This window comes from Streptomyces sp. S186 (assembly GCF_051603415.1).
Classification (GTDB): Bacteria; Actinomycetota; Actinomycetes; order Streptomycetales; family Streptomycetaceae; genus Streptomyces.
The window spans coordinates 680,751-737,128 of sequence record NZ_CP193932.1 but is presented as its reverse complement, the minus strand read 5'-3'; the positions used below and the strand labels follow the sequence as shown (position 1 = coordinate 737,128).

Annotated in this window: 50 protein-coding genes and 4 pseudogenes (2 of these 54 cut by a window edge); 26 read left to right on the top strand and 28 right to left on the bottom strand. The window is 70.1% G+C overall.

What is annotated here, in order from left to right; translation table 11 throughout:
• The 6 genes from ACRAS8_RS03240 to ACRAS8_RS03215 form a co-directional block, all read right to left on the bottom strand.
• Window positions 1–1,925, bottom strand: partial view of a hypothetical protein gene (locus ACRAS8_RS03240; RefSeq protein ID WP_438484225.1) — the 5' portion only. Its footprint begins 448 nt before the window's first position; the window shows 1,925 of its 2,373 coding nt (coding positions 1–1,925); it begins with the start codon at window positions 1,923–1,925; its stop codon lies beyond the left edge, outside the window.
• A 20-nt stretch (window positions 1,926–1,945) separates the two neighbouring features.
• Window positions 1,946–4,357, bottom strand: a complete 2,412-nt coding sequence (locus ACRAS8_RS03235; RefSeq protein WP_438484224.1) for a DUF6603 domain-containing protein — start codon at window positions 4,355–4,357, stop codon at window positions 1,946–1,948.
• Window positions 4,358–4,651: 294 nt separating this feature from the next.
• Window positions 4,652–4,963, bottom strand: a complete 312-nt coding sequence (locus ACRAS8_RS03230; protein WP_438484223.1) for a hypothetical protein — start codon at window positions 4,961–4,963, stop codon at window positions 4,652–4,654.
• 109 nt (window positions 4,964–5,072) lie between these two features.
• Window positions 5,073–6,743 carry a hypothetical protein gene (locus ACRAS8_RS03225; protein ID WP_438484222.1) on the bottom strand — a complete coding sequence of 557 codons (1,671 nt, stop codon included), beginning with the start codon at window positions 6,741–6,743 and terminating at the stop codon, window positions 5,073–5,075.
• Between the two features lie 12 nt (window positions 6,744–6,755).
• Window positions 6,756–7,115: a hypothetical protein gene (locus ACRAS8_RS03220; RefSeq protein WP_438484221.1), complete on the bottom strand. Its 360-nt coding sequence runs from the start codon at window positions 7,113–7,115 to the stop codon at window positions 6,756–6,758.
• 259 nt (window positions 7,116–7,374) lie between these two features.
• Window positions 7,375–9,087, bottom strand: coding sequence for a hypothetical protein (locus ACRAS8_RS03215; RefSeq protein ID WP_438484220.1), 1,713 nt, complete (start codon window positions 9,085–9,087; stop codon window positions 7,375–7,377).
• A gap of 1,329 nt (window positions 9,088–10,416) precedes the next feature.
• On the opposite strand from ACRAS8_RS03215, the gene ACRAS8_RS03210 reads away from it, so the two are divergent.
• From ACRAS8_RS03210 to ACRAS8_RS03195, 4 genes and pseudogenes are all read left to right on the top strand, one after another.
• The gene (locus tag ACRAS8_RS03210) at window positions 10,417–10,602 is read left to right on the top strand and encodes a hypothetical protein (RefSeq protein ID WP_438484219.1); all 186 of its coding nucleotides are present in this window, start codon (window positions 10,417–10,419) and stop codon (window positions 10,600–10,602) included.
• Between the two features lie 7 nt (window positions 10,603–10,609).
• A complete protein-coding gene (locus ACRAS8_RS03205; protein WP_438484218.1) occupies window positions 10,610–11,773 on the top strand; it encodes a glycosyltransferase in 1,164 nt (387 codons plus the stop codon).
• 164 nt (window positions 11,774–11,937) lie between these two features.
• Window positions 11,938–12,036, top strand: a pseudogene (locus tag ACRAS8_RS03200) (IS5-like element IS4811 family transposase); the annotation flags it as partial.
• A 320-nt stretch (window positions 12,037–12,356) separates the two neighbouring features.
• A pseudogene (locus tag ACRAS8_RS03195) lies at window positions 12,357–12,473 on the top strand (MerR family transcriptional regulator); the annotation flags it as partial.
• A gap of 210 nt (window positions 12,474–12,683) precedes the next feature.
• Here the strand turns inward: ACRAS8_RS03195 and ACRAS8_RS03190 are convergent.
• The 5 genes and pseudogenes from ACRAS8_RS03190 to ACRAS8_RS03170 all read right to left on the bottom strand — a co-directional run.
• A pseudogene (locus tag ACRAS8_RS03190) lies at window positions 12,684–13,286 on the bottom strand (transposase); the annotation flags it as partial.
• A 104-nt stretch (window positions 13,287–13,390) separates the two neighbouring features.
• Window positions 13,391–13,990, bottom strand: coding sequence for a hypothetical protein (locus ACRAS8_RS03185; protein WP_438484217.1), 600 nt, complete (start codon window positions 13,988–13,990; stop codon window positions 13,391–13,393).
• Window positions 13,987–15,864 carry an alpha/beta fold hydrolase gene (locus ACRAS8_RS03180; protein ID WP_438484216.1) on the bottom strand — a complete coding sequence of 626 codons (1,878 nt, stop codon included), beginning with the start codon at window positions 15,862–15,864 and terminating at the stop codon, window positions 13,987–13,989. Before ACRAS8_RS03180 ends, ACRAS8_RS03185 begins: the two co-directional genes overlap by 4 nt.
• A 240-nt stretch (window positions 15,865–16,104) precedes the next feature.
• The gene (locus ACRAS8_RS03175) at window positions 16,105–16,272 is read right to left on the bottom strand and encodes a hypothetical protein (protein ID WP_438484215.1); all 168 of its coding nucleotides are present in this window, start codon (window positions 16,270–16,272) and stop codon (window positions 16,105–16,107) included.
• A gap of 176 nt (window positions 16,273–16,448) precedes the next feature.
• Window positions 16,449–16,874, bottom strand: a complete 426-nt coding sequence (locus ACRAS8_RS03170; RefSeq protein ID WP_438490335.1) for a thiol-disulfide oxidoreductase DCC family protein — start codon at window positions 16,872–16,874, stop codon at window positions 16,449–16,451.
• A gap of 974 nt (window positions 16,875–17,848) precedes the next feature.
• Between ACRAS8_RS03170 and ACRAS8_RS03165 the strand changes: the two genes are divergently transcribed.
• From ACRAS8_RS03165 to ACRAS8_RS03155, 3 genes are all read left to right on the top strand, one after another.
• Window positions 17,849–19,843, top strand: coding sequence for an FUSC family protein (locus ACRAS8_RS03165; RefSeq protein WP_438484214.1), 1,995 nt, complete (start codon window positions 17,849–17,851; stop codon window positions 19,841–19,843).
• 362 nt (window positions 19,844–20,205) lie between these two features.
• A complete protein-coding gene (locus tag ACRAS8_RS03160; protein WP_438484213.1) occupies window positions 20,206–20,427 on the top strand; it encodes a hypothetical protein in 222 nt (73 codons plus the stop codon).
• Between the two features lie 629 nt (window positions 20,428–21,056).
• Complete coding sequence (locus ACRAS8_RS03155) at window positions 21,057–21,371, top strand: type II toxin-antitoxin system Phd/YefM family antitoxin (RefSeq protein ID WP_438484212.1); 315 nt, start codon at window positions 21,057–21,059, stop codon at window positions 21,369–21,371.
• Window positions 21,372–21,425: 54 nt separating this feature from the next.
• On the opposite strand, the gene ACRAS8_RS03150 is transcribed toward ACRAS8_RS03155, so the two are convergent.
• A complete protein-coding gene (locus ACRAS8_RS03150) occupies window positions 21,426–22,373 on the bottom strand; it encodes a M28 family metallopeptidase (protein ID WP_438484211.1) in 948 nt (315 codons plus the stop codon).
• A 535-nt stretch (window positions 22,374–22,908) separates the two neighbouring features.
• Between ACRAS8_RS03150 and ACRAS8_RS03145 the strand changes: the two genes are divergently transcribed.
• From ACRAS8_RS03145 to ACRAS8_RS03120, 6 genes are all read left to right on the top strand, one after another.
• Complete coding sequence (locus ACRAS8_RS03145; protein ID WP_026248132.1) at window positions 22,909–23,211, top strand: urease subunit gamma; 303 nt, start codon at window positions 22,909–22,911, stop codon at window positions 23,209–23,211.
• A 17-nt stretch (window positions 23,212–23,228) separates the two neighbouring features.
• On the top strand, window positions 23,229–23,630 hold the full coding sequence (locus tag ACRAS8_RS03140) for an urease subunit beta (protein ID WP_438484210.1): 402 nt from the start codon (window positions 23,229–23,231) through the stop codon (window positions 23,628–23,630).
• Window positions 23,623–25,344: an urease subunit alpha gene (locus ACRAS8_RS03135; protein WP_438484209.1), complete on the top strand. Its 1,722-nt coding sequence runs from the start codon at window positions 23,623–23,625 to the stop codon at window positions 25,342–25,344. Before ACRAS8_RS03140 ends, ACRAS8_RS03135 begins: the two co-directional genes overlap by 8 nt.
• Before the next feature lie 42 nt (window positions 25,345–25,386).
• Entirely contained in the window at window positions 25,387–26,061 is a 675-nt protein-coding gene (locus tag ACRAS8_RS03130) for an urease accessory protein UreF (RefSeq protein ID WP_438484208.1), read from the top strand.
• Window positions 26,062–26,123: 62 nt separating this feature from the next.
• Window positions 26,124–26,834 carry an urease accessory protein UreG gene (ureG, locus tag ACRAS8_RS03125; RefSeq protein ID WP_438490334.1) on the top strand — a complete coding sequence of 237 codons (711 nt, stop codon included), beginning with the start codon at window positions 26,124–26,126 and terminating at the stop codon, window positions 26,832–26,834.
• Window positions 26,831–27,652, top strand: a complete 822-nt coding sequence (locus tag ACRAS8_RS03120) for an urease accessory protein UreD (protein WP_438484207.1) — start codon at window positions 26,831–26,833, stop codon at window positions 27,650–27,652. The genes ureG and ACRAS8_RS03120 overlap by 4 nt, the downstream gene beginning before the upstream one ends.
• 30 nt (window positions 27,653–27,682) lie before the next feature.
• Here ACRAS8_RS03120 and ACRAS8_RS03115 read toward each other — a convergent pair whose 3' ends face one another.
• The 4 genes from ACRAS8_RS03115 to ACRAS8_RS03100 form a co-directional block, all read right to left on the bottom strand.
• Window positions 27,683–28,057 (bottom strand): hypothetical protein, encoded by a 375-nt coding sequence (locus ACRAS8_RS03115; protein WP_438484206.1) that lies wholly within the window; start codon window positions 28,055–28,057, stop codon window positions 27,683–27,685.
• Between the two features lie 75 nt (window positions 28,058–28,132).
• Complete coding sequence (locus ACRAS8_RS03110; protein ID WP_438484205.1) at window positions 28,133–28,558, bottom strand: roadblock/LC7 domain-containing protein; 426 nt, start codon at window positions 28,556–28,558, stop codon at window positions 28,133–28,135.
• A 70-nt stretch (window positions 28,559–28,628) separates the two neighbouring features.
• A complete protein-coding gene (locus ACRAS8_RS03105) occupies window positions 28,629–29,498 on the bottom strand; it encodes a hypothetical protein (RefSeq protein ID WP_438484204.1) in 870 nt (289 codons plus the stop codon).
• A gap of 9 nt (window positions 29,499–29,507) precedes the next feature.
• Entirely contained in the window at window positions 29,508–29,891 is a 384-nt protein-coding gene (locus tag ACRAS8_RS03100) for a hypothetical protein (RefSeq protein WP_438484203.1), read from the bottom strand.
• A gap of 351 nt (window positions 29,892–30,242) precedes the next feature.
• On the opposite strand from ACRAS8_RS03100, the gene ACRAS8_RS03095 reads away from it, so the two are divergent.
• On the top strand, window positions 30,243–31,850 hold the full coding sequence (locus ACRAS8_RS03095) for an alpha/beta hydrolase (protein WP_438484202.1): 1,608 nt from the start codon (window positions 30,243–30,245) through the stop codon (window positions 31,848–31,850).
• A 75-nt stretch (window positions 31,851–31,925) separates the two neighbouring features.
• Here ACRAS8_RS03095 and ACRAS8_RS03090 read toward each other — a convergent pair.
• A pseudogene (locus ACRAS8_RS03090) lies at window positions 31,926–32,490 on the bottom strand (YbaK/EbsC family protein).
• Between the two features lie 41 nt (window positions 32,491–32,531).
• Window positions 32,532–33,278 carry a lysophospholipid acyltransferase family protein gene (locus ACRAS8_RS03085; RefSeq protein WP_438484201.1) on the bottom strand — a complete coding sequence of 249 codons (747 nt, stop codon included), beginning with the start codon at window positions 33,276–33,278 and terminating at the stop codon, window positions 32,532–32,534.
• 282 nt (window positions 33,279–33,560) lie between these two features.
• On the opposite strand from ACRAS8_RS03085, the gene ACRAS8_RS03080 reads away from it, so the two are divergent.
• Window positions 33,561–33,974 carry an SSI family serine proteinase inhibitor gene (locus tag ACRAS8_RS03080; RefSeq protein WP_438484200.1) on the top strand — a complete coding sequence of 138 codons (414 nt, stop codon included), beginning with the start codon at window positions 33,561–33,563 and terminating at the stop codon, window positions 33,972–33,974.
• A gap of 45 nt (window positions 33,975–34,019) precedes the next feature.
• Here ACRAS8_RS03080 and ACRAS8_RS03075 read toward each other — a convergent pair whose 3' ends face one another.
• The 5 genes from ACRAS8_RS03075 to ACRAS8_RS03055 form a co-directional block, all read right to left on the bottom strand.
• Window positions 34,020–34,175 (bottom strand): hypothetical protein, encoded by a 156-nt coding sequence (locus ACRAS8_RS03075; RefSeq protein WP_438484199.1) that lies wholly within the window; start codon window positions 34,173–34,175, stop codon window positions 34,020–34,022.
• Window positions 34,176–34,277: 102 nt separating this feature from the next.
• Window positions 34,278–35,237: a cytochrome c oxidase assembly protein gene (locus ACRAS8_RS03070; protein ID WP_438484198.1), complete on the bottom strand. Its 960-nt coding sequence runs from the start codon at window positions 35,235–35,237 to the stop codon at window positions 34,278–34,280.
• 118 nt (window positions 35,238–35,355) lie between these two features.
• Window positions 35,356–36,381: a 6-phosphofructokinase gene (locus ACRAS8_RS03065; RefSeq protein WP_438484197.1), complete on the bottom strand. Its 1,026-nt coding sequence runs from the start codon at window positions 36,379–36,381 to the stop codon at window positions 35,356–35,358.
• Between the two features lie 182 nt (window positions 36,382–36,563).
• On the bottom strand, window positions 36,564–37,292 hold the full coding sequence (locus tag ACRAS8_RS03060) for a type 1 glutamine amidotransferase (protein WP_438484196.1): 729 nt from the start codon (window positions 37,290–37,292) through the stop codon (window positions 36,564–36,566).
• A 38-nt stretch (window positions 37,293–37,330) separates the two neighbouring features.
• A complete protein-coding gene (locus ACRAS8_RS03055; RefSeq protein WP_438484195.1) occupies window positions 37,331–38,569 on the bottom strand; it encodes a MurT ligase domain-containing protein in 1,239 nt (412 codons plus the stop codon).
• A gap of 185 nt (window positions 38,570–38,754) precedes the next feature.
• Here ACRAS8_RS03055 and def point away from each other — a divergent pair, with 185 nt between their 5' ends.
• A complete protein-coding gene (gene def, locus ACRAS8_RS03050) occupies window positions 38,755–39,324 on the top strand; it encodes a peptide deformylase (protein ID WP_438484194.1) in 570 nt (189 codons plus the stop codon).
• Between the two features lie 38 nt (window positions 39,325–39,362).
• Here def and ACRAS8_RS03045 read toward each other — a convergent pair whose 3' ends face one another.
• On the bottom strand, window positions 39,363–40,049 hold the full coding sequence (locus tag ACRAS8_RS03045; RefSeq protein WP_438484193.1) for a TetR family transcriptional regulator: 687 nt from the start codon (window positions 40,047–40,049) through the stop codon (window positions 39,363–39,365).
• 190 nt (window positions 40,050–40,239) lie between these two features.
• Here ACRAS8_RS03045 and ACRAS8_RS03040 point away from each other — a divergent pair, with 190 nt between their 5' ends.
• Window positions 40,240–41,490: an acyl-CoA dehydrogenase family protein gene (locus ACRAS8_RS03040; protein ID WP_438484192.1), complete on the top strand. Its 1,251-nt coding sequence runs from the start codon at window positions 40,240–40,242 to the stop codon at window positions 41,488–41,490.
• 300 nt (window positions 41,491–41,790) lie between these two features.
• On the top strand, window positions 41,791–42,114 hold the full coding sequence (locus ACRAS8_RS03035; protein ID WP_438484191.1) for a hypothetical protein: 324 nt from the start codon (window positions 41,791–41,793) through the stop codon (window positions 42,112–42,114).
• A 252-nt stretch (window positions 42,115–42,366) separates the two neighbouring features.
• Here ACRAS8_RS03035 and ACRAS8_RS03030 read toward each other — a convergent pair whose 3' ends face one another.
• Window positions 42,367–42,540, bottom strand: coding sequence for a hypothetical protein (locus ACRAS8_RS03030; protein WP_221910376.1), 174 nt, complete (start codon window positions 42,538–42,540; stop codon window positions 42,367–42,369).
• 551 nt (window positions 42,541–43,091) lie between these two features.
• Here ACRAS8_RS03030 and gcl point away from each other — a divergent pair.
• From gcl to ACRAS8_RS03005, 5 genes are all read left to right on the top strand, one after another.
• Window positions 43,092–44,873, top strand: a complete 1,782-nt coding sequence (gene gcl, locus ACRAS8_RS03025) for a glyoxylate carboligase (RefSeq protein WP_438484190.1) — start codon at window positions 43,092–43,094, stop codon at window positions 44,871–44,873.
• A gap of 100 nt (window positions 44,874–44,973) precedes the next feature.
• Window positions 44,974–45,870: a 2-hydroxy-3-oxopropionate reductase gene (locus ACRAS8_RS03020; RefSeq protein ID WP_438484188.1), complete on the top strand. Its 897-nt coding sequence runs from the start codon at window positions 44,974–44,976 to the stop codon at window positions 45,868–45,870.
• A gap of 235 nt (window positions 45,871–46,105) precedes the next feature.
• Window positions 46,106–46,333 (top strand): hypothetical protein, encoded by a 228-nt coding sequence (locus ACRAS8_RS03015; RefSeq protein ID WP_438484186.1) that lies wholly within the window; start codon window positions 46,106–46,108, stop codon window positions 46,331–46,333.
• 224 nt (window positions 46,334–46,557) lie between these two features.
• Entirely contained in the window at window positions 46,558–48,069 is a 1,512-nt protein-coding gene (locus ACRAS8_RS03010; RefSeq protein WP_438484184.1) for an AlkA N-terminal domain-containing protein, read from the top strand.
• Window positions 48,066–48,617 carry a methylated-DNA--[protein]-cysteine S-methyltransferase gene (locus ACRAS8_RS03005; protein ID WP_438484183.1) on the top strand — a complete coding sequence of 184 codons (552 nt, stop codon included), beginning with the start codon at window positions 48,066–48,068 and terminating at the stop codon, window positions 48,615–48,617. The genes ACRAS8_RS03010 and ACRAS8_RS03005 overlap by 4 nt, the downstream gene beginning before the upstream one ends.
• Here the strand turns inward: ACRAS8_RS03005 and ACRAS8_RS03000 are convergent.
• Entirely contained in the window at window positions 48,595–49,359 is a 765-nt protein-coding gene (locus tag ACRAS8_RS03000; protein ID WP_438484181.1) for an SDR family NAD(P)-dependent oxidoreductase, read from the bottom strand. The two genes, ACRAS8_RS03005 and ACRAS8_RS03000, sit on opposite strands and share 23 nt — an antisense overlap.
• A 210-nt stretch (window positions 49,360–49,569) precedes the next feature.
• Entirely contained in the window at window positions 49,570–50,559 is a 990-nt protein-coding gene (locus ACRAS8_RS02995; RefSeq protein ID WP_438484180.1) for a ScbA/BarX family gamma-butyrolactone biosynthesis protein, read from the bottom strand.
• A 173-nt stretch (window positions 50,560–50,732) separates the two neighbouring features.
• On the opposite strand from ACRAS8_RS02995, the gene ACRAS8_RS02990 reads away from it, so the two are divergent.
• Window positions 50,733–51,434, top strand: coding sequence for a ScbR family autoregulator-binding transcription factor (locus tag ACRAS8_RS02990; protein ID WP_438484179.1), 702 nt, complete (start codon window positions 50,733–50,735; stop codon window positions 51,432–51,434).
• Between the two features lie 518 nt (window positions 51,435–51,952).
• Window positions 51,953–54,331: an MFS transporter gene (locus tag ACRAS8_RS02985; RefSeq protein WP_438484178.1), complete on the top strand. Its 2,379-nt coding sequence runs from the start codon at window positions 51,953–51,955 to the stop codon at window positions 54,329–54,331.
• A gap of 81 nt (window positions 54,332–54,412) precedes the next feature.
• Here ACRAS8_RS02985 and ACRAS8_RS02980 read toward each other — a convergent pair whose 3' ends face one another.
• Window positions 54,413–55,105, bottom strand: coding sequence for a FadR/GntR family transcriptional regulator (locus ACRAS8_RS02980; protein WP_438484177.1), 693 nt, complete (start codon window positions 55,103–55,105; stop codon window positions 54,413–54,415).
• A gap of 205 nt (window positions 55,106–55,310) precedes the next feature.
• On the opposite strand from ACRAS8_RS02980, the gene leuA reads away from it, so the two are divergent.
• Window positions 55,311–56,378 carry the 5' portion of a 2-isopropylmalate synthase gene (gene leuA / locus ACRAS8_RS02975; protein ID WP_438484175.1) on the top strand. Its footprint extends 711 nt past the window's final position, so only the first 1,068 of its 1,779 coding nucleotides appear in the window; the start codon lies at window positions 55,311–55,313; the stop codon falls past the right edge of the window.

Sequence of the window (56,378 nt, the reverse complement as noted above, 5' to 3'; positions counted from 1 at the left end):
GGCCAGTGGCGCAGCACGGGAGAACGCATCAGCATGCCACAGGCAGGGTTGTAGGCCCCTTTTTGCAGTTTGAAGACGACCTTCTTCAGCTCAGGGGTGAGCAGGGCGTCCAGCCCGGTGTGGGAGCCCACGGTGAGCATGCCGTCGGCGAAGGCGCTGAGCCACTGGTCGTCGAGGTGGAACACCCGCACACTGTCGGGCGGCAGGACCGCATCGGCCAGCGGAAGCAAGTACCAGGTCGGCACCAGGGCCAGCATGGCCACCGGATCCCACAGGTACGTGTCGGCGTCGCCGGTGTCGTCGAACGACGGGATGGGCAGGTGCATGTGCCGGGCGCAGCGGGCCGCCACGGCGTACCGCAGGGCCTGGGCGGTCGCCGGATCGGCCAGGACGCGCTCGGTGTTCGCTTTGACATCCACCCCCTTGTCCCCCTCGTCGTCCCTTGCCGTGCCGCCCGTCGCCGTGCCGGACTTAACCGTCCTGTCCGTGTCCTTCACCACGGGGCGGCCGCCGGCCCCGGGAGCGGTGGCGCGGGCCAGAGCGGTCAGCAGCCGGTCACCGAAGCCGTCGTCGAGGCCCCTCACGAAGGCGCGGCGCAACCATCCCGGATCAGCCAGCTCCGTCAGCCCCTCGGCCAGTGCGGCCAAGTGCTGGGCTCCCGTCAGCAGGTTGAGGGGACGCCCCGCAGCAACAGGGTGCGAGGCCAACGCGAAGGCCGTTGCGCATTCCTGCGCCTGTGCCGTGAACCTCAGCATCTGGTCGCACAGATCCCGGCGGCTGTAGACGAGCTGGCAGCCCAGGGTCCACGCCACCGCCAGCGAGATGTCAAACATTCCCTCCTCGGGCAGGTACACCAGTGCCTCGTCCGCACACCGCAGCACGTCGTGGGACGGAGGCTCCTTGGGACGGTGGTCGGCCGTCATCAACGGCCCCCGATACCAGGCGGTGGTCCGTTCACCAGTGACCACCTGGTAAGCGGTGGGCACGTAGCCGGCCTTCAGCCGTTTCGCGGCCGTTCCCGTCCCGCCGGGATCGGGATACCGAAGCCGTCCCCCGCTGCCGCCGTGCTCCAGCTCCTTCTGCATCCTGCTGAACGCCTCCGTGGCGCTCTCTCCCGGGTCGGGAGTGGAGCTGAACGACCAGGAGTACAAGGACACCAGCCGTACCTTTTTCCCTGTGGGAGGCGTGGTCAGGTTCTGCTCCTGTCCGACCAGGGAGACCAGATGGGCGGTGTAGTGGCGGGCCTGCTTGGCCAAGGCGGGAGTGGGCAGCCGGATGGCGATGATCTCGCTGCAGGCGGGCTGCTTCGTCACGGTGTCGTCCTGGCCCTTGGCTGGGGTCAGCGGTTCGCGCACATGGGCCATCAGCACCAGCTCCGCGGGCTTGGGTAGCAGGTCGAAGCGCTCTGCGGGCAGATCAACGGTGGTGCACGCCGCCTCTGCGGGTGGTTTCATGTGTGTGAGGTCGGGCAGCACCACGTCGGCCGGTACTTGGGTCTTGTCCATCAGGTCGTGGGCCTGGCCCGTTCGTACGTCGGTTGCAGGCACCTCACCGTCGGCCAGGATCAGCAGTGTCATCGATGGCCAGGGTCCTTTCCCCCACACCTGTGCCGCGGCGGGCGGTAGGTTCAGGCCTGTCTCCCAGGGCAGGTAGGGGTCGCGCAGCGACACGTAAGGCAGCAGGTGCCCACAGGCCAGCTGGGCGCCCGGCGCCGGGAAGCATCCCGCCACCTCGCTCTGAGCGATGCTGTAGCGCGGGACGCCGACAGTGAACGCCTGCGGGGGCGTCTTGAACGTCCACCCGGTATGGGACACCGTCTGGGTGACGTCGATGTGGTACTCACCTGGCTCCAGCGTGGGCTGCCAGCGGTCGTAGAGGTTCAGACCGGGCTTCGTGTCCGGGGCCGGTGTGGGTGTCGTGGTCACGGGCGGCTCCTTTCTCGCCGTCACGGAGCCCACACACAGGGGCTCGCGTCCAGGTAGTCCGACACGTGCGCGGCGAAGGTCGACAGATCGTCCTGGGGCGTGGCGGGGAAACCGGGAATGGCCAGCCCTTTGATCTCTGCCAGCAGTGCGTCGCGACTCCGGACGACGGAAGGGGACGTGATCTGCTGCTTGATTCGGTCCAGGACGCCGTCGGCTTTGGCCGGCGAGAATTCCACGGGCGGCGGCTGCTCGGGCGGGATGGCCAGCTTGAATGCCAGTCGGTTCCAGGCATCGTCCGACAGGTGGGCCCGGGCGACGAATGCGGGGGCCGGGGGTCGCACCGACACGCCGGTCGCATAGCCCTTCAGGAGGCCGTCCTCAGGCGAGTCGGCTCGGGTGCCCCACAACGCGGCGGGCACATCAGGACACAGAGCCTGCGTACGCCAGGCGACCGGGGTGTTGTCGGGGCCGGTGATGGTGACGTGCAGCGGCGAGTCGTACGCCTGAGGGGTCTTCGAATCCTGCATCGGCCGGATGTGAAGATCGCGGCTCTTCCTTTGGACCTGGGTGCCGTTGAGGTGGATCTCAGTGGCAGGAACTGCCGAGTTGACCTTGAACTCGAATGCCTTCACTCCCACCGTCCACTTCTGTGGCTCCTTCTGCGCGGCCCCCTGGGGCGGCGGCTCGCTGCCGGCGCCCGCGACCAGACCTTCGGTGACGGCCACATGCACGACTTCCCTGCCGTCTTTCCCGCCCGGCAGCAGACGTTCCCGGAACTGCGCGCCGGTGAGGGCCTGGTCCGTGTCGCGGTGACTGTGCCCGAAGTCCACGTCGACATGGAACCCGCAGACGTTGACCCGGGCGTGACCGCCCACCGGGGGCCCCCACACCCGGCCGTCCGCGGAGAGTTCGATCGCGGGGAACGGCTTTACACGGGCCCGGAGCGATCCGCCCCAGTCCACGTCGAAATACAACGGATCCCACTCGATGAGCGCGTCTGCGTACACTTCCGCGTCCACCACCGCCGGACCGAACTCCCCGTGCAGGCTCGCTTTCACCCCCGCCATGAACGCACGCGGGGTCAGCGCCGCATAGCAGCCGCCCTCGATGTAGATGCCACCCCCCAGATGCCACTGCAGACCCAGCCGAGCCGGCCGCGGATAGTGGGGCGGTGCATGGAACCGCGGATGGTAGCCGCCCACCGTCACCACGAAATCGCCCGGATGCGCACTGGATCCGAACCACAGTCGCACGGCCGCCCCACCCGTGAGGCGGCACGCGTGGTCCACCACGAACGACCCGTCCGCCAGCGCCGCGTCGATCTCCAGCGCATCCGTGCTCGACCGGTACTCCGCCCGCACGTCCAGCGCCACCCACGCCCACGCCGGGGTCTCCACGTGTTGCATCGCCTTCGGGAACTGCGCTTGCGCCCGCCCGTAAAGCCCGGCCACGAACTCCCCGCCGAACTGCACGATCGCCACGGCGGAGACGTCCACCAGCTCGTACACGAGCGCGGTCAGCCCTGCGGCCAGCCACACCTCGTCCGACGCCGGCGCCACCCACTTCTTGTTCAGCAGGTCCTCCAGGACCGTCAGCGGAGTGTCGTGCTTCGGAGGCTTGTCCAGCCTTTCCCGGAGCGGGAAATCTCCCACCTCCTGGATCGACGGCGTCCGCACCTTCGTGTGATACCCGAACCCCGCCGCCAGCTTCTGCACCCGGAACATCGGCGGCCCCAGCGCCTTCTCCCCCAGATCCAGCACCCCGAACAAGAACAACGAGGGATCCCCTCCCTGCGTGGGCTGTCCGTAAAACCCCGCCGCCGTCACACTCACCGCTGGCGTCCCCACCACCGCCATTCCCCCTACCGCCAGCGAGTAGTGGTCCACCTTCTGCCGCAGCAGCTCTCCCGCGATCGTCACAGGCGGCCGGTCATAGCCCAGACTCACCCCATCCAGGTGGAACACCGGCACGTGCGGAGCCGCGATCGGGACCCCCACGCCCAGTCCCTTGGCACCCAGCCGAAGCCCACCCGCCTCCACCGCCACATCCGCCAGCAGCAGGACGCTCTTGCTCTCCGGGTCATATCCCAGTCCCAGACGCTCCACGTGCACCGGCCCCAGCACGCGCCGCACGTCCCACCACACCGCCGGTGGACTCGCAGCCGCCGCGAGTGCCTTCTTCCCTCCCAGCGAAACGGCCAGTTCCTGCATACCACCCGCGCCCGCCAGTAATTGCGCCGACACGAACCCGCCCTCCTGAAGCCCCGGAGGGAGTTGCTGTTTCCCAGGCAGCAGGCCCTCGATTTTCTTGAGCTGATCGAGATTCAGGGCTTGTGACACATATCCCGCCGCCACCTTCTGCAGACCGATCCCTACATCCCCTGACGGCACTAGAGAATCAATCAACGGAAGGGAGAAATTCAGGTCCCCCATGCCCAACTCCCCGAGCACTAGCCACACCCTCTTATCCCCGGCATGCACCACACTCATCACAACCTCCAGAGAGAAAAGCGAGCCTGCCAATTTCACGGCTGTTCTTGGTTGTTGAGGGTATTTGGCCGGGTTCCGCCGGGCTCGACGTCGGGGACCCACAGAGGTGTGCCGTCGGGTGCGGCGAGGAACTGCACGTGCCGGAGAAGCGGTTGATCCGGATTGCGTACCAGAGGTCGGTGCCGCGTTCGGTTTCCCCGGCTACGCGGTCACACCGGATGAGGGCGCCGTTCAGGATCACGAACGGCAAGCCCTTGTGCCGGCACTGTTCCAGGATTCCGGCGAGGCCGGTACTTGGGCCGCGAGGGCATCGATGCCTTGGTGGAGGTGCCGGTAGCCGGTGGCCTGGGAGATGCCCGCGTCCCAGGTCAGGCGGTGGACACATGCGTGGTCACGGAACCCGCGCAGCACGAGCACCGCTTGCCGGGACAGGCCCAGCACCCGTGTCCCGCGACGGGCGCCGATCGCCCGCCGGTGTCCGACGAACAGACGGACGAGGTACTCGCCCATGGGATGCGGGACGTCGGGCATGGCACGATGAGAGACCACGTGAAGCCTCCTGGGACCGGCAGTAACTGTCGCAAGTACCGTCCTACCTGTCGGAAGATGAGGGGCAGGCAGCCTCACGGCTCCGGCTCGTCATTCCGTCCCTGGGAACTCAAGATGATGGAGCCTGTCCGTGGAGTCCGTCTTTGTCGATGGTCCATGAGTGGCCTTCGGCTTCGAGAACCGTGATGCTCTTTCCGGACGTCCAGTCCAATTTTCCCCAACTGTACGGACCGGAGTACCTTCCTGTGTCACCCGTGTCTTTATGTTCAAATTTTTGCAGAACTACCGCATTCTCGTCGTACGGCATTTTTGCCCTGTCGAATGCGTTCTCGTCGTAGCCGATACCGGTCATGTAGGTATCGGCGCCGCCGCGATCCGAGAAGCATTCGAATAATGGGCCCTGGTTCGTGGGTACCGGCTCTTCGAGGGAGTAAGTTCCGTCTGGGGCGATGTGGATACTGGGTTCATCCCGACCGAGGCGTACGACGAGTTTCTCTTCGTGGCGGGCGAACGTAACCCAGCGCTCCATGTGGCTCTCCTTGAGGTCGAAATCTCTGCTGACGGCGCTGACTTTGCCGTTTATTTTGAATACGGCCCTCACGGCCAGCTTATTGTCGGCCACCATGAATGCGGTGGCCCACCACGTGTAGCTTTCTGAGGTGTGGAGTGGCATGTGGTCGGAGAAGAACCTCCAGCCCACTTTCTCGTATTTGAATTGGTTGGTGTCGGTGAGTGGAGGGAGGGCTGTTTCAGGGGTTTTTCCGGTCCAGGTGACAGTGAATCCTGGTTTTACGGTGAACCATTCCTGTTTGCTGGGGGCGTCGAGGGGGGTGAGGGTGATTTTCGTGCGGGCCGGGGTGAACATTCTGAATGCTTTGAGGGTGTTGCGCTCGTAGGTGGCCGTGTGCCCGTTCGGGTGGGTGATCGTGAACTTGTGGTGCGGCGTCTTGGTGTCGTGGGTGATGGGGAATCTGCCGAGGAACCTTTTCAGGTATGCGGCTGTGATCTCGTAGTAACCGTCGGCCGGCGCGGTGAGGACGATTTCTCCGCAGTAGCGGTGAGTGACGGCCTTGGTGCCCTCGAGAAGGAATTTTCCGGTGACAGTGAGGTCGGTGTAGGTCTCACTCTGGGGGTCGACCGTGACGCGGGTGGGGAGGTCTTTGGACCCGTCCTTGGCGCCGGCGGTGAGGATGAAGGAGGTGTCCTTGGTGATGTTCTCGACACGGCAGGAGCGGACGTTGGAGCCGAGCGATAGCGGTTCGCCGCCGTCGGACCGCTTGAGGGTGAACCCCGCGTCGGTGACCTGGGTGGCGGTCCAGGTCAGGCGTGCGGCTTCTCCGTAGGGGATCTGCGAGGTGAGAGGGGCGAAGTTGTCGAAGGTGAACTTGTCGGGCCCTTTGACGAGGTTCAGTGCGGGCAGGGAGGTGCCGTCGACGACGACGGCGAGGGGAGCCGTGCCCTCGGTGCCGTTGGTGCTGACGTGGTAAAGGCTGAGGGTGGTGGCCCGGGGGGAGTTGTTGTCCTTGGGGGTGAGGGTGACGGTGTAGGTGTCGCTACCGACGGTCCCTGTGGCGGTCCAGCTGTCATCGGCTTCGGTGCGGATGGCCGCGGCGTCCTGGGAGGTGCTGACGTGTTGGGCGCCCGGGCCCACGGGGAGGGTGAGCGTGACCTTCTGGGGGAGGGGTTCGCGGGTGTTGAAGAGGAACAGGATGTGGAGGGCGACATCGTTTTCGTGGGCGGTGATCTGCGGAGGGGCGGTGGTAAGGGTGGCAGTGGTCATGGCGCGTCCCGATCAGTGAATGGCAGGAGGGAGGTGGAGGTGGTCTTTGACCGTGAGGTGATGGAAGGTCAGGTCGGCGTTGTTCACCCCAACGGTGGCGGTGAGGCGGGTGGGATCGCCGCCACCGGTGGGGGTCGCGGCCAGGATGAAGACCGTGGAGCGGGCCAGCGGTGGAGTCTCGTGGGACTCAGCGGTGAGGGGAAGGGCGCATTCTCCCCGGTGTTCCGGTCCCCAGGACAGCGACAGCGCGCTGATGGAGCCGGCCTTGGGAATCTTCCAGTTGAGGGTGGTCGATTCGTTCCGCTCGACCGAGTTGTCGTGGGGTACGAAATTGTCGATGAGCCGGTCCTGGCCGGCAGGGATGGGAGACACGATGCTGCTCCTGACACAAGAGAGGGTGAAAGGATGGTTGGGGTGTGGAAGGGGGCGGCCGCGGCTCCGTGCCCCGCTCAAGGAGAGGCAGGGGCAGGCGGGCCGCGGCTGTCCTGTGCCCGTGGGGGCTGACAGGCGGCCTGTCGGTACCTTGGGTGCCGGTGTCCGGGGGTCATGGTTCTGGCATGACGAAGTGGTCACGCCGGCTCCGGGTGCGGGTGGCCCCGTTGGGGGATTGCGGGGCGGTCAGGGGGGCGGGTCAGGCGTCCGTCCCCGCCGCGGCCTGCGACGGCCCGGCGGTGTCCGTGAGCGGGGGCGGGGGCGGGGGCAGGATGCGGGGGCTGGTGATGGCGAAGTCGAAGTTGATGCTGAGTCCCTCAGCCTCCTGTCCCGTGGACGCGGCAGAGTACTGGACGACGAGCTTGTGGCCGGCGGGGACGTGGACGCCGACGGGGCTGTCGGTCTTGTCCAGGCGTAGCGTGTCCAGAGGTGGCTGCGTGATGTGGCCGTCCTTGGCTGTGCAGACCTTCAACGCGCCCTCGTCAGTGTTGGCCTGATGCACGCCCAGGAGGACGAAACGGTCGCCGGTGTCGGTGTCGGCGACCTGCTTGGAGCCGTCCGGCCCGTCGGGCAAGTCCCCCCATTCCAGTTGCTTGAACGTGTAGGCGCAGTCTTCCAGGGTGAGTTCATCCAGGATGGTCACGTCGTGCAGAGTCATGGATTGGTTGTAGACCTCGACGACGGCTTGGCGCCTGAAGGTCTGGTGGCCGTCGGAGGCGTCCAGGACGTAGCCGCCGGTCATCTGGAGTTTTCCGGTCTGGGCGGTGGTGTCTTGGGGCGTGGGTTTGCTGACGTGGGGGTCGTCGCTGAGGATCTGGTAGGAGGTGGCGTTCTTGGCTGACCAGCGCAGGGTGGCTGTCTCGCCGTTGCGGATGGCGGGCAGGGTGGGGACGAAGTAGTCGAAGTAGAACGTTGCGGCGTACTTGGTCAGCGGAGCCTGGGCGCTGCGGGACAGCTTCTTTACCTTGGCGCTTTTGGCCATCTCGCTCACGTGGAGCTTCACTTCACCGGGAGTGTTGTCGATCTGGATGTCCTTGAACCTGAATTCCACCCCTTCGCCTGCCTTCACGGTCACTGTCTGGCCTACGACCGGGACGAAGACGTAGTTGCCGCTGTCGTCCAGGGGGGTCTTTACTTTCCAGTCTTGTGGGGCCTGGATGTTCTTGGCATCCTTGGGCAGGTTATCCTTGGTGCACAGGTATTTTTCCCCGCGTCCGGCCGGGAGGGTCACTGTCACCTTGCTGGCGGAGATGTTGTCCTTGCTGAGGTTCTGGCCCTGGATTTGCACCAGTCCCTTGCTCCCCGCGTTGAGGGGGTTTCCATCCCCTGCTGTCCACGACAGCAGGGGCGTCTCGTTGCCCCCTCCGGGTGGGTCCGAGGTAATCGACTCGGTCGACGTATCCCGCCGGAACTTCAGCCTGAAGGCGGGGCGAAGCGGCTTCATGTAGTGGGAAAAGAATCCCCCCATGACGGCGGAGGTGGGGCTCTTGGGGGTGCTGACCTTGAGGAGATCAGACGCCGGGATGACGAAGGAGAACGAATCCTGCGAATCGAAAAGCTTGCCCGGCGCGCTCTTGAAAACATATGCCAGGCTGCCCTTTTGCAGGTCATCCGACCACCCCTTCGTTGCCGTGGTCGGGTCGCCGGCGAAGGCGCTCTTGTCAATCCCCTGGAGCACGGCTTTCGAGAGCTTGGCGACATCCGAGTCAGTGATTTCGTCAAAGAGTGCGCCGTCCCAGCTGTCCCACGTCGGGTGGAAGGGCAGGTAGAGCGAAAACTCGAGGGGCTCCTTGGTGTCGGCGGTGTTCGTCAGTGTGACCGCGAAGCTTGCTTTTCCGCCTGATGCGAGGGTTTCAGGGGCGGAGGCGACCGATACGCTCCAGGCGTTCGGGTCAGGATCGTTGAGGGCCACGACAGGCTCCTTCCATTTAGGTGTTCCCGGAATCCCGGGAACATGCGACTGCTCTCTGAGCCGCTCCGCGTTTTTCGGACACCGGATACTGAGCGTTCGTCCTGCCCACCGCGATATGCACGTACTGACCTGCCATGCAGGCCCACCTCCCTTCTCCTAGTGGACCCCATGTGGGGCGAGGAGGGCCACACTTCCGCCGCCGGAGGGTCGGAACAAGGCCGCAAAGTCGCCAAGATCGCCTCAAGGGCACGGCTATGCTGACGCCGAGTCGAGCCAAGGCCGTATTTCCAACTATCGTTCGATTCCTTTTGTTGTTGAGCCCTGGCGTCGAACCTCCACGGGTAGCCGAGCCACTGACCTCGACCGAAGTCCTTAACGTTCAATCCTGGTGCAACACCGGTAAACCCCTGTGCCCCGCTCATCACCGCCGTCACGGGCGTATTCCGACAGCGGGAGGGAAATGCGGCCGCAGTCACCTCACCTGGCAGTTCAAAGACGGGTTCTGAGCCCATCGGATCCGCTGCGGCGAAGCCCGTTCCGGGCTGAAAATGGGTGTGGCTGCCACCTGTTGAAGTCATTTCGTCTGTGATCTTCGAGGCCGCGACTGAGCCGGGCGCAGGGAGCAAGCCAACGGGCGCCTTCAGTGTCGTTTCGAGCACGCGGATGAGATTCCTCTACACCCAGTTACGCCTCGCCCGCCCTCTCGCCGAGGACCACCGACGCCCCTGGGAACGGCCCAAGCCGCCAAGGCAGTTGTCCCCCGCGCGAGTCCGCCGGGGGTTTCGCCACATCCACCCCTACTCGCCCAGCCCGACCGGAGCGCGGAAACCCCGGCACAGCAGGCCCCGGACGACCGTCAGGCCGCCGAAACACCACCCGCGCCGCCCGCCCCACCGTGGGAGTAGGTCACCAGCACGGCGCGACACCGGAGAGACACCCCGACTCGAACACCGAGCGAGCGAGGTAAAAACACAAGTTAAGAAGCTGTGTAGCAACCTCGCAGGGAGTATCGGGGCCGCTGGGAGAAAAGGACGCCTGAGCGCAAGGTCCAGGTCAGCGGGTGCTGGTCCGGCAAGCTGGGAGGTGTGGGGCAGCTCCGAGGCCATCACGGTCGCGGGGCAAGGCGCTCCGGCCGCCCGTCGGCTCGGGGATGCAACTGTGTTCTCAGGGCGGTGTGCAGGTCGCGCGTGGCGGGACTCTTCGTCGGTTTTCCGGTACCGCTCAACGCGGTTGAGCTTCCGCTGACGCTTAAGTCGTCCTGAAGGAACCGTTGATTTCTCACAGGATCCGTGGAATCCATGGAAGGCGGGCGATCCGGAGGAGGAACCGATGAGTGGTCACCGCCCCGTGACGTACGAGCTGGACGAGAGTTATCCGCTGTTCCCCGTGGCCGACGGGAAGCATCCTTCCGCCATGGACACCGACGACTTGAAGATCGCTGACAGCGACGCCTTCGGCTTCATGAACCTGATGGGGTCGGCGGACCCCGTCCCGGACGACCTTCCCCGGACCTGACGCTGCCATGGCCATGGCGGCTGCGGCGGTGTGGCTGGTGCCGGCCGAACTGGCCCCGGCGATCGTGCTTGCCCTACTGGGCTGCCTCGAACGGGCCAGCCGTCTACGCGCCGCCAGGCGGTACCGGCCGGCCCTGCGCGGCCATCGCGAGCCGATGGCCGTGGTGTGCCCCGTCTACCGGGAGGACCCCGCCCTCTTCGGCCGGGCCCTGCGCTCATGGCTCCGCAATGATGTGGCGGAAATCGTCTGCGTGATCCACGAAAACGACACCGCGTGTGCCGAGGTGGCACGGGCACATGGCGTACGAGTGATCACCACGGCGGACCGGGACAAGCGCCGGGCGCTGCGAACCGGCTGGCGATCGGTCACGGCGGGCCTGGTCGCTCTCACGGACTCGGACACGGTCTGGGCCCGCGATCTCGTGCCCACGGTCAGCGCGCCGTTCGTGGATCCGACGGTCGGCGGGGTGGCGACCCAGTCGTTCGTCCTGGAACCGGCCACGTTCTGGGAGGAAATCCGCCGCGGCCGGGGACCGATCGTGGTGATGGCCGCCCAGACCGTCCGGGGACAGGCCCTGGGCTGCCTTCCCGGCCGCACCGCCGTCTACCGGCGCGCTCTGCTCGAACAGATCGGCCCCGACCTGGTCCAGCAGTCCTTCCTGGGCGTGCGCTGCGGTCCCGGTGACGACACGCGGCTGTCCGCACTGGCCCTCCGGGCGGGCTACCGGACGGTCCTGCAGGCCAACGCGCACGTATGGTCCCGCTTCCCGGACACCTTCACCGGCCTCGTCCGCCAGAGACTGCGCCACCAGCGCAACAGCTGGCGGGAACACCTGAGCGCACTGGCCAGCGGATGGATCTGGCAACACCCCTACCTCGCACGCTGCGTCACCGTCTCCGTGATCCTGCGCCTGGGATTCATCCTCGGCACGGCGTACTACCTCTGGCTGGCCGCCTCCGGCGACCTCCTCGCGCCGGCCATGGTGGTGACCTACTGGTGCGGCCGGCGTCTCCTCCGCACCAGCCGCTTGCTGCACCGCACCGGCCGACGTCGGGTCCTTGCCTTCAAGCTCCTTGCCACCGACGTCCTCTCCCATGCCCTCGACGTCTTCGGGCTCCTCACCATCCGCCGTCAGGGCTGGCTCACCCGCGGCAGCGACCGGGCAGCTTGAGAGGACGCTGGCGTGATGAGGTGCGATGGGAACCCGCCGCAGGTTGATCTGGGGGCGTTGAACGCCTCACGCCCCTCACCTGTTCGTGGCGATCTTCCGCAAGAACTTGATACCGGCTCACACCTGGGTCCTCACCCGCATGGAACGCTAGGAGGGCCGCTGAGGTGCGAGAACGCCGCTATCCCTCTGATATGAGCGACGCGGAGTGGTCTTGGATCGAGCCCTTGCTCCCGCCGCCGGCCAGCGGGTGCCACCAGGCTGGTGCCGAAGCTGCGGGGGCAGGAGTTCACCGAGCGGCAGCACGCCCAGGTCGAAGCCGTGAACGGCTCCCCGTCGTCGTCTTCGCCTTCCCTCTCATCGGCCAGGACGTCCCGGGCGTCGACCGCCCCACCTTCGGCGGCAACATCATCGAGACCGGCACCGACTCCTACCGTCTCGCCACCACCCGCCCGCGGTGTCGCCGGCCTCGCCGAGATTGGCGAGAGCGAACCCACCGAGGTTCCTGAAGGCGGGCAGGCCCGCTGTGGGCAGCCAGGGCCTCCCGATGATGATCGTGGTCACCCGAGGACATGAGCGACCGTGACGCGGCCCACAGGCCGGATACCGCGTCTACGACGAGGCGGACCTACGGGACGTCCGACTGGCCCGCCAGCTCGGGCGCGGCGTCTACTTGCTGGAGCAGATCGCCCCGCTGATCGCCTAGTAGTGCTTGGTCAGGTTGGTGCGGGGGTGGGTATGTCGCGGTGACAGGTGGGGCAGGCGCCGGTCCAGAGCGCGAGGAGTAACTGCAGCTCGGGGGCGACCCGGTAGAGGCCCCCGACGCCGTCTCTTTTGGGGACCGGGTGATGCGCTGGAGGGTGCAGAAGGCGTGGGCGGCGGAGACGGGGGTGACATGGTGGTGCCAGCCCTGCCAAGTCCGACCCTCGAAGTGGGCCAGTCCCAGGGCCTGTTTCATCTCGCGGTACTCGTGCTCGATCCGCCAGCGGAGCTTCGTGAGCCGCACAAGTGTGGTCAGCGGGGTGTCGGCGGGAGGTTGGAGAGCCAGAACTGAGCCGGCTCGGGTTCGCCGGCGGGCCATTCGGCCAGCAGCCAGCATGCAGGCAGTTCCGGACCGCGAAAGATTTTCCGGATCTGCCGTCCAGCGGGACGGATTCGTAAGGCGACGAATGGCCCGTACATGCGCTTGAGATCGTTGCGGCCGGTGCCCGGACGGGAACCCTCCCGCCACTGCACGGCTCTGGCCGCACTGCGTCCGGCGTCGATGATCAGCTGCTTTACGCTCTTGGCAGGGTTGGGGTATCTCGCCACCGGTGGGCGGCCTGTAGGGCGGGACAGACGGCACAGCGTCGCCCAGGTGGGCGGTCACCGTGCTGGAGATACCCACGGCGTAGTGCAGGCCGCGTTCCTCGAGGCCGAAGCGAAAGGCAGCGGTGTCCCCGTAGCTGCCGTCGGGGATGGTCAGCGGCACGTCGATGCCCCACGACTGCGTCTCGTCGACCATGTCCAAGGCCAGCTGCCACGCAGGCGATCTCTACGCCATCCTCGGTTGTGGATTTGCGCTGGGGTTTGCGCGTTACACGCTTCCGGAAGAACTGCACGAGGTGATTATCCGCTGCGCTATTTCCCGTTCCCGGCGTACTCCGGATGCCCTCCAGGAAGGGCTTGTTCTGTTCCTATCGGGATGTAGGGCGAGACGAACAAGGTTGACGGTTCTGCTGTCTCGTCGTACCCGGGGGAGCGGATGACGGCGAACTGGAAGCCCTGGGCGTCGCCGTTCTGCTCCAAAACGTATCGTTTCATGATGTACGCCGATAGCAACCGGTATCCGGTAAGTTGCGTGATAAACGAGAAGCTTTGATTCATGAAATGAAGTATCTCGTTGATCGCGTCGAACACAGACTTCTCTGTGCGCCGGTCGGCATACCACAATATGTGGACTGCTTTCCTCTCAGGTATGGTGCTTATGGATTTCCAGGGCGTTGTTTCACCGCCCCGCTCCAGTACGCGGTAGACGAGGCAGTGGTCGTGTGTCGCGGGGCGTGGCGCGAAGAACCGCCAGTTCGGCAGGAAGGACAGGATGTCCTTGTCCTGCAATCGCATGAAGGCCGGGCTGTAGTGCTGGTTGAGGATGGTAGTCACCACGAGCACCGCACCGGCGGTCCTGGTTGTGCTCCCGGGTCCTGTCACGAGTCCCCTGATGTACTGTCCCGCTTTCACGTTGTCTGCTCCTTCGCCGGCTCGTCTCGGGAAGCTGTGGCTGCCGCCTCAAGGAAGCCGGCAATACGGGAAGCCAGTGGAACCGCGTACTCGGCGTTGGTGAGCAGGGTCTCGTGGGCTGCGCGTTCGATGACCGTTGATTCGACCAGACGCTGCTCTCCGCGATGCGCCTGGGCGATCTCATGATGCATGACCAGCTGTTCCGGATCGCGGTCGACGGTCTGCTGCGCCGAAACGACCAGGGCGGGCGTTTCAATGGGGGGCAGATCCCCGCTGAACGTCCGGAACTCGGCAAGCACCGCGTTCCACTCACGCCGTGCCGCCGTCCACGCACGTGTGTCCGCGTACTGAGCGAAAGCCGGCGACCGGTACGCAGGGGGGAGCGAAGCCACACCCTTGGCGGGAATCATCACCAGCCCCGCGCCCGCGCGCAAAGACCAGATCATCACCGTCATGGACTCCCGTGCGTCCCGCGCTGTCTTGTCCTGCTGGGGGGAACGGCTCAGTTCTGCCGGGTGGGAGGAGTCTAGGTAGACCACGCTGTGTATCCGGTCCTGTAGCCGGTGCGCGGCGCGTCGCGCTATCTCCCCGCCCAAGGAGTGGCCCACCAGTACGATCCGGCGCCCGGTGGGAACTGCCTCGTCGACCAGATCGTGCAGGTCGTCAACCGCCTCATCCAACTTGAACGGCGCCTTGCTGTGCCGGTTACTTCCGCAGTATCCGGGCCGGTCGTAGGTGAGAACTCCGTATCCCGTCTCTTTGGTCATATACTCGGTGATCCACGCGAAGTACTCAGACGGAGTCCCCAAACCGTTGCAGAAGATGAGGATCGACTTGTCCTGGTCTCCTTCGGACAGCAACTCGTAGCGGAGAACGTTCCCATGCCGTGTGGTCACGGTGCGCGCCCCGGGCCGGGGTTGCCGAACGCGCATCCGGCGCTGTACGGCGACCACAGCGGAAGCCGCCGCGGTCACTAGAAGAGTCGTTCCCGCCAGTACGGCAGCACGGTCATCGCGTCCGGATATCTTCGGATGGCTCGTGGGTGCCGCGGTGTACAGGACCGCCGGATGCATGGCGGGAAACGAGGTGGCAAAGCGCCCCAGGCCCATCGCGAATCCGTTGGCGACGTGGAAGGCCACAGCACTGGATATTACGGGGCGCGCCAGCCTTCCTCCCGCGAGATACGCGACAGGGAACAGGCACTCAAATGCCAGTACGCCATGGGCCAGCGCACGGCTGGCACGAGGGTACTTGCGGGTGAGCCTGAACGCTGTCTGATTCCCGTACGTTTTCGTGCGCAGCACATCACCCAGAGCGGATCCATCCCGCCAGGGCTTCCCCACCAGCTTGAACCATCCTGCCACCACGTACGACAGGTTCGACTGCAAGGCCATGTACCACAGGGCCGCATCCTTGACCTGCGAGGTGTTGGAGAGTCTGGCGGCGCCCGCGGCCATCTGCACCAGCATGGTCACCTGGTCCGATCCGTCTGTGCCGTAACGGTGCCGGGGGTAGAGCAGTGTTGTCGTCGTGCTCAGAAAGAGACTCCCCGCGCCGCGCCACCGGCTCTTTCCAGGGAGGAGAAGCCCTGCGCTTATCACGGCTTCCGCCACGTGCACAGCGGTGGTGACCTGTTCGCTACTGAGCAGGTCCAGAAGCTTTCGGGTCACAGGGGACGATGCCCTGTAGTAGTCCTTTGTGATGTCCCAGTCGTTCAGGCCGCCCTTTTTGAGCTGGCGCCGTTGCGTAAGGTATTCGAGGGATGAGGTTAAGGTCGTTGCCGCTGCAAGGCGTTCGCCCACTCCTATGGCTGTCTCCCTGGACACCGGCCAGGGTTTGAAGACATCCACCGCGATCTTCCTGAGTAGACTCATACTACCTCCACCGTTTCTTTCTTCCGGTCGGTGATGTCCCGCACATCGGCTTGGCTCGCACATGCGCGCGGGCCAAGCCGATGTGTATCCGAGTTCACCAGCGGTACGTGATCCGGTATGCCACCGCACTGTCCGGAAAACCGTTCCTGTTTTCGCGCATAGGACCGTCGGAGGGAATTCCCTGCCGATTACCGAAAAGCGAGAGTCGATGGCGGGATGTGCCGATTCGGGCGATAACGGCTAGAAGCCGATGAAGCACCCCTGGCTGTTCGCGTGGACATTCACGTCAGAGCTGAGCGTCGAGGTGATCACCGGCGCCACCTCCTGCATGGACTTGTTGGCCTGCTCGTCCATGGGAAGCGTGAGCGTGGAGTTCGCGAACACTTCGATGCTCTTCATGTCTTCCATGTTTGCTTTCCTCCTGTATCGATTCCTTCCCTGGCTCAGGATGTGCGCCAGGGATATACCGCCCTCCACGCCATTACGCGTGCAGGCGGTAGCATGAATGACGGCAGTGAAGATTCCCAGAACAGTTTCCGGCCTGCCGAGGTGACCGATGTGGGGCTGAGAAGGCAGATTTGCGGCTACGCCCCCGCTCCAAGATGACCGGACGACTGCGACGGTGGATTCGACCGCTGGTCCGCTGGCAGCGCGCAGGCGTGTGTGCCCCCCGGCATCCGCTGGCGATTGTTCGCGATGAGCCGGTACACACCGTGTGCGATCCAGCGCAAGGGCGGCAGAGTGAGCAGTGCGCCAACGAGAGTCCATCCCCCGCCCGCGCTCATGAGCACCTTGGCCGCCGCCTGCGCGCCACCGTATACCGTCCCGGTCGGGGTGACCCACACCAGTTCGTATTCAGCCTGCCGCTGGGTGACGCCGAGGAAGCCGAGATCCGCTGATTGCCAAGGGGTGATCTCGCACGAGAGACGAAAACGCCGCTCGGCCAACATGACCGAGGTGGTGCAGAAAGCGCAGTCTCCGTCGTAGACGAGCACAGGTCTAGTCCGCATGGTGAAAGTCATGCCGTGTGTGGCCATCTGTGTGAAGACAGCCACGCGCCACCCCTCGCCGCACCGTAATGTACCGGCACTTGTCTCTTAGCGGCAGCTTCGCGTGCTGAGGACCTGGCCGTGCCCGAAACTGGCCCGCGAGGCCATTGCGTGGGGGCGGTGGCCTTCTCGCGACGGCCCTGACCATCTAAATTCACCTCCACTAAGGAAGAATGAAATGCAGTAGGCGACTGGCGCTGCGCACTCTGCCATCACTGGACGGCGTCAAAGCTAAGTACGGCCGATGAATTAACGATGAAAGAGCAGGTGAGGCACGACACCGGTATCGGCGTGGTGCAGCCTGATGAGGCTCCCTGCCGCCGCAACATTGCATCACCGCGGCTACTAGATCCGTTCTTCGCGCATAGTTTTGAGTGCCGGGGTGACTGCGCCGGGGGTAGGTCGCTGGGGTCGGTGTGGCTGTCATATCGGGCCAGCCCCGGCGTGCGGCGCGCGGCCTTGGCCACCGTGGCGGGCAGCCGCTTCTCCACGAACGTGCGGACTTCGAAAGACCCGCCGGGCCAGCGCCGAGAGGCCCGGCAGCAGCACCCGGTTCCGTCGCAACCGCCCGACTGCGTGGTTGCACGGCGCCACCGGCTCCTCGTCGAACTCAAGGAGCCACAAGCCAAGGACGCCGAAGAACGCGCCCAGTTCACGGCGGACGTCGAGGGCCTGGTCAGGGTCGTCCACCAGCTGTCGGGTGGTTCTCCTGTTGCTGTGACTGCTCCGGCCAGGGGAGACCCGCCCCGCACCGGGGTGTCACCGCAAGGCAGCGGCCCCCGTCTCGTACATCTGGCTGCGTCTGTACGTCGTGACGCCCCGAGGCCAGAGCGAGGAGCCGTATGCCGCGCAGCCGGTCCGCCCGTTCATTCCCGGCCGTGCCCTGGTTGCGGCACGCGGTCGGTAGCCGTCGGGGTCCGTGGAATCGCTCCGCGATGACGCGTGCGGCTGTCGGCCTTGGCGGGCCGGTCGCCGTGGGGGTGATGTGCGGGCGTGGGGATCTGGGGACGCTGGTGGCCTTCGGGGTGTTCCCGGCGATCCTGGCCGATCAGGTCGGCTCGTATCGCAAGCGCCTGGTGCGTCTGGTGCCGCAAGCCTTCGCGAACGCCGCCGGATGCCTGCTCGGCACCCTGCTGGCCGGGTACGGCTGGATGCTGGTGGCCGTACTGACCGCATTGGCCGTGATGGCGGGAGCGGTGAGTCGGATCGGCTCGATCACCTCCACTTGGGGCATGAACGCCCTGGTGGCGGTGGTGATTTGGAGCGGGGTGCCGTCCCCCGAGCCGGGCTGGCTGACCGCGCTGCTGCTCCTGGCCGGCAGCCTGATCGTCGCCGCGCTGGCGCTGGCCGCCTGGCCGCTGCGAGGGCTCGCGCCGGAGCGAGGGGCAGTCGCGGAGGTGTACGAGGCGATCGGCGACACCCTGGCCACACGGGATCGGGACGCGGCCGAAGCGGCGGCGGGACGGGCGCGCGCCGCCTTCAAGGCAGCGTATGAGATGGTGATCCTGCACCGGCCCCGCCCACCCCGTAAGGGCGGACCGGCCGGCCGCCTGGTGACCGTCCTCAACGCAGCCTCCCCGCTCCTGGAGACTGCCCACGCCCACAGTCACCACCCCGCAGCCCACGCCCCCGAGCACCTGGCGATGCTGCGCGAAGTGGCCCAGGCGGTACGCGAAGGACGGCACGCCATCCCTCCCAAGAACCTCCCCAAACCCCTGGGCCCCACCCAACAGGCCCTCGCGCGCGGCCTGTCCGAGGCGGCAGCCGCCACGCGGACCAATGCCAACGGCGCTTTGGTGAACGCGCAGCTCGGTATGCCCGAGGACGCCTGGCGCCTGCGCGGCGACGCCCGCAAGATCAGAAGCGTCCTACGGTCCGGCCCATCGTGGACGTATGCGGCAAGCCTCGGCCTGTGCGTGGGCATCGCCGCCGCACTCGCCCGGATCCCGGCGCTGGAACGCTCATACTGGATCGCGCTGACCGTGGTGTTCGTCCTCAAGCCGGACTTCGGTTCGGTGTTCGTACGGGCCCTGCTGCGCGCGCTCGGCACGGCCCTGGGGGTCCTGATCGCCGCAGCCGTGATCGGCTGGCTGCCCCGCAGCTGGACAGACGCGGTGGTACTGGCAGCCCTCGGAGCCTGCCTCTCCCTGGGCATCTTGTGCAACTACGGCTGGCAGACGGCATTTCTGACGGCCGCGATCCTGTTGCTGACCGAGCGTCTCACCTCCGCGGGCGCAGGCGCCCTGGTGCCGGTACGGATGCAGGAGACAGCGATCGGGTGCGCCATCGTTCTCGTCTTCGGCTACCTGCTGTGGCCCGAACACCGGGGCCGGGCGCTGCGCCAGGCCACTGCCGACGCGTACGAGGCGATCGCCGCCTACCTGGCCCTGCTACCCGGCCCCACACCGACCGGCTCACGCGAACGGGCCCTGCGCCGCCGGACGATGCACGCGGCAATCGGCCATGCCCAGTCGGTCCTGGACCAGACCCTGGCCGAGCCCCCTATCAGCCACCGCGCGGCCCACCTGGCTCCGGTGGTCGCCCAGACCGGGCGGGTGGCGGCCGCGGTAGCCGCAACGATGACCTCGGTGGACGGGGGCGCAGCACCGCCCACACCCGACGAAGTGACCGTACACACCGGTGAACTGCACTCCCTGACACACTGGTTGCGCGGCGCGCAGCCACCGAAGACGGTCACGCCACCCCACGAAGACCGGCCACTCGCCCCCCTCACCGCCGCTCTCGCCGAGACCCACGCCCTGCTCGCCGCCGAGACCGCGGCCCAACCGCGCGAGAAGGCACATACGGCGGCCAGGTGGCACTGGATGGCGGTCGGAACCAACGGCGAGCGAGGCTGGTGGAAGTGGCTCATGACCCGGGTACCGCCGCTGAAACGCTGGTGGGAGGCCCGTCAACCCGACGGCAAGTGATGTTGATCGGGGGACTCGTGATGCCCTCTACAGCCGGGCGAATTGCGGACGGCAGAAGCGTCGCCCCGACCTCTGCACCATCGCCGCTCGCCTGTGCCTCAAGCTCGGCGAGGACGGCCTCGTAACGATCACCGCGGACCGCGCGCCGCGCGCTGAACTTCGCACGCATTGGCCGGAGATCCGCTGACGATCGCCGAAGGCCCACGGGAAGTCTCCAGCGCCTGGCGGCACCAGGGCCATCTCGCACGCGCCACCGACATCACTCTCCGCGCCGCGCAAGACGTTCGGGCCGACGGCGAAACCCCTGAGCCGACGCGACCGGCAGCAGGAAGTTCGCTCCCTGCGACCGCCGCGTACACGGCGTGGACGAGGAGGTATTCCGCATCCACGGGCGGTACGGCGTGGACTACCCGGAGAACACGCACTTCGAGCGGGAGCGGCCCGTGGTGGAGGCGATCCGGCAACAGGTTGCCAGGGAGATCGAGGCGGGCAACGACGTCGTTCTGGACCATGGCCTGTGGCGTCGCGCCGAACGCGATGCCTGGCGGCAGACCGCCGTGGAGGCCGGGCGCGCGCCCCTGTAACGCCAGATCCTCGGGTGCGGACAGGTCGGCAGGCTCGCCACCGCGGTGGCCGGCGAGCAGCGGTGCCGCCTTCGACCCGTGCACCAGGATCGCCGTGACCGGGACAGCCCCAGCCCATCGACGCCTCGTGAGGCGCCGCCCCAGCCTGTCATGCCGCCTGCACCCAAGCGCCAACGGCATCGTCGAGGGAGTTCGCGGTGGCCGACCGGCCCGGACGGGGACGGCCGCAGTGGGGCGTTGAGGGCTGCGTCCGCGCTGTCGAGAGACACCGAGACTCCCTCCGTCGATGTCGAGCTGGAAGAGCCACCGGGCGAGGCCGGCCGGGTGAGCGGCACGCCGTTGGTCGCGGCGACGACCTCGCACTGGCATCCCACGGCTTGCGGCGATCCCGCAGCCGCCACCTGCTCGGCGATGTGGGGGCTGGGCGAAGATCCGCCTTGCCCCCGGTGCGTCGACGGGCAGGCCCCGCCTCGCTGGAGCTCCGTGCGGGGCTGGTGGAGCCGTCTCACCTCGTCTCACACATCTCTCACACACGAGAGCGCACGGGAGCACGCGAACACCTCTGACCTGGATCTTCGCTGTCGCCACGGACCTCGCTGGACCAGGTGGACATTACATAGGCTAGAAGCATGGCCTACGAAATTCCGGTGACGCAAGCCCGGGCCGAGCTCGCGGATCTGATCAACCGCGTCGTCTACGGCGGCGAGCGGGTGGTCGTCACCCGCCACGGCAAGCCCCTGGTGGCGCTGGTGTCCGCCGCTGACCTGGAACGACTCGAAGAACCGGGGCGCCAGGAGGAGACCGGGGAGCAGCCCGAGGTGATCAGCACGGTGTCGTCCGTGCGGTCGCTGTCGTCCGCTCCCGGTGAACAGCAGCGCTTCGGCATCGCGGCACAACACCGCGACCCGGCCGCCGGGGATCGGCGACCGGGTCGGGAGAAGTGACCGCGGGGCGGCCGACGGCCGCGCGGGGCGGCGGGTGTCGGCGCGCTCGCGGCGTCAGGAGCTGAGCTGCCAGACGGCGTTGGCGATCGCGTCGGTGTGGTTGTGCAGCGCGGTGTCGTCGATGTTCTTGGACGTGTCGCAGGAGCGGTGGTAGCAGGCGTCGAACGCCTTGCCCGCGGTCCCGCCCCAGTTCTTCGCCTGGGCGTCGGTCTTGATGTAGTCGGCGCCGGAGAAGAGCCCGCCGACCGGGATGCCGGCGTTCTGGAAGGAGGCGTGGTCGGAGCGGCCCGCGCCCTCGGTGTCCCATTCGGTGGCGATCTTCTTGGTGGCGAACCAGTCGGTGAAGACCTTCGCCAGCTTGTCGTCGTAGTGGTAGACGAAGTAGCCGGGGTTCGGCGAGCCGATCATGTCGAAGTTGAGGTACGCGGAGATCTTCGACTTGTCGGCGCCGAGAGTGTCGACGTAGTGCTGGGAGCCGACCATGCCGTCCTCCTCGTCGCCCCACCAGCCGAACCGCAGGTGCTTGGCGGGCTTGAGGTGCTCCCGGGAGACGGCCAGGGCGACCTCCAGGATGCCGGCCGAGCCGGAGCCGTCGTCGTTGATGCCCGGGCCGGCGTCGACCGAGTCCAGGTGCGAGCCGACCATCACCGTCGAGTCCTCGGCGCCGCCGGGCCAGTCGGCGATCAGGTTGTAGCCCTTGGCGCCGCCGCTGGTGAACTCCTGCACCGCGGTCTTGAAGCCGGCCGCGTCCAGCTTGCCCTTGATGTAGTCGACCGACGCCCGGTAACCGGCCTGCCCGTGGGCGCGGTTGCCGCCGTTGGCGTCGGCTATGGACTGGAGCTGGTCGAGGTGTGCCTTGATGCCGGCCACCGGGATGTCGGGCGCGCCCTGGGTTGCGGGGGTGGTGGCCTGGGCGATCGCCGCGGTGCCCAGCAGGGCGGCGACGGCGGTGCAGGTGCCGGCGGCGAGCGCCGCCCGGCGGATGCGGGTAGAGCGAGTCACGGAGGGCTCCGATGCTGTTGTGGGGGGTGTGAAGCGCAGCGGAATTGTTGACGCGGGCATGAGGATCGCGATCGCGTTGGAAATCCGTCAAGGGCGGATACCGGACACCCGCGTTCGTGCAACGGAATGCATGCCTGCTTTGGGGGAGATGATCCCGGTTGATTACGCGGCATCGTTTCCGGTATTCCGTATTTCGGAAGGGTGTTGGGGTGTGGAATTCGCCACCCGGAATCCGTGCGGCCCTCGGCCTCGAAGGTGGGAAGGCTGTCGCCGTGGTGCCGGTTTGCCGCCGGTAACGCCTGGTGATTTCCGGCGTGTTACGTCAGGGGTGACAAGGGCCGTGGAATGCGCCGCTCGCTGTAACAGCGTCGAAATCTCGCCCAACTAGACTTCCGCGATGAGGAAGTTGATGGTCAAGTGCTGAAAGTCGGTTTGCTTCGCCTTTAATCACTGTGTGGTACATCTAACGAGACGGGTGTGCCCACGCCTGTGACCTGGGTAAATGCGCCGGGCGAAAACCTGTGAGGTGGAACGTATGCAGCTGACCCCGCATGAGCAGGAACGGTTGTTGATTCATGTGGCGGCAGACGTGGCCGAAAAGCGACGGGCCCGGGGTGTGAAGCTCAACCACCCCGAAGCCATCGCCCTGCTGACGGTACACATCCTCGAAGGGGCCCGCGACGGCCGCACCGTCGCCGAGCTCATGTCCTCCGGGCGCAAGGTGCTCACCCGCGACGACGTCATGGAAGGCGTCCCGGAGATGATCCACGACGTCCAGGTCGAGGCCACCTTCCCCGACGGCACCAAGCTCGTCACCGTCCACGAACCCATCAACTGACCGCGGGAGAGCCGAACATGATCCCGGGACAGATCCTCCACGCCGACGAGCCGGTGCGCCTCAACGAGGGCCTCCCCCGCACGCGCATGACCGTCCTCAACTCCGCCGACCGCCCCGTCCAGGTCGGCTCCCACTACCACTTCGCCGAGGCCAACCCCGGCCTCGACTTCGACCGCGCGGCCGCGCACGGCAAGCGGCTCGACGTCCCGGCCGGCTCCGCCGTGCGCTTCGAACCCGGCATCCCCACCGAGGTCGAGCTGGTCCCCATCGGCGGCAAGCGGATCGTCGCCGGCCTGCGCGGACAGGCCGGCGGTGCCCTCGATGTGAGCGACGCGCCGGCGGCGACCGGGCCCCAGCCGTGGAACGACCCGCACCGTCGCCCGGCGGGCGAAGAAGGAAACGGAGTCCGAGGTGCCTGAACTGACCCGCCAGGAGTACGCCGACCTCTTCGGCCCGACGGCCGGCGACCGGATCCGGCTCGCCGACACCGACCTGGTCATCGAGATCACCGAGGACCGCTCCGGCGGCCCCGGCCTGGCCGGCGACGAAGCGGTCTTCGGCGGCGGCAAGGTGATCCGCGAGTCGATGGGCCAGTCCCGTGTCACCCGCGCCGAGGGCGCCCCGGACACCGTGATCACCGGTGCCGTGGTCCTCGACCACTGGGGCATCGTCAAGGCAGACGTCGGCATCCGCGACGGCCGGATCACCGCGCTGGGCAAGGCCGGCAACCCCGACACCATGGACGGCGTCCACCCCGACCTGGTGATCGGCCCGGAGACCGAGGTCATCGCGGGCAACGGCAAGATCCTCACCGCCGGCGGCATCGACACCCACGTCCACTTCATCTGCCCCCAGCAGGCGGACGAGGCGCTGGCCGCGGGCATCACCACCATGATCGGCGGCGGCACCGGCCCCGCCGAGGGCAGCAAGGCCACCACCATCACCCCCGGTGCCTGGCACCTCGCCCGGCTCTTCGAGGCGATGGACAACCTGCCGGTCAACGTCGGCCTGCTGGGCAAGGGGAACACAATGTCCCTGCCGTCGATGCGCGACCAACTGCGGGCCGGCGTCCTCGGCTTCAAGATCCACGAGGACTGGGGCGCCACCCCCGCCGTCCTCGACGCCTGTCTGTCGGTGTGCGAGGAGAGCGGCGCTCAGCTCGCCATCCACACCGACACCCTCAACGAGGCCGGCTTCCTCGGCGACACCCTCGCCGCCATCGCCGGCCGCTCGATCCACGCCTTCCATGTCGAGGGCGCCGGCGGCGGCCACGCACCCGACATGATCGCGATGGTCTCCGAGCCCAACGTGCTCCCCGCGTCCACCAACCCCACCCGGCCGCACACCGTCAACACCGTCGAGGAACACCTCGACATGCTGATGGTCTGTCACCACCTCAACCCCGCGGTCCCGGAGGACCTGGCCTTCGCCGAGTCCCGGATCCGGCCCTCCACCATCGCCGCCGAGGACATCCTGCACGACCTCGGTGCCATCTCGATCATGTCCTCCGACGCCCAGGCCATGGGTCGGATCGGCGAGGTCGTGCTGCGCACCTGGCAGACCGCGCACGTCATGAAGCGCCGCCGGGGCGCCCTGCCCGGCGACGGCCGCGCGGACAACCACCGCGCCCGCCGCTATGTCGCGAAGTACACCGTCAACGCGGCCCTCGCCCAGGGCATCGACCACCTCGTCGGCTCGGTCGAGAGCGGCAAGCTCGCCGACCTCGTCCTGTGGGACCCGGCGTTCTTCGGCGTCAAGCCGCAGCTCGTCATCAAGGGCGGCCAGATCGCCTACGCGCAGATGGGCGACGCCAACGCGTCCATCCCCACCCCGCAGCCGGTCCTGCCCCGCCCGATGTTCGGCGCCTTCGGCAAGGCCCCCGGCAGCAACTCGGTCAACTTCGTCTCCCAGCAAGCCCTGGAGGACAACCTGCCCGAGCGCCTCCCGCTGGCGAAGTCCTTCGAGGCCATCCGCTCCACCCGTGGCGTCACGAAGGCCGACATGCGCAACAACGACGCCCTGCCGCGCGTCCACGTCGACCCCGACACCTTCACGGTGACCATCGACGGCGAGGTGGTCGAACCCGCCCCCGCCGCCGAACTGCCCATGGCCCAGCGGTACTTCCTCTTCTGACCTGCCGACCGTGCCGGCACCGAACGATCCGGAGCACCACCGATGAACCGCGCCGCGCTGCTCGTCCTCGCCGACGGCCGGTTCCCCGCCGGAGGGCACGCCCACTCCGGCGGCGCCGAACCGGCCGTCACCGCGGGGCACATCAAGGACGCCGCCACCCTGGAGACCTTCTGCCGGGGCCGGCTGCACACCGCGGGCCTGGTCGCCGCGGGCCTCGCCGCCGCGGCCGCGGCCGGCCTGGACCCGCTCGTCCTGGACGACGCCGCGGACGCCCGCACGCCCGTCCCGGCGCTGCGCCAGGTCGCCCGCCGGCTCGGCCGGCAGATGATGCGGGCCGCCCGCGCCACCTGGCCGGGACCCGAACTCGACGCGCTGGCCGCGGCCCGCCCGCGCGGCGCCCACCAGCCCGTCGTCCTGGGTCTGGCCGCCCGGTCCGCCGGACTGACGCCCCTGGACGCCGCCTACGCGGTCGCCTACGAGAACGTCAGCGGCCCGGCCACCGCCGCGGTCCGCCTGCTGAGCCTGGACCCCTTCGACGCCACCGCCGTCCTCGCCCGCCTCACCGGCGACCTCGACCAGGTCGCGGAACAGGGTGCCGAAGCGGCGCGCCGCGCCGGCACCGAAGGACCGGACGCCCTGCCCGCCGCCTCCGCGCCGCTGCTCGACATCGCCGCGCAAGCACACGCCGCCTGGCCGGTACGGCTCTTCGCGTCCTGACCTTCCGTCCGCCCGCCCACCGCGCCGCGCACCCCGCGGCCGTACGAACCACCGGAGTGACCATGCACCTTGACCACCAGGACGGCTTCCCCGAGCGGCACACGTACAGCGCCGCCGCCCCCGTGCGTGCCGACGGAAGTCGGCGCGCCCTGCGCATCGGCCTGGGCGGTCCGGTCGGCACCGGCAAGACCGCCACCGTCGCCGCCCTGTGCCGGGAGCTGCGCGACGAGCTGTCCCTCGCCGTCGTCACCAACGACATCTACACCCGCGAGGATGCCGAGTTCCTGCTGCGGGAGGCGGTGCTGCCGGCCGAGCGGATCAGGGCGGTGGAGACCGGAGCCTGCCCGCACACCGCGATCCGCGACGACATCTCCGCCAACCTCGAAGCCGTCGAGGACCTGGAGGACGAACTCGCTTCCGGGGGCGCCGGCCCGCTCGACCTGATCCTCATCGAGTCCGGCGGCGACAACCTCACCGCGACCTTCTCCAAGGGCCTGGTCGACGCCCAGATCTTCGTCATCGACACCGCCGGCGGTGACGACATCCCGCGCAAGGGCGGCCCCGGCGTCACCACCGCCGACCTGCTGGTCGTCAACAAGACCGACCTCGCCCCCTACGTCGGCGTCGACCTCGACGGCATGGCCCGCGACGCCAAGGCCCAGCGCGGCGACCTGCCCGTCGCCTTCACCGCACTGAAGCAGCCCGGCGGTGTCGCGCCGGTCGCCGCGTGGGTCCGGGAGCGGCTGGCGGACTGGACCGCGGCCCCGGCATGACCCGCACCCTTCCCCGTCCCACCGCACCGCGGGCCGCCCTTCCGGCGGGCGGCCTGCGGGCCACCGCCCGTATCGCGGCACGGGCCGACGCCCGGGGCGTCAGCCGGCTGCCCGTCCTGGACGGCGGCGGCCCGTTCGCGCTCCGCCGCGTCCAGTCGCACGCCGACCAGGCCCGGGTCTGTCTCGTCGGGGCGATGAGCGCCCCGCTCGGCGGCGACCGGCTGCGCATCGAGGCCACCGCCGAGGCGGGCACCTCGCTGCGGATCACCGCGGCCGCCGCGACCGTCGCGCTGCCCGGCCGGACCGGCGACCCCGCCACCTACGACGTCCGTCTGACGGTCGGCGACGGCGCCCTGCTGGAGTGGCTCCCGGAGCCGCTGATCTCCGCCGAGGGCAGCGACCTGCGGATGACCACCACCATCGACCTCGCCCCCACCGCCCGGCTGGTGTTCCGCGAGGAGCAGATCCTCGGCCGCACCGGCGAGCACACCGGCGCCCTCCACAGCCGCCTGACGCTCCGTCAGGACGGCCGTACGCTGCTCGACCAGGAGACCGCCTACGGGCCCGGAGCGCCCGGCTGGGACACCTCCGCGGTCCTCGGCGGCCACCGCGCCGTGGGGCAACTCCTGCTCGCGGGGCCGGAGTTCGGCGACAAGCCGGCCGAGGTCCGGCTGCTCGGTGGCGCGGCCGGCGCGGTCGGCGACCGCGCGGGCCAGGGCGTCCTGGCCCCGCTCGCCGGGCCCGCCGCGCTGGCCACCGCGGTCGCCCCGGACGGCCTGTCGCTGCGACGGCTGCTGGACGCCGCGGCGGCCCGCTGAGGAGGCCGCCGCCGCGGCCGGCCGAGGGGCTCACACCTCCAGTTCGGCCTCCAGGCGGGCGAGGCGGTGGCGTGCCAGCGCGAGGTTGGCGCGCTTGCGGTCCAGCACCAGGTACAGGAAGAGACCGCTGCCGTTCTTGCCCGTCACCGGCCGGATGATGTGGTACTGCGAGGTCAGGGTGATCAGTATGTCCTCGATGGCGCCCTGGAGTTCGAGCATCTGCATCGTGCGCAGCTTGGCGCGCACCACGTCGGTGTTCCCGGCCGCCGCCACATTGAGGTCGAAGGTCTGAGGATCGCCCAAGGTGGCCAGCGCCATTCCGCTGGTGTGATCGACCAGGGCGACACCTATCGCGCCCTCGATCGTCGACATCGCTTCACCGAGTGCGGTTTCCATATTCGCCATGAGGGGTCGAGCCTTTCCGTGGATTCGTTGAATTCGCTGGACTGTCGTGGTGGGGGAGGTCGGTTTCCGGGGCCGTCAATCGGCGGCCGCCGTACGGTGGTTGGTGGCGCCGCCCGGCGGCGCGTCGAGCAGCGCCGCGATGCGGGCGGCGGTCCGCCGGGCCTGGAGGTGGAGCCGCCCGACATTGGTGTCCGGACCCGCCACGGCGGTGAGCACGGCGCGGTTCCCGGCCGCGTACGCCGCGATATAGCCGCGACTGCCGCGGGTCAGGGATTCCTCGAACCCGCCCTGCCCGGTGGCGTCGGTCAGCCGTTTGGCGACGCCGATCGCCGCGGCGGTGAGCGCGGCCAGTCCGTCGGGCTCGATATCCGGCAGATCGTGGGCGATCACCATGCCGTCCGCGCTCGCCACCATTCCGCCGTGCAGATGCCGTATGTGATCGCGTAACGCGAGCAGTTCGTCCCGGATCCCGGACGTGATCGCCTCGGTCTCGCTCGTCATCGGTCTTTCGACGCTCCTTTTCCTGGCACGTATTCCGAACACGTGCCTCATGGCCGGGATTCGCAAGGGTTCACAGGTTCTCCTCCAGTGCGGTGCGCAGACGGACGAGGAGGGCGACGTCCGGGTCGGTGGTTTCCAGGGCGCCCGGCTCCGGCAGATGCCACACCGGCGCGCCCGCCGCGGCCTCCCGCGTACGCCGCCCGGGCGGGACGGCCCCGGGGCGCCGCCGCGGCAGCGCCGCCTGCGGAGGCAGTCGCACCCGCCCGGCCGCGGCCAGCCGCCGCACCTCCAGCAGCGTCAGGAACGCCGACTGGCCCAGGGCGTGGGCGAGTTCGCCGGGGGTGCGGACGCCGTCGGCGTGCGCCAGCAGCCACCGCTGGCGGCCGGTGAGCGGCGGGCGGCCCGGGTGCTCCGGCGGCAGCGGGACGACCGGCGCGCCGTCCGCCGCCGCCCAGGCACCCAGCCCGTCGAGCTGGGCCCGCAGGCGGGCCACCGCCGCCAGCAGCGACGCGGCGCCGACCGGGCGGATCACGCCCAGCCAGTGCGCGTCGCCCCGCGCGAAGGAGGTGGCGCCGGGCTGGGCCGGCAGGACGAAGCAGGCCGCGTCGAGCAGCGCGGCGAGCTGGCAGAGCTCCAGTTCGCCGCGGGTCAGCCAGCCCTGCTGGAGGAGGAACTGGCCGCCGCGGTGGCGCGCTCCCGCGGTGTGCTCGGCCCGCCGCCAGTGCTCCGCGGGGAGCCGTCCGGCGATGGCGAGCCGGGCGCCGACGCCGGGGGCCGCCGGGCACTCGACGCAGTAGACCGCGCCCTCGTGGAGGTAGACGCAGCCGGCCGGGCCGCGCAGGGCACCGGTGGCGCGCTCGGCGGCGTACCGGTCGAGCGGGCCGGGCCGGCGCCCGCCATCGGCGTTGTGGCCCGAACCGGGAGGTGATATCCGCGTCATGACGGGACGTCAGCTCGTCACCAGCTCCGCGGCGAGTTCCCGCAGTCGTAGTCGGGCGATGGCGAGATTGGCCTGCGTCCGGTCCAGCCACAGGTGCAGACAGGTCCGGCTGTCGAAGGCGGTGGGCACCAGGCGGATCAGGTGGTAGCTGCTCCCCGCCGTGATGATGAGGTCCTCCAGCGGTTCCCCGTCGCCGTCCGCGGTGTCGAAGGTGGCGTTGCGGGCCACCGCCTGGACGACCTCGGCGGTGTCCGCGGCGGCCGCGTCGTGGTCGCCGTGCGGGGCCCGGCCGGCCGTCCCCAGGGTCAGACCGCTGGTCCAGTCGGTCAGTCCGGCTCCCAGGACTCCGGGTATCCCCATCGCACGGGCCAACACCTGGTCGATACCGGGCACCTGACGACTCCCTCCGGCGGGCACGCTGCACGGCGCAGCACACGGGCACAACACGGAGGCCCTCCCACGTGGCGGTGCGTGGGAGAGCCTGCACGGAAGGTTACTGAAGCCGCTGCGGCCGACACCGGCATATGCGCGAGGCCGGGGGCAATTGACCTGTTCTCGCTCCTCCGCGGCCCGTTTCGGCGCCCTGTTGACCGTGGGCCGCCGCGCAACTCCCCGCGCCCTACAGCTTGGTAAAGAAATGGCGGCCGAACCTGTTCAAATGTGGTCCGTACACGACAGGATCCCCCTGTACCGCTGTGATCACCGCCGCCCCGGGCGGCGCACCGAACTGGGGGATCGACCCACGTGAGAAGAAAAGTAGCGCTCGGCGCTGCCGGCACCTTGGTGACCGGTGCGCTGCTCGCCGGCGCGATAGCCACGCCCGCCACCGCCGGTGAGCGGCGGCCCGCCGGCACGGCCGAGGCCCGCGGCGTCGCGCTCGCCGCCGCCCGCGCCGCCAAGGCCGGCATCAACTGGCAGAACTGCCCCGCCGACTGGGGCATGAAGGCCCCGATCCAGTGCGGCTTCGTCACCGTCCCGCTCGACTACGCCAAGCCCGACGGCCGCACCCTCAAGATCGCCGTCGACCGCGCCGTCGCCACCGGCGGCAAGCAGGAGCACCAGGGCGCCCTCCTCTACAACCCCGGCGGGCCCGGCGGTTCGGGCATGCGCTTCCCGGCCCGCATCACCACCAAGAACCCGCTGTGGGCCAAGACCGCCCGGGCCTACGACTTCGTGGGCTTCGACCCCCGGGGCGTGGGCCACTCCGCGCCGATCTCCTGCCAGGACCCGCAGGAGTTCACCAAGGCCCCCAAGGCCGACCCGGTGCCGTCCAGTGAGGCCGACAAGCGCGCCCAGCGCAAGCTCGCGTACGCGTACGCCCAGGGCTGCCTGGAGCGCACCGGCCGCGCGATGCTCTCGCAGATGACCACGGCCAACACCGCGCGCGACATGGACGTGATCCGCGCCGCGCTCGGCCAGCGGAAGCTCAACTACCTCGGTGTCTCCTACGGCACCTACCTCGGCGCCGTCTACGCCACGCTCTTCCCGGACCACGTCCGCCGGATGCTCGTCGACAGCGTCACCAACCCCTCGCGCGCGAAGATCTGGTACCAGGCCAACCTCGACCAGGACACCGCCTTCGAGACCCGCTGGGGCGACTGGCAGAAGTGGGTCGCGAAGAACGACGCCGCCTACCACCTCGGCAACACCCCGCAGAAGGTCGAGGCGGCCTGGCAGCAGCTGCGCGCCACCGCCGCGAAGCACCCCGTCGGCGGCGTGGTCGGCCCCGCCGAACTCATCGCCTACTTCCAGAACGCGCCGTACTACGACAGCTCGTGGGCCGAGGTCGCCCAGGTCTGGAGCGCGTACGCCGCCGGCGACAGCAAGCCGCTGATCGACAACGCCGGTCCGCACCCCGACAACAAGGCCGCCAACGCCAAGGCGGAGAACGGCAACGCGGTCTACACCGCCGTCGAGTGCACCGACGTCAAGTGGCCCACCAGCTGGCCCAGGTGGGACCGCGACAACACCCGCATCAACCGTCAGGCACCATTCATGACCTGGGCGAACGCCTGGATGAACCTGCCCTGCGCCAGCTGGCCGGTCAAGCAGCAGACCCCGGTCGAGGTCCGGACCGGCAAGGGCCTGCCGCCGGTGCTGATCGTGCAGAGCACCCGTGACGCGGCGACCCCGTACGGCGGCGCCGTCGAGCTGCACAAGCGGTTCGCGGGCTCCCGTCTGATCACCGAGCGGGACGCCGGTTCGCACGGCGTCACCGGCCTGGTCAACCCGTGCATCAACAACCGCGTCGACGCGTACTTCCTGAAGGGCACCACGGACCCGAAGGACGTCGTCTGCGGGCCGCACGCCACGCCCGTCCCGGAGAAGCAGAAGGCCGGGGCCGCCGGCTGAACACCGCCGGGGCGGCCGGGAGCAGACCTTCCCGGCCGCCCCGGCCCTTTTCCGCGTCCCCTTCTGCGTCCCCGCTCAGCCCGCGATCGCCTCGACCCGCGGCTCCGCGATCGCCGTGTAGTCCTCGGTCGCCAGCGCCGGCGAACGGTCCAGCCGCGCCGCGTTGAAGTAGATCTCCGGATGCGCCGGCAGCGCCGGGTCCACGATCAGCTCCAGCTCCTCGTCGAAGGAGAACGGCAGGATCGTGCCACTGACCGAGCCCGCCAGGCGCTCCGCCACCTCCGGCGTCGCGAACCCCGCGTACGAGCCGCCCAGCAGCGCCTTCACCGCCCCCAGATCCACCCGTCGGTCGCCCGGCACCACCGCCAGCACATACCGCTTGCTCTTCTTGCCCAGCTTCACCATCACCACGATGCACTTGGCGGCCTGCTCGACCGCGTTCCCGCGGAGCGCGCTGACGGCCCACCCGTCGCCCGACCACCACCCCGGCCGGAGGCGCTGCGCGCCGCCCCTCTCACGTGGCCCCCTCCTCGGCATGCTCGTGGATCCGGTAGCGCGCCCCGCGCTCGTCCAGCAGGCCGATCAGCCTGGCGTAGGTCTCGTGCTCGCTCACCGTCGTCCGCGCTCTCTCTTCGCCCATGAAGATCACCGTAGGCGCCGGCCACCGCGCGCCGCGAGCGGTTATCCGGCGCCCGGCCCCGCGGCCCGGCTGCCGCCGCCGGGCCCCCGCCGACCGTGCGCCCGGGCCTCCGCCTGGGCCGCGGCCTTGGCCTCCGTGGCGTATACGTCCACGTACTCCTGCCCGGAGAGCTTGAGGACGGCGTACATGATCTCGTCGGTGACGGCCCGCAGCGCGGTGCGCTCGTCCACCAGTCCCGCGTACCGCGAGAAGTCCAGCGGCCGCCCGAAGCGCACCGTCACCCGCATCGCCCGCGGCAGCCGCCGCCCGGTCGGCTGTGCCTCGAACGTGCCGATCATCGCGCACGGCACCACCGGCACCCCCGCCTTGAGGGCCAGCGCCGCGACGCCCGTACGCCCCTTGTACAGCCGCCCGTCGTGCGAGCGGGTGCCCTCCGGATAGATCCCCAGCAGCCGCCCCTTGCGCAGCACCGACAGCCCCGAGGCGAGCGCCGCCTCGGACGCCCGGCCCCCCGAGCGGTCCACCGGGATCTGCCCGACCCCGCGGAAGAACGCCGCGGTCAGCCGCCCCTTGAGCCCGGCGCCGGTGAAGTACTCGGCCTTCGCCAGGAACGTCACCCGGCGCGGCACGACCGCCGGCATCACGAAGTGGTCCGCGAACGACAAGTGGTTCCCCGCGATGATCGCCGGGCCCTGCTCGGGCACCTGCGCCAGCCCCTCCACCCGCGGCCGGAAGACCAGCCGCAGCAACGGACCGAGCAGGACGTACTTCAGCACCTGATACAGCACGACGGCCCCCTATCCCGCCCCCGGACCGCCGGCGCGGCCGGATCGTGCCAGGTCACAGGGGACGACCAGGGCCGTCAGTGTAGGCGCGGAAGCCGCCGTCCGTAACCGTGCCGGACCGTTCCGGCCCCACCGGGCCCGGGCATCCGCGGGGCTGTACGGGCGACCGCCCGGCGTGCCCGCTTGTGCGCCGGCGCGCGGGGGAGTGGCCTGGGGGCCGGGCGCCGTCCGCCGTCCAGGCACCCGGCCCCCGGGCCACCGCCCCGAGCGTTCCAGGAGACCCCGATGCCCGTGAGCCGCCGACGCCGAACCCCCCGTACCGCCCTGGCGGCGGGCGTGACCATGGCGCTGTGCACCGCACTCGGCGCGGCATCGGCCCGCGCCGCCGAACCGGACCCGTCCGAGGGCCTGTTCCTGACCGTGTCCGGTGCCAGCGACACCTGGATCCGCGGGCTGCAGCTCACCTGCCCGGACACCCGCGGCAGCCATCCGCACGGCGCCGCCGCCTGCCACCAGCTGGCCGCCGCCCACGGCGACCCGAGGAAGCTGCGCGGCGACCCGCACGTCTGCACCCGGGAGTACGACCCGGTCACCGTCACCGCCTCCGGCAGCTGGCGGGGCAGGCCCGTCGACTGGCAGCGCGAGTACCCCAACGCCTGCGCGATGGACGCCGCCACGGGCGCCGTCTTCCGCTTCTGACGCCGGCCCGCCCGGCCCCGCCGGCGACGGGCTCAACACGGCGGCTCAGACCCGCGCCGTCACCACTCCGGCCGTCACCAGCGCCAGCACCACCCACAGGCCCCACACCCAGCCGTTGGCGCCCAGCGCCACGGTGTAGGCGGACGCGGCCACCAGCCCGCACACCGTGCACACGGCCATCGCCCTGGCAGATCCCGGCATACCCGCAACCTCCTCGCGGCGGCGGCCGCCGGCACAACGCCGCGGGCCGCGGCCAGGGAACCATCGTCCCCGGCCGCGGCCCGCACCGCCAGACGACTCCGCTCACCGCCCCCGGGCGTTGAGCGAGGCCAGATACGCGTTGTAGTCCGCCAGGTCCCGGTCGCCGTTGCGCTCCGCGGCCCGGTCCGAGCGCGCCGACTGCCGCTCCTCGGACTTGTACCACTGGTAGACGAGCGCGATCAGCACCACCACCGACGGGATCTCGCTGAACGCCCAGGCGATCCCGCCGGCCGCCTGCTGGTCGCCCAGCGCCTCGACGCCCAGCGAGGCCGGCGGGTTCAGGAAGGTGTCCACCATCGGCTCGGACGCCATCATCAGCGCGATGCCGAAGAACGCGTGGAACGGCATCCCGGCGAACAGCTCCAGCATCCGCATCACGTACCCCGGCCGGTGCGGCCCCGGGTCCACGCCCATGATCGGCCAGAAGAAGACCAGACCCACCGCCAGGAAGTGCACCATCATCCCGATGTGCCCGGCCCGGGACTGCATCAGGAAGTCGAACAGCGGGGTGAAGTACAGCGCGTAGAGGCTCGCGATGAACAGCGGGATGGTGAACGCCGGGTGCGTGATGACCCGCATGTAGCGGCTGTGCAGCAGCGCCACCAGCAGCTCGCGCGGGCCCCGGCTGCCGCGCCCGGCGGCCGGCAGGGCGCGCAGCGCCAGCGTCACCGGCCCGCCGAGCAGCAGCAGGATCGGCGAGAGCATGCTGATGATCATGTGCTGGACCATGTGGACGCTGAACATCACCATGCCGTAGTCGTTCAGCTTGGTGCACATCGTCACCGCCACCGTCAGCACGCCCAGCACCCAGGCGACGACCCGGCCCATCGGCCACGCGTCCCCGCGGCGCCGCAGCCGGACCACCGCCCAGCCGTACAGCAGCAGCGCCAGCAGGCAGCCGACGAGGAAGAACGCGTCACCGCCGAACGCGAGGCCCCGCCCCAGCGTGAACGGCGGCAGATCCATGTTCATGCCGTCCATGCCGTGCCCGCTGTGATGCATCCGCTCGCTCCTGATTCGTACCAATGCTCCGGCGACAAGCGTAGAGGCGCCCCCGGCCGGTGGAGCGGCCGGGGGGCGCCTCTACGGACGCGCGTCCCCGCGGGGGACCACGGACGGATCACAGCACGCACTCGGCCTCGTCGTAGCGCTCGGTGGGCACCGTCTTCAGGCTCGCCACCGCCTCGGCGAGCGGCACCAGCGTGATGTCCGTGCCGCGCAGCGCGGTCATCATCCCGAACTCCCCGCGGTGCGCGGCCTCCACGGCGTGCCAGCCGAAGCGGGTGGCCAGCACCCGGTCGTACGCGGTGGGCGTACCGCCGCGCTGGACGTGGCCGAGGATGACCGGACGGGCCTCCTTGCCGAGCCGCCGCTCCAGCTCCACCGACAGCTGACGGGCCACCCCGGCGAACCGCTCGTGCCCGTAGACGTCGGTGCCGCCCTCGTCGAAGGCCATGGTGCCCTCGCGCGGCTTGGCGCCCTCGGCGACCACCACGATCGCGAACTTCTTGCCGGCCTCGAACCGTTCGCCGACCCGCGCCGTCAGCTCCTCGATGTCGAACGGCCGCTCCGGCACCACGACCGCGTGCGCGCCCGCCGCCATCCCCGAGTGCAGCGCGATCCAGCCGGTGTGCCGCCCCATCACCTCGACGATCATCACCCGCTGATGCGACTCCGCGGTGGTCTTGAGCCGGTCCAGCGCCTCGGTCGCCACCCCCACCGCGGTGTCGAAGCCGAACGTCACGTCGGTGACGGCGATGTCGTTGTCGATGGTCTTCGGCACGCCGACGATCGGCAGCCCGGCGTCCGACAGCAGCCGTGCCGCCTTCAGCGTGCCCTCGCCGCCGATCGGGATGATCGCGTCCAGCCCCAGCTCGGCGACATGGCCGCGGGCCCGCTCGACGCCGTCCCGCAGATGGGCGGGCTGCACCCGCGACGAACCGAGGATGGTGCCGCCGCGGGCGAGGATGCCGCCGACGGCGTCCAGGTCGAGCTTGCGGTAATCGCACTCCAGCAGGCCCTTCCAGCCGTCCTTGAAGCCGATCACCTCGTCCCCGTGGTCGGCGGTGGCGCGGTGGACGACGGACCGGATGACGGCGTTCAGACCGGGGCAGTCGCCCCCGGAGGTGAGGACACCAATACGCATTGCTCGTAGAAACCCATCGCAACTCAACCGGACGCCCGGACCCCGTCGTCCGGTTGGATGGCCCTCACCCTACAAGCGCGCGGCACCCCGGCACACGAGCGCCCGCAGTGCGGACACCCGCGCACGGAAAACGGCCGGATCCGGGCCGTGGGGCCCCGGTCCGGCCGTCCGCGCGCGGGCCGTCAGGCGGTCTGCGTCGCCGCCGCGATCCGCTCCTGGCGCAGCGCCTCGTACCACCGGTCGTCGGCCGGCGGCAGCGCGTTGACGTCCAGTGCCAGCTTGATCAGCAGGTCCGCGATATGCGGGTTGCGGGCCATCACCGGGCCGTGCATGTACGTCCCGAAGACGGTGTCGTTCCACGCGCCCTCGTAGCCGTCGCCGACGCCGTTGCCGTTGCCGAACCGGACCTTGGCGAACGGCCGGGCCCGCTGCCCCAGGTGCGTCACGCCCTGGTGGTTCTCGAAGCCGGTCAGCGGCGGCAGCCCCAACTGGGAGTCGATGTCGGCCAGTACGTCGCCGACGCACCGCTCGCCCTCGCCGCGGGTGCTGACCACGTCGAGCAGCCCCAGGCCCTGCTGCCGCTCGCCGAGGTCGTTGATGAACTCGTGGCCCAGGATCTGGTAGCCGGCGCACACCGAGAAGACGATCGCGCCGTTGGAGACCGCGCGGTCCAGACCGCCGTCGCGGATCAGCCGCTCGGCCGCCAGCCGCTGCGGCCGGTCCTCGCCGCCGCCGATCAGGTAGATGTCCCCGGAGGTGGGGATCTGCTGGTCGGACCGGACGTCCAGGCGCTGGACGTCCAGGCCGCGCTGCTGCGCCCGCCGCTCCACCACCAGGACGTTGCCCTGGTCGCCGTAGGTGCTCAGCAGGTCCGGGTAGATCCACACCACGCGGAGGCTGTTGTCACTCATGCTCGCTCGTCCTTGTCCGTGTCGTCCGTGGACCGCACTCAGTTGCCCACGCGACGGCGCAGGTCCTGGAAGGCCGTGTAGTTGGCGATGACCTCGATCCGCCCGGCCGGCGCCAGCCGCACGGCCTCGTCGAGGGTCTCGCACACCTGGAAGTCGAGCCCGGCGACCTCCAGGCGCACCGCGAGGTCCAGCCTGCGGTCGCCCAGCACGAAGATCGGGTGCCCGGCCAGCCGGGTGTAGTCCACGTCCCACAGCCAGGACGTGTCGGTGCCGTCCGCACCGCGGGCGTTCACCGACATGATCACCGGGGTCGGCGGCCCGTCGATCAGCGAGAAGGTCTCCAGCCAGCCGGCCGGGTTCTTCGCCAGCAGCAGGCGCAGCTCGCGCTCCTGGAAGGAGACCACGTCGTAGCGGCCGGCCACGGCCTGCACCGAGAACATCCGCTCCAGGGCGACCTGCGGCGGCACCCCGAAGGCGGCCGCGACCGCGGCGGAGGTGGTGGCGTTGGCCTTGTTGGCGCGGCCCGGCAGCTGGAGCTTGATCGGCCAGGCGCTGCCGTGCGGGTCCAGGACGTGGTCGCCGGAGAGCGCCCAGCTGGGCGTCGGCCGGCGGAAACCGCACTCGGCGCAGAACCAGTCGTCGCCCGGCCGCTGCATCACACCGCCGCACGAGGGGCAGGACCAGGCGTCGTCCTTCCACTCCTGGCCGGCGGCGACCCACACCACGTTGGCCGACGACGAGGCCGCCCAGACGATCAGCGGGTCGTCGGCGTTGGCGACGATCAGCGCCTTGGAGCCGGACAGGCCCTCCCGCCAGCGCTCGGCCAGCATCCGGGTCTCGGCGGCACGGTCGAGCTGGTCCCGGGAGAGGTTCAGCAGCGCTATGGCCCTGGGCGTGACGTCCCGGGCCACCGTGGCGAGGTACTTCTCGTCCACCTCGATGACGCCGAACTTGGCGTCCGAGCCGCCGGCCAGCGCCGAGGTGATGCCCGCGGGCATGTTGGCGCCCAGCGCGTTGGACACCACCGGGCCGCTGGCCCGCAGCGCCTCGGCGATCAGCCGGGTGGTGGTCGTCTTGCCGTTGGTGGCGGACACCAGGACCACGTCCAGGTGCCTGGCCAGCGAGGCCAGCAGGTCGGGGTCGAGCTTGAGCGCCACCCGGCCGCCGATCACCGATCCGCTGCCGCGGCCCGCCGCGCGCGACACCGCTGCCGCGGCCTTGCCGGCCGTCACGGCCAGCTTGGCCCGCGGCGACAGCGGCTCCGTGTTGCCTGCCATCGTCCTAGCTCCTCCTTGCATCCGGCGCACTCCTGCCCTGGGCTGCCGGGAGATTGCGCCTCCTCCAGCGGTCGCCGACCGGCCGGAGGCTTCGGTCGGGGATCAGCCTATCGAGATCCGGCGGCCGGCCCGAACTCCGCCACCTGTGTGACGCCCTCCGGAACGCCCGCCCGTACCCTGGGCCCATGCGCCACCGCACCATCCCCGGCAGCTCCGGCCGCCCCCGCCCGCTGCGCCTGTACGGCGATCCGGTCCTCACCCGCCCCTGTGCGGAGGTCACCGCCTTCGACGCCGAACTGGCCGCGCTGGTCGAGGACATGTTCGCGACGATGTACGCCGCGAACGGCGTGGGCCTGGCCGCCAACCAGATCGGTGTCCCGCTGCGGGTGTTCGTCTACGACTGCCCCGACGACGAGGAGCGCCGGCACCTGGGGCACCTGGTCAATCCGCGGCTCGTCGAGGCGGACGGGCCGGTGGTCCGCGGGCCCGAGGGCTGTCTCTCGCTGCCCGGTATCGAGGCCGGCACCCCGCGTCACGACCATGCGGTGGTGACCGGGTTCGACCTCACCGGCGCGCCGGTGACGGTGACCGGCACCGGGTTCTTCGCCCGCTGCCTCCAGCACGAGTGCGACCACCTCGGCGGCGGCCTCTACGTCGACCACCTCACCGGCCTGCGCCGCCGCCGGGCGCTGCGCGCCGCGGCCCGGGCCCCGTGGGCGGCGGCGTCGGACGACCGGGCGGCGGCACCGGCCTGACGCCGCCCGCGCGCCTTGGGGAGACCGCGGCCGTCGGTTCAGAAACCGGGGCCGTCGGCGAGGTCGGCGACGGCGGCCAGCCGGCCCCACAGCAGATCGGTGAGGTGGCGCACCAACTGCTCGCGGGAGCAGGGGCGTTCACGCAGCCACCAGTCGCCGGCCGCGTGCATCATGCCGACGATGCCGTGCCCCCACACCCGGGCCCGCTCCTCGCCGTCCGGCCCCAGGTCGAGCCGTTCGGAGATGACCTTGGCCAGTTCCTCGCCGAGCCGGCGCAGCAGGGGGGCGGAGTGCCGGCCGACGTCGAAGCCGGACTCCGAGGGGACGTCCTCGTCGGCGGGGTGCATCAGGAAGCGGTAGACCTGCGGCCGGGCCTCGATGGCGGCCAGGTAGGCGTCGAGGGTGGCCTCGACCCGCTCCCGGCGCAGGGACTGGGCGTCCAGGGCGGCCCGGAGGTTGGCCAGCAGGGCGTCGGTGTGCCGGACGGCGAGGGCGCGGTAGAGGCCGCCCTTGTCGCCGAAGTGCCGGTAGAGGATCGGCTTGGTGATCCCGGCCTCGGCGGCGATCGCGTTCATCGACGCGCCCGGGCCGTCGCGCAGCACGATGCGTTCGGCCGCCTCCAGCAGCTCCCGTCGTCTGCGCTCGGCCGCGGTCTGCTGCCGGTCGCCCCCGTCGGCGCCGGGCCGCCGCGTGCCGTTCTGTCCGGTGCTGTCGATGCTGTCCATGGTCGTGCTCCCCACCCTTGTGAATCCGTGGCGCTCGCGCAACGTAACACCCGGACTCGCCGAGCCCCGAACTCCGCGGCCAAAACGGCGTCCAGGAGGAGTTGACATCCATTACTGACGAGTAACACACTGTGGCCACCGCAAGGGTTACCGCTAGTAACGGCTGGCCGTACGCACCACTGGAGGGGACATGGCCGAGTTCACCATGGAACTCAACGACGAGCAGAAGGAAGTCCGTGACTGGATTCACGGCTTCGCCGCGGACGTCATGCGCCCCGCCGCCGCCGAGTGGGACGAGCGCGAGGAGACCCCCTGGCCGGTGATCCAGGAGGCCGCCAAGATCGGTCTGTACTCCCTCGACTTCTACGCCCAGCAGTTCTTCGACCCCACCGGCCTCGGCATCCCGATGACCATGGAGGAGCTGTTCTGGGGCGACGCCGGCATCGCGCTGTCCATCGTGGGCACCGGCCTCGCCGCCGTCGGCGTCCTGGCCAACGGCACCGAGGAACAGATCGGCACCTGGGTCCCGCAGATGTACGGCGACGCCAGTGACGTCAAGGTCGCCGCCTTCTGCTCCTCCGAGCCGGACGCCGGCTCCGACGTCGCCTCGATGCGCACCCGCGCCGTCTACGACGAGGCCAAGGACGAGTGGGTGCTCAACGGCACCAAGACCTGGGCCACCAACGGCGGTATCGCGAACGTCCACGTCGTGGTCGCCGTGGTCGACCCGGAGCTGGGTTCCAAGGGTCACGCCTCCTTCATCGTCCCGCCGCACACCCCCGGCCTCTCCCAGGGCCAGAAGTTCAAGAAGCACGGCATCCGCGCCTCGCACACCGCCGAGGTCGTGCTGGACAACGTCCGGGTCCCCGGCCACTGCCTGCTCGGCGGCAAGGACAGGCTCGACGAGCGGCTGGCCCGCGCCCGAGAGCGCGCGAAGGGCGGCAGGGGGGTCCCCCCGGCCGGAGGCTGGGGGAGTCTGAAGAACGCCGCGATGGCCACCTTCGAGGCGTCCCGCCCGGCCGTCGGCGCGATGGCCGTGGGCACCGCCCGCGCGGCGTACGAGGAGGCCCTGGAGTACGCGAAGACCCGCGAGCAGTTCGGCCGCCCGATCATCGACAACCAGGGCGTGGCCTTCCAACTCGCCGATATGCGCACCCAGATCGACGCCGCCCGCCTCCTGGTGTGGCGCGCTTCCTGGATGGCCACCACGGGCAAGAAGTTCGAGAGCGCCGAGGGCTCGATGTCCAAGCTCTTCGCCAGCGAGACCGCCAAGAAGGTCACCGCCCAGGCGATCCAGATCCTCGGCGGCAACGGCTTCACCCGCGAGTACCCGGTCGAGCGGATGCACCGCGACGCCGCCATCTACACCATCTTCGAAGGCACCAGCGAGATTCAGCGGCTGGTCATCGCCCGGACCCTGTCGGGGATGCCGATCCGATGACGGGGAATTCCCGCTGATCCGCATAATCGCGCCACCTCGGAAGGCGTCGCTCCATATCGGGCGGCGCCTTTCGTGCATGGTTTTCCGCACCCTTTCGCGTACGGCGAAGGGCCGATATCCGAGTGATGGAATCCCGGCGTCTGCCGGAGTGTCGCCGCGCACCTTACGTCGGATGGCGTTGGCCCGCCACTCCTCGCACGGAGTCAAAGCGCCGAGCGGGTGAATCGGGGCGTGATGGCCGCGGATTGGTGGCATGAATTTCCACGTCCTAGCGACCCCGACGATATTTCGGAGCACAGCATGCGTATGCGCACCGCGCTCACCGCCGCCGCCCTTGTGTGTTCGGCCGCTTTCCTCGGTTCCGCCGGCACCGCAGTCGCCGACGACGAATGGGGCGGCGTGATGAACTCCTCCACCATGAACTTCCAGGACGTCAACAATGACGACGCCGGCTATCGCTGGTCCTTCGGCGACGAGGGATCGGACCACGGCGAGCACCATGGCGACCAGGGCCAGGGCAAGGAAGACAAGGGAGGCAAGGAAGGCAAGAGCGGCAAGGAAGCGAAGGGCGGCGGCAAGGAAGGAAAGGGCCACTCGGAGAGCAGCCCGGAAGAGAGCCAGTAAATCCCTCGCGCCCCCGCCCCTCCTTCGGCCCGCATGCCGAGGGAGGGGCGGGGCATTTCCGCTGCCCGGGTGCCGCGAATACCGGCTGGGCGGTACGGAAACCGGAATCTCAATTCGGCTGCGGCGCCGGGGTGCGGCAGCCGCCCGCGATTTCCGCGGCATCCCAGTGAAAAGCCCGGATTTCGACGAACGGGCCGTCCTCGGCCAGGTACGTGCTAGGGCGGGTGTCCCGGCCCGTGCTCCGGTGTGTGTTCAGTCCCGGCCGTCGCGCGGGGCGAAGTGCAGCAGCCGGTCGGCTTCCCGCTGGGTCTCCTGTGCGACGCGACGGCTCTCGGCGACCACGTCGCCGTGTTTCGAGACCAGGCTCTCGTAGATCGGTGAACCACTCGCCGGGGCGGGCGCGGGGGCTGGGACGGGGGCGGGCATCGGTCACTCCTGAAAATCGGTTAGGCAGCGGCGGCAGCCGGGTACGGCGCGCGCCGGCGCCCGACTACCCAACCACGTCGAGCGCATTCCTCGCCCCGTATGTGATCAGTTCCACGTCCGATGGGCGAGACGGCGATGCCTGAAGGGCAGTCACGGCCCCTGGGGGTATCGGGGCGTTCGCCGGTGTATTTCGCGTTACGTCGGGTCTGTGCTCCGGGTTGGCTGATGCAGCGTCAGTTCAACGGCAGGGGGAGGGAGTTGGGGTAGGCGTGCTGGGCGTCCCCTCTTGGGTGCCCCTCTGTCGAGTCGTCGCTCGCCCGCTTCGCGCGCCGCGCGCCGGGCGGCCTTCCGGTGTGTGGGGCCGTGCCTCCGTGGCGGCGTCCCGTGCCGGATCCGCGCCGGGTCCGCGCCGAAAACACCCCTTGACGGGTCGAGGGACTCGCTCTACGTTCACTTCCATAAAGCAAAACATTGATTCCGCGATGCGGAATTAGCGCGCCCGACCGGTCCCGGTCGGACATGCCCGTGACAGGTCGACGCAGGAGTGCCCGATGCCTCGAATGACAGCCGCCCGCGCTGCGGTGGAGATCCTCAAGCGCGAGGGCGTGACCAACGCCTTCGGAGTGCCGGGCGCGGCGATCAACCCCTTCTACGCGGCGCTCAAGGCCGCGGGCGGGATCGACCACACGCTGGCGCGCCACGTCGAGGGCGCCTCGCACATGGCCGAGGGCTACACCCGTACCCACCCGGGCAACATCGGCGTCTGCATCGGCACTTCGGGCCCGGCCGGCACCGACATGATCACCGGCCTCTACTCCGCCACCGGCGACTCCATCCCGATCCTCTGCATCACCGGCCAGGCCCCCACCGCGGTGATCCAGAAAGAGGACTTCCAGGCCGTCGACATCGCCGCGATCGCCAAGCCGGTCGCCAAGGCCGCCACCACGGTCATGGAGGCCGCCCAGGTCCCCGGCGTCTTCCAGCAGGCGTTCCACCTGATGCGCTCCGGCCGGCCCGGCCCGGTCCTGATCGACCTGCCGATCGACGTCCAGCTCACCGAGATCGACTTCGATCCGGAGCTGTACGAGCCGCTGCCCGCCTTCAAGCCGTCCGCGACCCGTGCCCAGATCGAGAGGGCGCTCGCGCTGCTCAACGAGTCCGAGCGCCCGCTGATCGTCGCCGGCGGCGGCATCATCAACGCCGACGCGGCCGACCTGCTGGTCGAGTTCGCCGAGCTGACCGGCACTCCGGTCGTCCCGACCCTGATGGGCTGGGGCATCGTCCCCGACGACCACGAGCTGAACGCCGGCATGGTCGGCCTCCAGACCTCGCACCGCTACGGCAACGCGAACTTCCTGGAGTCCGACTTCGTCCTCGGCATCGGCAACCGCTGGGCCAACCGGCACACCGGCAAGCTGGACCTGTACACCCAGGGCCGGAAGTTCGTCCACGTCGACATCGAGCCGACCCAGATCGGCAAGATCTTCGCCCCGGACTACGGCATCGCCTCGGACGCCAAGGCCGCACTGGAGCTGTTCGTCGAGGTGGCCCAGGAGCTGAAGGCCGCCGGCGAGCTGCCCGACCGCGGCGCATGGGCCGCCTCCACCCAGGAGCGCAAGGCCCAACTCCAGCGCCGTACGCACTTCGACAACATCCCGATGAAGCCGCAGCGCGTCTACGAGGAGATGAACAAGGCGTTCGGACCGGAGACCCGCTACGTCACCACCATCGGCCTCTCCCAGATCGCCGGCGCGCAGATGCTGCATGTCTACCGGCCGCGCCACTGGATCAACTGCGGCCAGGCCGGGCCGCTCGGCTGGACCATCCCGGCCGCCCTCGGTGTCGCCAAGGCCGACCCGGAGACCCCGGTCGTCGCGCTCTCCGGCGACTACGACTTCCAGTTCATGATCGAGGAGTTGGCGGTCGGCGCCCAGCACAAGATCCCCTACGTCCACGTCCTGGTGAACAACGCCTACCTGGGCCTGATCCGCCAGGCGCAGCGCAACTTCGACATCAACTTCCAGGTCAATCTGGAGTTTGAGAACATCAACGCGCCGGAGCTGGGCGTCTACGGCGTGGACCACGTCAAGGTCGCCGAGGGGCTGGGCTGCAAGGCGATCCGGGTCACCGACCCCAGCCGGCTGGGCGCCGCCTTCGAGGAGGCGAAGAAGCTGGCCGCCGAACACCGCGTCCCGGTCGTCGTCGAGGCGATCCTGGAGCGGATCACCAACATCTCCATGGCCGCCGCGGAGATCGACAAGGTCAACGAGTGGGAAGAGGTCGCGACCGAGCCCGGCCACGCGCCCACCGCGATCAAGCCGCTCAAGGTCTGAGCGTCCGGCGGCGCCCGTTCCCGCCCCGGCCCGTCCATCCGCCGTCGGCCGGCCGGGCGCGTCCTTCCCCTTGTCCTGAGTGTGTGAAAGAGGCTTTGCGATGAGTAATCTCCCCAAGATCGCCTGGATCGGGCTGGGCATCATGGGTTCGCCCATGTCCGAGAACCTGATCAAGGCCGGTTACGACGTCACCGGTTACACCCTGGAGGCCGACAAGCTGCGGCGGCTGGCCGCGGCCGGCGGGACCGCGGCGGACTCGATCGCGCAGGCGGTGCGGGAGGCCGACGTGATCGTCACCATGGTCCCGGCGTCCCCGCAGGTCGAGGCCATCGCCTACGGCCCCGACGGGATCCTGGCCCACGCCAGGCGGGGGGCGCTGCTGATCGACATGTCCTCGATCACCCCGCAGACCTCCATCGACCTGGCCGAGGCGGCCGCCGAGAAGGGCATCCGGGTCCTGGACGCGCCGGTCTCCGGCGGCGAGGCCGGCGCCATCGAAGCCGTCCTGTCGATCATGGTCGGCGGCAACAGCGACGACTTCGACGCCGCCCAGCCGATCCTTCAGGCACTGGGCAGGACCATCGTGCGGTGCGGACCGCACGGCTCCGGCCAGACCGTCAAGGCCGCCAACCAGCTCATCGTCGCCGTCAACATCCAAGCCTGCGCCGAGGCCGTGGTCTTCCTGGAGAAGTCCGGCGTCGACCTGCCCGCCGCCCTCGACGTCCTGAACGGCGGCCTGGCCGGCTCCACGGTGCTGACCCGCAAGACCGGCAACTTCCTGAACCGCGACTTCCAGCCCGGCTTCCGGATCGACCTGCACCACAAGGACATGGGCATCGTCACCGACGCCGCCCGCACCGTCGGCGCCGCCCTGCCCGTCGGCACGGTCGTCGCCAACCTCGTCGCCTCCCTGCGCGCCCAGGGCGACGGCGGCCTGGACCACTCCGCCCTCCTCCGCGGCGTCGAACGCCTCTCCGGATACGACCTCAAGGACTGACCCCGTTCGGCCGGTGCCGCGGCCGCCGCACTTGCGGCCGCGGCACCGGCGCGTTGCGCTTCCGCTACTACGCCCCGGGTCCCGGGAGAACTCGGCCGACTCCATGGGGTTGTTCACTTCGGCCGCGGGCTCTCGCTCGCCGTCAGGTCCGCGCCCGCCCGGCCCGGGCCCGGCCGGCCGAGTGAGATCCCGCCGCCGAGGTGCGAGCGCGCGGAGCCCGGCGCACGCTGGAGGCATGTCCGAGCACCCGCCTGTCATCGTGCACCCACCGACGCCCTCCGGGGGCCGCCGGGTGACCGTGCACGGGCAGATCGTCGGCCTGGCACACGGCCGCGGTGATGTGGCGGAGTTCCTCCGCCGCGCGGGCGTCGCCGACCCCGCCCAGGACGTCGCCCTGGACGACCCCCGCCTGGTCGAGTGGCGCGGCGGCTCCCTGGACGACTGGCCGATGCCATCGGCCTGACGGGCCCGCCCCGCCCGGCGCCCCCGCGATACCGATACCGATTCCCCCGATACCGTTCCCCCGTGCGGTCGGCCCCGCCCACGAGCGACGCCGGCCGCTCCGTCGTGCGGAAGCGCGCGGGGGCGGGCCGGCCCGGCCGCTCTCAGGACCGGACGCGTACCGCCGGCGTCATGTCCGATTTCCGCCAGAGGGCGAGCCCGGCAGGGCGCACAGTGGGGAATGTGATGAGCGAGGACAGCAGGTACGAGGCGGTGCGGAGCCGGGACGCCCGGTTCGACGGGGCGTTCTTCTTCGCGGTGTCGACGACCGGCATCTACTGCCGGCCGAGCTGCCCCGCCACCACCCCGCGGCGGCGGAACGTCACCTTCTTCCCGACCGCCGCGGCCGCCCAGGGCTCCGGATTCCGGGCCTGCCGGCGGTGCCGCCCCGACGCGGTCCCCGGCTCGGCCGAGTGGAACGCCCGGGCGGACGTCGTGGGGCGGGCCATGCGGCTGATCGGCGACGGCGTCGTCGACCGCGAGGGCGTCGCCGGTCTGGCGGACCGGCTCGGCTACAGCGCCCGGCAGGTGCAGCGCCAGCTGACCGCCGAGCTGGGCGCCGGGCCCGCCGCGCTGGCCCGGGCCCAGCGCGCGCACACCGCGCGGGTACTGCTCCAGACCACCGGCCTGCCGATCGCCGAGATCGCCTTCGCCGCCGGATTCGCCAGCGTCCGGCAGTTCAACGACACCATCAGGGAGATCTACGCGCTCACCCCGAGCGCACTGCGAGCCCGCCCGTCGCCCGACCACCGCCCCTCAACGGCGCCGCTGCGCGGCGGCGGCACCCATTCCGGAGGCCCGGTCCCGTCCGGCACGCCCGGTGTGCTGCCGCTGCGGCTGGCGTACCGCGGCCCGTACGCGGCCCGGGAGATCTTCGACTACCTGGCGCGGCGGGCGCTCGACGGGATCGAGGAAGTCACCGGGGAGCCCGGCCGCCGGACGTACCGACGGACCCTGCGGCTGCCCGCCGGCACCGGCATCGCGGAGGTCGACGAGGCCACCGGCGACGGCTGGCTGGACTGCCGGCTGCACCTCACCGAACTGCGGGATCTGGCCACCGCCGCCCAGCGCGTCCGCCGCCTGTTCGACCTGGACGCCGACCCGTTCGCGGTCGGCGAACGCCTCGGCGCGGACCCCGCGCTGGCCCCGCTGGTCGCCCGCCGGCCCGGTTTGCGGTCGCCGGGGACGGTGGACCCGGACGAACTCGCGGTGCGCGCCGTCCTGGGGCGGGCCGGCACCGCCGCCGGCCGCGCCCTGGGCGCCCTGGTCGCCGCGCACGGCGAGCCGCTGCCGCGGCCCTGCGGGGCCCTCACCCATCTCTTCCCGCAGGCCGCGGAGTTGGCGGACGCGCCGCTCACCGGCCTGGGCCCCGCCCCGTCGCGGACCGTCACGCTGCGCGCCCTCGCCGCCGCGCTCGCCGCCCGGGACGTCGTCCTGGACGCCGGGACCGACCGCGAGCGGGCCGTCCGCGCGCTCCGCGCCCTCCCCGGCATCGGCCCGTGGACCGCCGGCTACCTCCGGATGCGGGCCCTGGGCGATCCCGACGTCCTCCTTGCCGCACCGCCCCCGGACGCCGACCCGGCGGTCTGGAGCCCCTGGCGCTCGTACGCGACGCACTACCTCTGGGCCGCGGCCCCCGCCGTGCCCACCGGCGCCCCGGAACGGCACCGGAACCCGACAGAACGGATCGACGCATGACCCTGTACGCCACCCTCGACAGCCCGCTGGGCACGCTCCTCCTGGTGGGCGAGCGCTCCGCCACCGCGCCCGGCGGCACCGCGCTGGCCTCGCTCTCCGTGCCGGGCCAGAAGCGCGGGCCCGTCGTCCGGGACGACTGGACGCACGACCCGTCCGCCTTCACCGGGATCGCCCGCCAACTCACGGCCTACTTCGGCGGGTCGCGGGAGCCGTTCGCCGTCGAGTGCGTCCGGCGCGGCACCGACTTCCAACAACGCGTCTGGGCGGCCCTGGAGACCATCCCGTACGGCACGACCACCACCTACGGGGCGATCGCCGCCGCCATCGGGGCGCCGCGCGCCGCCGTCCGCGCCGTCGGGACGGCGATCGGCGCCAACCCCCTGCTGGTGGTCCGGCCCTGCCACCGCGTCATCGGCGCCGACGGCGCGCTCACCGGCTACGCGGGCGGCCTGGATCGCAAGCGTCTCCTCCTCGGCCTCGAAGGAACGGCCCCGGCCCCGCGCCGGGACCGCGGAACGCGCCCCGTCAGAGCCTCGACCCCCCGGTGACATCGATCCGCTGCCCGGTGATCCACCGGGAGTCGTCGGAGGCGAGGAAGGCGGCCACGTCCGCGACATCGGCGGGACGGCCGAGCCGGTTGAACACCGAGATGGCGGCAAGTGCCGCATGTGCCTCGGGAGTTGCCCGCATGGCCGCGTTCATGTCGGTCTCTATGAAGCCGGGCGCCACGGTGTTCACCGTGATCCCGCGCTCGCCGACGTCCGCGGCCAGTGTGCGGGTGAGGGTGTCGAGCGCGCCCTTGGAGACGCCGTAGGCGATGGTCGACGGAAAGGCCGTGGTCGTGACCGCGGACGAGATGTTGATGATCCGCCCGCCGTCCCGCATCCGCCGCAGGCCGTGCTGGATGAGGAAGAACGGGGCCCTGGTGTTGATCGCGAGGGTCCGGTCGAACTCCTCCGGCGTCACCTCGTCGATGTGCCCCGGCAGGCTGATCGCCGCGTTGTTGACGAGGATGTCCAGACCCGGTTCCGCCCCGATCCCGGCCAGCCCGGCGTCGAAGGACGCGAACAGCGCCTCGGCGTCGCCCGGGACCCCCAGCTCCGCGGCGAGCGGGAACGCCCGGCCGCCCTCGTCCCGGATGCTCTCGACGGTCTGCTGCGCCGCCGTCTCATTGCTCCGGTAATGGACGGCGACCAGCGCACCGTCGTGGGCGAGGCGCCGGGCGATGCCGCGGCCGATGCCACGGCTGGCTCCCGTTACCAGCGCGGTTTTTCCGTTGAGGTCGCCCATGGTCGTTGTCGGCCTTCCGTAGTGCTCATGGCGGCTTGTCGCCGCCGTGACCGGGGTGTGCCGTGTGGGCGGCCCGGTCGTTCCTCCGGTGCGTCTTCTGCCCACATGGTCCATGAGCCGATCAGGCTCATGACGAGGGAGGGGTGGGGCGCGCTGGTGCTCGCCCGGGGGAGGGAGCGGCAGGCGCACCGAGGGCGGCCGCTCGTCCGCTCACCGCAGCGGATCGAAGGACGTCAGGGTCGAGGTGAAGACCGGCTCGCCATCCTGGACCCCGGTGACCTGGACCGTCGTCGTGCCCGGGACCGCCGGCGCCCGCCGCCGCGCCTCGATGAGACACGGCAGCCCGTGTTCCGCGTAGCGGTGGAACTCGGTGCCGAAGGCGTACGGGACGAAGGATGCACTCCGGGTCAGCGCACGGGCGGCCTGCTGCGCCGCGTCAAGCAGCGACAGGCCCGGCACATGATCGTTCGCGGGGTTGACGACCGTGGGATGGCCCGGCGCCACCCGCAGCCGCCATCGTCCCGGCCGTCCGGTGGGGGAGAGGAGCACGTCGCTCTCGTCGGCGCTGCCGGTCAACTCGGCAGGAACGGGGGCGGGCAGCGGGCCGGGGACGCGGCGGGCCGTGAACCGTTCGCCGCGGATCCGGCGGTAGACGGCCGGCGAGGTCACGCTCACGTGGGAGTGTCCGGTCGCGACGATGCGGTCGCCGGTGCGCAGGGTCATCCCGAAGCGGCTGCCGGCCAGCGCGCCGGCCCGCATCCGCGTCCGGCTGCACACGACGTCGATGGTCACCCGCGTCGGGCCGTTCCCGGTGACGCGGTATGCGGGGTCGGTGGTATAGACGATGTCGTCGAGAATGAAGTGATGGCCGAGAGGAACGCCGAATTCCGTGTGGGATACCAGCAGTCCGGCCTGCCGGATTGTCTCGCCGGTGAGGATCGGGTGATGCCGGCCGTGGTGCGGAGTGAGGTACGGGTGATTGTGCGGCCACTGGGCGATCACCGAGAAACGATCGTGTCCCAGCCGCTGCCAGGACGTGATCAAGATATCTTCGGCCATGGGCCGGTGTACGAATTCGCGGGGGACCGGGGCGGTGGCGTCGGGCTCCCGCCGGCAGTCGGCGGGGAACTCCTGCACCTGCTGCGTCCAGCGCCGGTTCGTGGCTGGAACCATGCGGCTGGCCTGCAACGTGTCGCTCATGACAGCCCCTCTACGTCTCCATGGGAGAGCTCCGACACGGTTAAGATACGTACCATCCGGTTTTCTTTTCAATGCCGATGCGAAGGTGCGGGAGAGTCGCCGATCTTGGAGGAAACTTGAGCCGCGGCAATGTGCTGAGAAAGCTTGGGTCTTCGAGAGGCGGGAGGTGATCTGTGGCGCGTCAGGACCGCGCGATCAGGACGCGGCGAGTAATCCTGGAGGTCGCCGCGGCAGTTTTCGACGAACAGGGTTTCGATCGTGCGACTATCGCCGAGATTCTCACGCGTGCCGGCGTGACGAAGGGCGCCCTGTACTTCCATTTCCGCTCAAAGGAAGAGCTCGCGCTCGCCGTGCTGCATGAGCAGGTGCTCGACATCGCGGTCCGGCCCCGGCAGATCAAACTGCAGGAGTTCGTGGACGCGGGGCAGGTTCTGGCGTATCGCCTGCGGCGCGACCCGATCCAGCGTGGTGCCGCCCGTCTCGCCATCGAGCAGGGCTCCAACCACCTCGACCGCAGGCAGTCGATGACGGCCTGGACCGGCTTCGTCGAAGGCATGTTGAAGGAATCCAAGGCGCGGGGCGAGATACTCGAAAGCGTCAACGTACGGGACACCGCCGAGCTGTTCGTCGGTGCCTTCGCCGGCCTCCAGATGATGTCCAAGGCGTTCACCGACCAGAACGACCTCAGCCATCGGCTGACCGTCTTCTTCGAGCACACCCTGCCCACCATCGCCGTTCCGGCCGTCCTCGCCAAGATCAGAATCGACCCGGACCGGGGTGCCCGGCTCGACGCGGAACTCCGGGAGAGCGCGGTCCGGGAGGACGGGGAGGCCGCTGCCGGGGCCGGGGTGGCCTTCGAGGGTGCGGTGTTGTAACGGGAGCCCGCGGAGTTCCCCGGTGCACCGGAGCGGCCGGGCGGCAGAGCCCTTCGTGCGTGGAGAGAAGAGCCCTGCGTACGAAGAGCCCTGCGTACGAAGAGCCCTGTGTGCGAAGAGCCCTGCCTGCGTGGATACGCCGTTTCCGTCCCCGGCGTGGACGTGGTGGGCGCGCTTCGCTCTTGACCCTCTCTTGATCCCTCGGCCGACGGATTGTCAGTGGCGTGCGGTTCACTGGAAGCAGTGTCCGGAACGATGCCATGGGAGGGGCGATGAACGGGGTGGCGGGTCCGAAGGGGCGGGCGGCGTACGGGAGTTGGCGCAGGTGGGGATCGGGTGCGGCGGGAGTGATCGGCAGCACCGCTCGAGGTCCGAGATCGCGGCGCATGGCCTGGAATAGGCCCCCGCGCTGACGTGTTCGCCATGCACGTATCAAGGGGTCACCCCTGGCCGCGCACCGCGTTCGCCACGCACGGCGCACCCCGCCGCTCACTCCCGCCGCCCTGGAGGCCGTACGCATGACCCGGACGATGACGGACCAACTCCCCGTGCGGACGGCGGATCCCGCCGCCGCGCCGCCGCTGCCCCGGCCTCCCGAGGGCGGCCCTCGCAGACCGCGCGCCGGCATCGTTCCCGTCCTCGCCTTCGCCGGCATCGTCGTCGCGGTGATGCAGACGCTGCTCGTGCCGGTCATCAAGGACCTGCCGACGCTGCTCGGCACCGCGCCCGGCAATGCCACCTGGGTCATGACGGCCACCCTCCTCGCCGGTGCCGTCGCCACCCCCATCATGGGGCGCCTCGGCGACCTCCACGGCAAGCGGCGGATGCTGCTGGCCAGCCTCGGCATCATGGTCGTCGGCTCGCTGATCTGCGGTTTCACCAGCGAGTTGATCGTCATGATCGTCGGCCGGGCGCTGCAGGGCTTCGCGATGGGCGCGATACCCCTCGGCATCGGCCTGATGCGCGACGCACTGCCCAGGGAGCGGCTCGGCAAGGCCATGGCCCTGATGAGCTCCTCGATAGGCGTCGGCGGCGGACTCGCGCTGCCCGTCGCCGCCCTGGTCGCCCAACACACCGACTGGCATGCGCTGTTCTTCACCTCCGCCGGGCTGGGGGTGCTGTCGATGCTGCTCACGCTGCTCGTCGTCCCGGAGAGTCCGGTGCGGGCGCCCGGCCGCTTCGACGTCGTCGGCGCCCTGGGCCTGTCCGCCGGTCTCGTCGCCCTGCTGCTGCCGATCACCAAGGGCAGCGACTGGGGCTGGGGATCGCCGCTCGTGCTCGGCCTGTTCGGGGCGGCGGCGGTGATCCTGGTGCTGTGGGGCCTGATGGAGCTGCGGATCGCCGACCCGCTGGTCGATCTGCGCACCAGCGCACGGCGCGAGGTGCTGCTCACCAACCTCGCCTCCATCACGGTCGGGGTGGCGTTCTACGCCATCTCGCTGGTGCTGCCGCAGCTGCTCCAACTGCCCACGTCGACCGGGTACGGCCTCGGCCAGTCGATGGTGGTGGCCGGGCTCTGTGTGGCGCCGCTGGGGCTGACGATGATGTGCGTGGCGCCGCTGTACGCGCGGATCGCCGCCCGCCGCGGCCCCAAGGTCTCGCTGCTGCTCGGCATGCTCGTCATCGGGATCGGCTACGGCGGCGGGCTCGGCCTGATGCGGGCCCCCTGGCAGACCGCCATCATCGCGGTGGTGGTCGGCGCCGGCATCGGGCTGGCGTACTCCTCGCTCCCGGCGCTGATCGTCGGCGCCGTCGACCCGTCCGAGACCGGCGCGGCCAACGGGCTGAACACCCTGATGCGGTCGATCGGCACCTCCGTGTCCAGTGCCGTGATCGGCATGGTGCTGGCCCATATGTCCGAGCCGCTGGGGCCGGTCGAGGTGCCCACGATGGCCGGGTTCCGGGTCTCGTTCCTGATCGCCACCGCCGCCGTCGCCCTCGGCGTGCTGGTGGCGGCCTTCCTGCCGTCCCAGCGGAAGGCGCCCCCGGCGCGGGAGGCCGGTTCCGAGGGCGCGGTGGGGGAGGACGGCGCGCCTGACGGCGCGATCGATCGGGCCGCCGCCACCGCCGCTCCCGCCCTGCCGGACGCGCCTGCCGCCGCCGGGTTCCGTGGGCGGGTCGTGGACGCCGCCGGCGGCCCGGTGCCGGGCGCCACGGTCACGCTGATAGACCGGCACGGCCGGCAGGCCGGTGTCACCACGGCCGCCGCCGACGGCGGTTACGCGCTCGCCGCCCCGGCTGCCGGCACCTACGTCCTCACCGGTGCCGCCCCCGGCCACACCCCGCAGGCCGTCTCGGCCACCTGCGCCGGTGCGGCCACCGTGGCCGAGGCGCGGCTCGTCCTGACGCCCGCCGGCAGCCGCCTGGCCGGCACCCTGCTCGGTGGGCCGGACGGGACGGCACTGGCCGGCGCGAGCATCGTGGTCACCGACGCCCGCGGCGATGTGGTGACCCGTACGACGACCGACGCCGACGGACGGTGGACGATCGCCCGGCTGCCGGACGGCGACCACACCCTCGTCCTCAGCGCGCCGGGACACCAACCGGAGGCCCGCGCCGTCCGGTTGACCGGCGGGGGAGGGGCGGCGGACCGCAGGGCCGAGGGGCTGCACGAGGTGCGGTTGCGCCCCACCGCCACCGTGCGCGGTACGGTCCGAGGTCCGGACGGCCGCCCGCTGGCGGAGGCCGCCGTGACCCTGCTGGAGGACGGCACGGTCACCGGCCACATGGTCACCGGACCGGACGGAGCCTATGCCTCCACGGACCTGACGTCGCGTCAGTACACCCTGTCGGCAGCCGGCTATCCGCCGCACGCGGCATCGATATCCCTGACGAGGGGTGCGGATGCGTGGCTGGATCTCGATGTGACCCAGCAGGTTGGGGACGCGGGGCGCTGAGACGCTCGCTTGCCCCCCGTCATCCACTGACTCCCCGTCACCCACCTGACAGCCTGATAGCACCGTCACCCACCCGACCCCTCACCCCCGCCTCGCCAGCAACAGCCCGCGCGTCTCCTCCAGTTCGGACTGGAGGAGTGTGCTCGCGATGTCGGCGTCGCCGGCGATCACGGCGTCGACGAGGGCGGCATGGCGGGCGTCGCCGTGGTGGGGATCGTCGTCGCGCAGGCCGAGCAGCTGGATGAGGTCGATCAGGCCCTGGCGCAGGGCGGGGGCGAACTGGCCGAAGAGGTCGGTCAGTACGGGGTTGTGGGCGGCGTCCACCAGCGCCGTGTGCAGGGCGATGTCGGCGTCGACGAAGGCCGCGTCGTCGGCGCCGTCCGCCCGCCGCCCCTCCAGGGCCGCGCGCAGGGCCGCGACATCGGCCTCGGTGCGGCGTGCCGCGGCCAGGCGGACGGCCTGTACCTCGACCATCGCGCGCACCTCGTAGACGTCGGCGACGGCCGCACGGCGCAGGCGGGTTGGCCAGTCCTCGCCGGGTTCGGTGGCGATGACGAAGACGCCGGCGCCCTGGCGGGGCCGCACCATCCCCGCGCCGGCCAGGGCGCGCAGTGCCTCGCGGACCGTCGAGCGGCCGACGCCGAGCGTCTTGGCCAGCGTCGTCTCGCCGGGGAGCCTGCTGCCCACCGGCCAGTGCCCACCGGTGATCTGCGCGCGCAGCTGTCGGGCGGCCTGCTCGACCAGCGGGCTGGGGCGGAGGGCTTCCAGCGTCATGCGTTCTCTCCTGTCCACTCAACACCTCGGTCCACTCAACACCTCAGGTTGTCTGAGGAGTTGTTTCGTGGTTACTGTACCCGGCATGACGCTGCGTGGCCTCCTTCTCGGGTGCCGCGGCGGGGCCTGACGCGACCGGCACCCCGCCGCGGGGTCCGGTGCTGCCGGTCTTCTCCGTCCCGGCTTCCGACGAAGGAAGAACGCGATGTCCCGTACTTTCCCCACCGTCCGTACCCCCGGCGGGCCGGTGCCCGCGGCGGCCCCGGCCTGGAACCCGCAGCGCGCGAGCGCGATGCCCGCCCACCGCTACCGGCCCGCCCACGAGCGGGTCGAGGTGCCGCTCCTCGACCGCGGGTGGCCCGCGGCCCGCATCGAGCAGGCGCCCCTGTGGGTGCCGGTCGATCTGCGCGACGGCAACCAGGCGCTGGCCGAACCGATGGACACCCCGCGCAAGCGGCGGCTGTTCGACCTGCTGGTCGCCATGGGCTTCAAGGAGATCGAGGTCGCCTACCCCTCCGCCAGCCGCACCGACTTCGCCTTCGTACGCCACCTGGCCGAGAGCGGTGCCGTGCCCGACGACGTGACCGTCGTGGTGTTCACCCCGGCCCGGAAGGAGCTGATCGAGCGGACCTTCGAGGCGATCGAGGGCCTGCCGCGCACCGTCGTCCACCTCTACACCGCCACCGCACCCACCTGGCGCGAGATGGTTCTCGGCCGCACACGGGACGAGGTGCACGCCATGGTGCGGGAGGCCGCGACGCTGATGGCCCGGCTGGCCGGCGCCCGGCCGCACGCCGACATCCGGTTCCAGTTCTCGCCCGAGGTCTTCAACCTGACCGAGCCCGACCTGGTGCTGGAGATCTGCAACGGTCTGACCGAACTCTGGGACGCCGCCCCGGACCGCCCGGTCACCCACAACCTCCCGGCCACCGTCGAGATCGCCACGCCCAACGTGTACGCGGATCAGATCGAGTACCTGCACCGGCACTTGGCACGGCGGGACGCGGTGATCCTCTCGCTGCACCCGCACAACGACCGCGGCACCGGCGTGGCCTGCGCGGAGCTGGGGCTGCTCGCGGGCGCACAGCGGGTGGAGGGGTGCCTGTTCGGCAACGGCGAGCGCACCGGGAACGTCGATCTGGTCACCCTGGCCCTCAACCTGTACACCCAGGGCGTCGACCCGATGCTGGACTTCTCCGACCTCGACACCGTCCGCCGCACCGTCGAGGACTGCATCCGGCTGCCCCTCCACCCCCGGCACCCCTACGCCGGC

What these genes read in the sequence shown, in the direction of transcription:
- ureG (WP_438490334.1), top strand. Translation starts at nt 26,124, where the DNA reads ATGCACCTTGACCACCAGGACGGCTTCCCCGAGCGGCACACGTACAGC.
- ACRAS8_RS03130 (WP_438484208.1), top strand. Translation starts at nt 25,387, where the DNA reads ATGAACCGCGCCGCGCTGCTCGTCCTCGCCGACGGCCGGTTCCCCGCC.
- ACRAS8_RS03145 (WP_026248132.1), top strand. Translation starts at nt 22,909, where the DNA reads ATGCAGCTGACCCCGCATGAGCAGGAACGGTTGTTGATTCATGTGGCG.
- ACRAS8_RS03210 (WP_438484219.1), top strand. Translation starts at nt 10,417, where the DNA reads ATGAGTGGTCACCGCCCCGTGACGTACGAGCTGGACGAGAGTTATCCG.
- ACRAS8_RS03015 (WP_438484186.1), top strand. Translation starts at nt 46,106, where the DNA reads ATGTCCGAGCACCCGCCTGTCATCGTGCACCCACCGACGCCCTCCGGG.
- def (WP_438484194.1), top strand. Translation starts at nt 38,755, where the DNA reads ATGCGCCACCGCACCATCCCCGGCAGCTCCGGCCGCCCCCGCCCGCTG.
- ACRAS8_RS03080 (WP_438484200.1), top strand. Translation starts at nt 33,561, where the DNA reads ATGCCCGTGAGCCGCCGACGCCGAACCCCCCGTACCGCCCTGGCGGCG.
- ACRAS8_RS03120 (WP_438484207.1), top strand. Translation starts at nt 26,831, where the DNA reads ATGACCCGCACCCTTCCCCGTCCCACCGCACCGCGGGCCGCCCTTCCG.
- ACRAS8_RS03180 (WP_438484216.1), bottom strand. Translation starts at nt 15,864, where the DNA reads ATGAGTCTACTCAGGAAGATCGCGGTGGATGTCTTCAAACCCTGGCCG.
- ACRAS8_RS03165 (WP_438484214.1), top strand. Translation starts at nt 17,849, where the DNA reads ATGACGCGTGCGGCTGTCGGCCTTGGCGGGCCGGTCGCCGTGGGGGTG.
- ACRAS8_RS03170 (WP_438490335.1), bottom strand. Translation starts at nt 16,874, where the DNA reads ATGCGGACTAGACCTGTGCTCGTCTACGACGGAGACTGCGCTTTCTGC.
- ACRAS8_RS03140 (WP_438484210.1), top strand. Translation starts at nt 23,229, where the DNA reads ATGATCCCGGGACAGATCCTCCACGCCGACGAGCCGGTGCGCCTCAAC.
- ACRAS8_RS03070 (WP_438484198.1), bottom strand. Translation starts at nt 35,237, where the DNA reads ATGCATCACAGCGGGCACGGCATGGACGGCATGAACATGGATCTGCCG.
- ACRAS8_RS02980 (WP_438484177.1), bottom strand. Translation starts at nt 55,105, where the DNA reads ATGACGCTGGAAGCCCTCCGCCCCAGCCCGCTGGTCGAGCAGGCCGCC.
- ACRAS8_RS03065 (WP_438484197.1), bottom strand. Translation starts at nt 36,381, where the DNA reads ATGCGTATTGGTGTCCTCACCTCCGGGGGCGACTGCCCCGGTCTGAAC.
- ACRAS8_RS03010 (WP_438484184.1), top strand. Translation starts at nt 46,558, where the DNA reads ATGAGCGAGGACAGCAGGTACGAGGCGGTGCGGAGCCGGGACGCCCGG.
- ACRAS8_RS03030 (WP_221910376.1), bottom strand. Translation starts at nt 42,540, where the DNA reads ATGCCCGCCCCCGTCCCAGCCCCCGCGCCCGCCCCGGCGAGTGGTTCA.
- ACRAS8_RS03060 (WP_438484196.1), bottom strand. Translation starts at nt 37,292, where the DNA reads ATGAGTGACAACAGCCTCCGCGTGGTGTGGATCTACCCGGACCTGCTG.
- ACRAS8_RS03115 (WP_438484206.1), bottom strand. Translation starts at nt 28,057, where the DNA reads ATGGCGAATATGGAAACCGCACTCGGTGAAGCGATGTCGACGATCGAG.
- gcl (WP_438484190.1), top strand. Translation starts at nt 43,092, where the DNA reads ATGCCTCGAATGACAGCCGCCCGCGCTGCGGTGGAGATCCTCAAGCGC.
- ACRAS8_RS03105 (WP_438484204.1), bottom strand. Translation starts at nt 29,498, where the DNA reads ATGACGCGGATATCACCTCCCGGTTCGGGCCACAACGCCGATGGCGGG.
- ACRAS8_RS03045 (WP_438484193.1), bottom strand. Translation starts at nt 40,049, where the DNA reads ATGGACAGCATCGACAGCACCGGACAGAACGGCACGCGGCGGCCCGGC.
- ACRAS8_RS03175 (WP_438484215.1), bottom strand. Translation starts at nt 16,272, where the DNA reads ATGGAAGACATGAAGAGCATCGAAGTGTTCGCGAACTCCACGCTCACG.
- ACRAS8_RS02995 (WP_438484180.1), bottom strand. Translation starts at nt 50,559, where the DNA reads ATGAGCGACACGTTGCAGGCCAGCCGCATGGTTCCAGCCACGAACCGG.
- ACRAS8_RS02985 (WP_438484178.1), top strand. Translation starts at nt 51,953, where the DNA reads ATGACCCGGACGATGACGGACCAACTCCCCGTGCGGACGGCGGATCCC.
- ACRAS8_RS03040 (WP_438484192.1), top strand. Translation starts at nt 40,240, where the DNA reads ATGGCCGAGTTCACCATGGAACTCAACGACGAGCAGAAGGAAGTCCGT.
- ACRAS8_RS03075 (WP_438484199.1), bottom strand. Translation starts at nt 34,175, where the DNA reads ATGCCGGGATCTGCCAGGGCGATGGCCGTGTGCACGGTGTGCGGGCTG.
- ACRAS8_RS03155 (WP_438484212.1), top strand. Translation starts at nt 21,057, where the DNA reads ATGGCCTACGAAATTCCGGTGACGCAAGCCCGGGCCGAGCTCGCGGAT.
- ACRAS8_RS03110 (WP_438484205.1), bottom strand. Translation starts at nt 28,558, where the DNA reads ATGACGAGCGAGACCGAGGCGATCACGTCCGGGATCCGGGACGAACTG.
- ACRAS8_RS03055 (WP_438484195.1), bottom strand. Translation starts at nt 38,569, where the DNA reads ATGGCAGGCAACACGGAGCCGCTGTCGCCGCGGGCCAAGCTGGCCGTG.
- ACRAS8_RS03005 (WP_438484183.1), top strand. Translation starts at nt 48,066, where the DNA reads ATGACCCTGTACGCCACCCTCGACAGCCCGCTGGGCACGCTCCTCCTG.
- ACRAS8_RS03020 (WP_438484188.1), top strand. Translation starts at nt 44,974, where the DNA reads ATGAGTAATCTCCCCAAGATCGCCTGGATCGGGCTGGGCATCATGGGT.
- ACRAS8_RS03205 (WP_438484218.1), top strand. Translation starts at nt 10,610, where the DNA reads ATGGCCATGGCGGCTGCGGCGGTGTGGCTGGTGCCGGCCGAACTGGCC.
- ACRAS8_RS03000 (WP_438484181.1), bottom strand. Translation starts at nt 49,359, where the DNA reads ATGGGCGACCTCAACGGAAAAACCGCGCTGGTAACGGGAGCCAGCCGT.
- ACRAS8_RS03035 (WP_438484191.1), top strand. Translation starts at nt 41,791, where the DNA reads ATGCGTATGCGCACCGCGCTCACCGCCGCCGCCCTTGTGTGTTCGGCC.
- ACRAS8_RS03225 (WP_438484222.1), bottom strand. Translation starts at nt 6,743, where the DNA reads ATGACCACTGCCACCCTTACCACCGCCCCTCCGCAGATCACCGCCCAC.
- ACRAS8_RS03235 (WP_438484224.1), bottom strand. Translation starts at nt 4,357, where the DNA reads ATGGGGGACCTGAATTTCTCCCTTCCGTTGATTGATTCTCTAGTGCCG.